The organism is Leuconostoc citreum (genome assembly GCF_007954785.1).
Taxonomy (GTDB): domain Bacteria; phylum Bacillota; class Bacilli; order Lactobacillales; family Lactobacillaceae; genus Leuconostoc; species Leuconostoc citreum.
Map to the genome: position 1 here is coordinate 1,792,672 of NZ_CP042410.1, position 57,671 is coordinate 1,850,342.

At 41.5% G+C, this 57,671-nt stretch carries 52 protein-coding genes, 17 tRNA genes and 3 rRNA genes (2 of these 72 only partly in view); 71 read left to right on the forward strand and 1 reads right to left on the reverse strand.

Going from position 1 to position 57,671, the window contains the following annotated elements:
* The 48 genes from atpB to FGL72_RS09235 all read left to right on the forward strand — a co-directional run.
* A protein-coding gene (gene atpB, locus FGL72_RS09000; RefSeq protein WP_004905003.1) for a F0F1 ATP synthase subunit A crosses the window boundary here: on the forward strand, positions 1-692 show its 3' portion. 34 nt of this gene lie to the left of the window's left edge; 692 of the gene's 726 nt are visible here — the last part of the coding sequence; the start codon falls outside the window, past its left edge; the stop codon is at positions 690-692.
* A 164-nt stretch (positions 693-856) separates the two neighbouring features.
* Positions 857-1,084 (forward strand): F0F1 ATP synthase subunit C, encoded by a 228-nt coding sequence (atpE, locus tag FGL72_RS09005; protein ID WP_004902064.1) that lies wholly within the window; start codon positions 857-859, stop codon positions 1,082-1,084.
* A 26-nt stretch (positions 1,085-1,110) separates the two neighbouring features.
* Positions 1,111-1,620 (forward strand): F0F1 ATP synthase subunit B, encoded by a 510-nt coding sequence (gene atpF, locus FGL72_RS09010; RefSeq protein ID WP_004902062.1) that lies wholly within the window; start codon positions 1,111-1,113, stop codon positions 1,618-1,620.
* A gap of 11 nt (positions 1,621-1,631) precedes the next feature.
* Entirely contained in the window at positions 1,632-2,174 is a 543-nt protein-coding gene (gene atpH / locus FGL72_RS09015) for an ATP synthase F1 subunit delta (protein WP_004905001.1), read from the forward strand.
* A gap of 12 nt (positions 2,175-2,186) precedes the next feature.
* Complete coding sequence (gene atpA / locus FGL72_RS09020) at positions 2,187-3,701, forward strand: F0F1 ATP synthase subunit alpha (RefSeq protein WP_004904999.1); 1,515 nt, start codon at positions 2,187-2,189, stop codon at positions 3,699-3,701.
* Between the two features lie 15 nt (positions 3,702-3,716).
* Positions 3,717-4,625 carry a F0F1 ATP synthase subunit gamma gene (locus FGL72_RS09025; RefSeq protein ID WP_004902056.1) on the forward strand — a complete coding sequence of 303 codons (909 nt, stop codon included), beginning with the start codon at positions 3,717-3,719 and terminating at the stop codon, positions 4,623-4,625.
* A gap of 113 nt (positions 4,626-4,738) precedes the next feature.
* Positions 4,739-6,139, forward strand: coding sequence for a F0F1 ATP synthase subunit beta (gene atpD / locus FGL72_RS09030; RefSeq protein WP_004902054.1), 1,401 nt, complete (start codon positions 4,739-4,741; stop codon positions 6,137-6,139).
* Positions 6,140-6,153: 14 nt separating this feature from the next.
* Positions 6,154-6,603 (forward strand): F0F1 ATP synthase subunit epsilon, encoded by a 450-nt coding sequence (locus tag FGL72_RS09035; RefSeq protein ID WP_004902052.1) that lies wholly within the window; start codon positions 6,154-6,156, stop codon positions 6,601-6,603.
* Between the two features lie 323 nt (positions 6,604-6,926).
* Entirely contained in the window at positions 6,927-7,973 is a 1,047-nt protein-coding gene (locus tag FGL72_RS09040) for a phosphate/phosphite/phosphonate ABC transporter substrate-binding protein (RefSeq protein ID WP_004902050.1), read from the forward strand.
* 120 nt (positions 7,974-8,093) lie between these two features.
* Positions 8,094-8,840 carry a phosphonate ABC transporter ATP-binding protein gene (gene phnC / locus FGL72_RS09045; RefSeq protein WP_040190669.1) on the forward strand — a complete coding sequence of 249 codons (747 nt, stop codon included), beginning with the start codon at positions 8,094-8,096 and terminating at the stop codon, positions 8,838-8,840.
* Positions 8,840-9,661, forward strand: a complete 822-nt coding sequence (gene phnE, locus FGL72_RS09050; protein WP_004908818.1) for a phosphonate ABC transporter, permease protein PhnE — start codon at positions 8,840-8,842, stop codon at positions 9,659-9,661. Before phnC ends, phnE (FGL72_RS09050) begins: the two co-directional genes overlap by 1 nt.
* 11 nt (positions 9,662-9,672) lie before the next feature.
* The gene (gene phnE / locus FGL72_RS09055) at positions 9,673-10,482 is read left to right on the forward strand and encodes a phosphonate ABC transporter, permease protein PhnE (protein WP_004902045.1); all 810 of its coding nucleotides are present in this window, start codon (positions 9,673-9,675) and stop codon (positions 10,480-10,482) included.
* Positions 10,483-10,528: 46 nt separating this feature from the next.
* Positions 10,529-12,034, forward strand: a complete 1,506-nt coding sequence (locus FGL72_RS09060) for a bifunctional metallophosphatase/5'-nucleotidase (RefSeq protein ID WP_085700009.1) — start codon at positions 10,529-10,531, stop codon at positions 12,032-12,034.
* 150 nt (positions 12,035-12,184) lie between these two features.
* Positions 12,185-12,784 (forward strand): LysM peptidoglycan-binding domain-containing protein, encoded by a 600-nt coding sequence (locus tag FGL72_RS09065; protein ID WP_004902041.1) that lies wholly within the window; start codon positions 12,185-12,187, stop codon positions 12,782-12,784.
* Positions 12,785-12,929: 145 nt separating this feature from the next.
* Positions 12,930-13,844: a helix-turn-helix domain-containing protein gene (locus tag FGL72_RS09070; protein WP_004904992.1), complete on the forward strand. Its 915-nt coding sequence runs from the start codon at positions 12,930-12,932 to the stop codon at positions 13,842-13,844.
* Between the two features lie 34 nt (positions 13,845-13,878).
* A complete protein-coding gene (locus tag FGL72_RS09075) occupies positions 13,879-15,114 on the forward strand; it encodes an NADH-dependent flavin oxidoreductase (protein ID WP_085700007.1) in 1,236 nt (411 codons plus the stop codon).
* A 130-nt stretch (positions 15,115-15,244) separates the two neighbouring features.
* A tRNA-Glu gene (locus FGL72_RS09080) sits at positions 15,245-15,316 on the forward strand.
* A gap of 143 nt (positions 15,317-15,459) precedes the next feature.
* On the forward strand, positions 15,460-17,826 hold the full coding sequence (gene helD, locus FGL72_RS09085; protein WP_133285970.1) for an RNA polymerase recycling motor HelD: 2,367 nt from the start codon (positions 15,460-15,462) through the stop codon (positions 17,824-17,826).
* Positions 17,823-18,503, forward strand: coding sequence for a type I pantothenate kinase (locus tag FGL72_RS09090; RefSeq protein WP_085700003.1), 681 nt, complete (start codon positions 17,823-17,825; stop codon positions 18,501-18,503). Before helD ends, FGL72_RS09090 begins: the two co-directional genes overlap by 4 nt.
* Positions 18,504-18,615: 112 nt before the next feature.
* Entirely contained in the window at positions 18,616-20,118 is a 1,503-nt protein-coding gene (locus tag FGL72_RS09095) for an MDR family MFS transporter (RefSeq protein ID WP_004904987.1), read from the forward strand.
* 1 nt (position 20,119) lies between these two features.
* Positions 20,120-20,800, forward strand: coding sequence for a DUF4811 domain-containing protein (locus FGL72_RS09100; protein WP_085700001.1), 681 nt, complete (start codon positions 20,120-20,122; stop codon positions 20,798-20,800).
* 133 nt (positions 20,801-20,933) lie between these two features.
* Positions 20,934-22,370, forward strand: a complete 1,437-nt coding sequence (locus FGL72_RS09105) for a glycosyltransferase (protein ID WP_085699999.1) — start codon at positions 20,934-20,936, stop codon at positions 22,368-22,370.
* A complete protein-coding gene (locus tag FGL72_RS09110; RefSeq protein ID WP_085699997.1) occupies positions 22,367-23,200 on the forward strand; it encodes a glycosyltransferase in 834 nt (277 codons plus the stop codon). Before FGL72_RS09105 ends, FGL72_RS09110 begins: the two co-directional genes overlap by 4 nt.
* An 80-nt stretch (positions 23,201-23,280) precedes the next feature.
* Positions 23,281-24,498: a phosphoglycerate kinase gene (locus FGL72_RS09115; RefSeq protein WP_004904976.1), complete on the forward strand. Its 1,218-nt coding sequence runs from the start codon at positions 23,281-23,283 to the stop codon at positions 24,496-24,498.
* A 138-nt stretch (positions 24,499-24,636) separates the two neighbouring features.
* Complete coding sequence (gene cysS, locus FGL72_RS09120) at positions 24,637-26,046, forward strand: cysteine--tRNA ligase (protein ID WP_085699995.1); 1,410 nt, start codon at positions 24,637-24,639, stop codon at positions 26,044-26,046.
* Positions 26,047-26,625: 579 nt separating this feature from the next.
* Positions 26,626-28,175: ribosomal RNA gene (locus FGL72_RS09125) — 16S ribosomal RNA — on the forward strand.
* Positions 28,176-28,289: 114 nt separating this feature from the next.
* Positions 28,290-28,362 (forward strand) — tRNA-Ala (locus FGL72_RS09130).
* A gap of 192 nt (positions 28,363-28,554) precedes the next feature.
* Positions 28,555-31,466: ribosomal RNA gene (locus FGL72_RS09135) — 23S ribosomal RNA — on the forward strand.
* A gap of 91 nt (positions 31,467-31,557) precedes the next feature.
* Positions 31,558-31,674: ribosomal RNA gene (gene rrf / locus FGL72_RS09140) — 5S ribosomal RNA — on the forward strand.
* The 16S, 23S and 5S rRNA genes sit together here with 16 tRNA genes alongside, the layout of an rRNA operon.
* 65 nt (positions 31,675-31,739) lie before the next feature.
* A tRNA-Ser gene (locus tag FGL72_RS09145) sits at positions 31,740-31,828 on the forward strand.
* 4 nt (positions 31,829-31,832) lie between these two features.
* Positions 31,833-31,905: transfer RNA gene (locus tag FGL72_RS09150), tRNA-Val, on the forward strand.
* Between the two features lie 41 nt (positions 31,906-31,946).
* A tRNA-Thr gene (locus tag FGL72_RS09155) sits at positions 31,947-32,019 on the forward strand.
* A gap of 7 nt (positions 32,020-32,026) precedes the next feature.
* Positions 32,027-32,098: transfer RNA gene (locus FGL72_RS09160), tRNA-Gly, on the forward strand.
* Between the two features lie 5 nt (positions 32,099-32,103).
* A tRNA-Leu gene (locus tag FGL72_RS09165) sits at positions 32,104-32,187 on the forward strand.
* 5 nt (positions 32,188-32,192) lie between these two features.
* Positions 32,193-32,266: transfer RNA gene (locus tag FGL72_RS09170), tRNA-Arg, on the forward strand.
* 66 nt (positions 32,267-32,332) lie between these two features.
* A tRNA-Pro gene (locus FGL72_RS09175) sits at positions 32,333-32,406 on the forward strand.
* Positions 32,407-32,433: 27 nt separating this feature from the next.
* Positions 32,434-32,507, forward strand: a tRNA-Met gene (locus FGL72_RS09180).
* Positions 32,508-32,522: 15 nt separating this feature from the next.
* Positions 32,523-32,596: transfer RNA gene (locus FGL72_RS09185), tRNA-Ile, on the forward strand.
* A gap of 29 nt (positions 32,597-32,625) precedes the next feature.
* Positions 32,626-32,715: transfer RNA gene (locus tag FGL72_RS09190), tRNA-Ser, on the forward strand.
* Between the two features lie 27 nt (positions 32,716-32,742).
* Positions 32,743-32,816, forward strand: a tRNA-Met gene (locus tag FGL72_RS09195).
* Positions 32,817-32,818: 2 nt separating this feature from the next.
* Positions 32,819-32,892, forward strand: a tRNA-Asp gene (locus FGL72_RS09200).
* 24 nt (positions 32,893-32,916) lie between these two features.
* Positions 32,917-32,989: transfer RNA gene (locus tag FGL72_RS09205), tRNA-Phe, on the forward strand.
* Positions 32,990-33,018: 29 nt separating this feature from the next.
* Positions 33,019-33,089: transfer RNA gene (locus tag FGL72_RS09210), tRNA-Gly, on the forward strand.
* Between the two features lie 22 nt (positions 33,090-33,111).
* Positions 33,112-33,185: transfer RNA gene (locus FGL72_RS09215), tRNA-Ile, on the forward strand.
* A 334-nt stretch (positions 33,186-33,519) separates the two neighbouring features.
* Entirely contained in the window at positions 33,520-34,830 is a 1,311-nt protein-coding gene (gene serS / locus FGL72_RS09220) for a serine--tRNA ligase (RefSeq protein WP_133285993.1), read from the forward strand.
* Between the two features lie 129 nt (positions 34,831-34,959).
* Complete coding sequence (secA, locus tag FGL72_RS09225; protein WP_085699695.1) at positions 34,960-37,374, forward strand: preprotein translocase subunit SecA; 2,415 nt, start codon at positions 34,960-34,962, stop codon at positions 37,372-37,374.
* 77 nt (positions 37,375-37,451) lie between these two features.
* Entirely contained in the window at positions 37,452-38,570 is a 1,119-nt protein-coding gene (prfB, locus tag FGL72_RS09230) for a peptide chain release factor 2 (RefSeq protein ID WP_004899481.1), read from the forward strand.
* 122 nt (positions 38,571-38,692) lie between these two features.
* Complete coding sequence (locus FGL72_RS09235) at positions 38,693-41,158, forward strand: ATP-dependent Clp protease ATP-binding subunit (RefSeq protein WP_004909195.1); 2,466 nt, start codon at positions 38,693-38,695, stop codon at positions 41,156-41,158.
* 6 nt (positions 41,159-41,164) lie between these two features.
* Here FGL72_RS09235 and FGL72_RS09240 read toward each other — a convergent pair whose 3' ends face one another.
* A complete protein-coding gene (locus FGL72_RS09240) occupies positions 41,165-41,842 on the reverse strand; it encodes a prepilin peptidase (protein ID WP_012305436.1) in 678 nt (225 codons plus the stop codon).
* 263 nt (positions 41,843-42,105) lie between these two features.
* Here FGL72_RS09240 and rpsL point away from each other — a divergent pair, with 263 nt between their 5' ends.
* The 23 genes from rpsL to rpsH all read left to right on the forward strand — a co-directional run.
* A complete protein-coding gene (rpsL, locus tag FGL72_RS09245) occupies positions 42,106-42,519 on the forward strand; it encodes a 30S ribosomal protein S12 (RefSeq protein ID WP_004899477.1) in 414 nt (137 codons plus the stop codon).
* A 15-nt stretch (positions 42,520-42,534) separates the two neighbouring features.
* Positions 42,535-43,005: a 30S ribosomal protein S7 gene (rpsG, locus tag FGL72_RS09250; RefSeq protein WP_004899475.1), complete on the forward strand. Its 471-nt coding sequence runs from the start codon at positions 42,535-42,537 to the stop codon at positions 43,003-43,005.
* Between the two features lie 200 nt (positions 43,006-43,205).
* Positions 43,206-45,317 carry an elongation factor G gene (fusA, locus tag FGL72_RS09255; RefSeq protein ID WP_085699511.1) on the forward strand — a complete coding sequence of 704 codons (2,112 nt, stop codon included), beginning with the start codon at positions 43,206-43,208 and terminating at the stop codon, positions 45,315-45,317.
* Between the two features lie 108 nt (positions 45,318-45,425).
* A complete protein-coding gene (locus FGL72_RS09260) occupies positions 45,426-46,616 on the forward strand; it encodes an MFS transporter (RefSeq protein WP_004899472.1) in 1,191 nt (396 codons plus the stop codon).
* A 78-nt stretch (positions 46,617-46,694) separates the two neighbouring features.
* The gene (locus FGL72_RS09265) at positions 46,695-47,810 is read left to right on the forward strand and encodes an ABC transporter ATP-binding protein (protein WP_176606029.1); all 1,116 of its coding nucleotides are present in this window, start codon (positions 46,695-46,697) and stop codon (positions 47,808-47,810) included.
* The gene (locus FGL72_RS09270) at positions 47,797-48,624 is read left to right on the forward strand and encodes an ABC transporter permease (protein ID WP_004899469.1); all 828 of its coding nucleotides are present in this window, start codon (positions 47,797-47,799) and stop codon (positions 48,622-48,624) included. Before FGL72_RS09265 ends, FGL72_RS09270 begins: the two co-directional genes overlap by 14 nt.
* Positions 48,625-48,628: 4 nt before the next feature.
* Entirely contained in the window at positions 48,629-49,456 is an 828-nt protein-coding gene (locus FGL72_RS09275) for an ABC transporter permease (protein WP_004904441.1), read from the forward strand.
* Position 49,457: 1 nt separating this feature from the next.
* A complete protein-coding gene (locus FGL72_RS09280) occupies positions 49,458-50,537 on the forward strand; it encodes an ABC transporter substrate-binding protein (protein WP_004899466.1) in 1,080 nt (359 codons plus the stop codon).
* Positions 50,538-50,827: 290 nt separating this feature from the next.
* Complete coding sequence (rpsJ, locus tag FGL72_RS09285; protein ID WP_002816040.1) at positions 50,828-51,136, forward strand: 30S ribosomal protein S10; 309 nt, start codon at positions 50,828-50,830, stop codon at positions 51,134-51,136.
* Positions 51,137-51,204: 68 nt separating this feature from the next.
* Positions 51,205-51,888 (forward strand): 50S ribosomal protein L3, encoded by a 684-nt coding sequence (gene rplC, locus FGL72_RS09290; RefSeq protein ID WP_004904438.1) that lies wholly within the window; start codon positions 51,205-51,207, stop codon positions 51,886-51,888.
* 32 nt (positions 51,889-51,920) lie between these two features.
* Positions 51,921-52,544 (forward strand): 50S ribosomal protein L4, encoded by a 624-nt coding sequence (rplD, locus tag FGL72_RS09295; protein WP_004899463.1) that lies wholly within the window; start codon positions 51,921-51,923, stop codon positions 52,542-52,544.
* A complete protein-coding gene (gene rplW, locus FGL72_RS09300) occupies positions 52,544-52,831 on the forward strand; it encodes a 50S ribosomal protein L23 (protein ID WP_004899461.1) in 288 nt (95 codons plus the stop codon). The genes rplD and rplW overlap by 1 nt, the downstream gene beginning before the upstream one ends.
* A gap of 22 nt (positions 52,832-52,853) precedes the next feature.
* Entirely contained in the window at positions 52,854-53,687 is an 834-nt protein-coding gene (gene rplB, locus FGL72_RS09305; protein WP_004899460.1) for a 50S ribosomal protein L2, read from the forward strand.
* A 16-nt stretch (positions 53,688-53,703) separates the two neighbouring features.
* On the forward strand, positions 53,704-53,985 hold the full coding sequence (gene rpsS, locus FGL72_RS09310; protein ID WP_004899458.1) for a 30S ribosomal protein S19: 282 nt from the start codon (positions 53,704-53,706) through the stop codon (positions 53,983-53,985).
* 16 nt (positions 53,986-54,001) lie between these two features.
* Positions 54,002-54,358: a 50S ribosomal protein L22 gene (gene rplV, locus FGL72_RS09315; protein ID WP_004899456.1), complete on the forward strand. Its 357-nt coding sequence runs from the start codon at positions 54,002-54,004 to the stop codon at positions 54,356-54,358.
* Positions 54,358-55,029, forward strand: coding sequence for a 30S ribosomal protein S3 (gene rpsC, locus FGL72_RS09320; protein WP_004899455.1), 672 nt, complete (start codon positions 54,358-54,360; stop codon positions 55,027-55,029). Before rplV ends, rpsC begins: the two co-directional genes overlap by 1 nt.
* A gap of 14 nt (positions 55,030-55,043) precedes the next feature.
* Complete coding sequence (gene rplP / locus FGL72_RS09325) at positions 55,044-55,457, forward strand: 50S ribosomal protein L16 (RefSeq protein ID WP_004899453.1); 414 nt, start codon at positions 55,044-55,046, stop codon at positions 55,455-55,457.
* Positions 55,457-55,663, forward strand: a complete 207-nt coding sequence (rpmC, locus tag FGL72_RS09330) for a 50S ribosomal protein L29 (RefSeq protein ID WP_002816028.1) — start codon at positions 55,457-55,459, stop codon at positions 55,661-55,663. Before rplP ends, rpmC begins: the two co-directional genes overlap by 1 nt.
* Positions 55,664-55,685: 22 nt before the next feature.
* Positions 55,686-55,952, forward strand: coding sequence for a 30S ribosomal protein S17 (gene rpsQ, locus FGL72_RS09335; protein ID WP_004899451.1), 267 nt, complete (start codon positions 55,686-55,688; stop codon positions 55,950-55,952).
* A 52-nt stretch (positions 55,953-56,004) separates the two neighbouring features.
* The gene (gene rplN / locus FGL72_RS09340) at positions 56,005-56,373 is read left to right on the forward strand and encodes a 50S ribosomal protein L14 (RefSeq protein ID WP_004899448.1); all 369 of its coding nucleotides are present in this window, start codon (positions 56,005-56,007) and stop codon (positions 56,371-56,373) included.
* Between the two features lie 23 nt (positions 56,374-56,396).
* Positions 56,397-56,705: a 50S ribosomal protein L24 gene (gene rplX, locus FGL72_RS09345; protein ID WP_004899447.1), complete on the forward strand. Its 309-nt coding sequence runs from the start codon at positions 56,397-56,399 to the stop codon at positions 56,703-56,705.
* A 23-nt stretch (positions 56,706-56,728) separates the two neighbouring features.
* Positions 56,729-57,271: a 50S ribosomal protein L5 gene (gene rplE / locus FGL72_RS09350; RefSeq protein ID WP_004899445.1), complete on the forward strand. Its 543-nt coding sequence runs from the start codon at positions 56,729-56,731 to the stop codon at positions 57,269-57,271.
* A gap of 138 nt (positions 57,272-57,409) precedes the next feature.
* Positions 57,410-57,671, forward strand: partial view of a 30S ribosomal protein S8 gene (gene rpsH, locus FGL72_RS09355; protein ID WP_004899444.1) — the 5' portion only. 137 nt of this gene lie beyond the right edge of the window; only the first 262 of its 399 coding nucleotides appear in the window; the start codon lies at positions 57,410-57,412; its stop codon lies beyond the right edge, outside the window.

Here is a 57,671-nt window from a genome sequence, read left to right on the forward strand (position 1 = left end):
GTCTCACATTTGATTGGGGCACGATACTTTCAACGTTGCTGGCTATGGCAATCGTTGTGATTGTATCGATTGTGCTAACACGTAAACCGTCATTGCGACCAGGTAAGCGACAAAATGTCATTGAATACTTACTTGATTTCACTAATGGTATTGTGGGTGGACAATTGCCAAAGAAGCAGGCACGTCAATTTGGTTTGTATGCATTTACGTTGTTTTTCTTCATCGTAGTATCAAACGAAATGGGCTTGTTGCTTCAATTGCAGGGGACTGATGGTGTGACTTATATCAAGTCACCCACAGCAAACCCGATCGTGACGATGACGTTAGCTATTATGTCTTTGATGGTTGCACACGGTATGGGCGTACAACAACTAGGCTTTAAGGGATACCTTAAAAACATGTTGTTAACACCATATTCTTGGATGTTACCACTTAATATCATTGAACAACTAGCTAATTTCTTGACGTTATCACTGCGTTTGTTCGGTAATATTTTCGCTGGTGAAATGTTACTGACACTCGTGGCTAATAGTTTAGCTTGGCCAGGACACCTGAATGGTTTCTGGACAGTGCTAGCATTGCCGATTGAAATGGTCTGGCAAGGCTTTTCACTATTTATCGGTGGGATTCAGGCTTATGTCTTTGTAATCTTAACTGGTGTGTTTATTGCCCAATTGTCGGGTAATGAATAATGGTGATCAAGCAAATGAGATTTGTGCCACAAGTTGACTAGAAATACTCAATTTATGACACAAGTTGGTTTGTTAATTACGCGGGAGCGTTTCATCTAATCAAAATGGAAATGTGCTGATTAACGTCATGGTCTAATCAGTATTCTATAATAAGGAGTAATCTCATGGATTTGCACAATCTTGGTGTAATCGCAGCGGGTCTTGCAGCCGCTGGAGCCGCTGTTGGTGGTGGTATTGGTAACGGTGTTTTGATTTCACAATTCTTGGCAGGTATGAGTCGTCAACCTGAACTTGAAAGCCGTTTGTTGTCACGTATGTTCTTGGGTGTCGCATTGGTCGAAGTTATGCCAATTTTGTCAATTGTCTTCGCCTTCATGTTGATGGGCAAGTAATCACAAGTATATAGTGGAGGAAAATCATGTTTGGTTTAACAACCTTAGCAGCAAACAAATTACCATTAGGTAATATGCTGTTTATTATCATTTCATTCCTCGTGTTGATGGTTATTTTGAAGAAAGTGGCTTACGGGCCATTGACAAAAGTTCTTGATGAACGTGCTGAAAAAATTTCAACTGACATTGATGGTGCTGAATCAGCACGTCAAGAAGCTGAAAATTTGGCAGCACAACGGCAAAGTGAGTTAGCTGACACACGTCAACAAGCAACTAAGGTTGTTGCTGACGCGAAGGCTAGTGCACAAAAGCAAAGCGATGCATTAGTTGCTGTAGCTGCTGAACGTGCAAACACGATTAATCAGCAAGCACAAACTGATGCTGAAAAGCTCAAGGAAGACGCAATTGCTAATGCAAAAAATGATGTAGCAGCGCTATCTGTAGCGATTGCTTCAAAACTTATGCAGAAGGAATTATCGTTAAATGATCAACAAGCATTAATTGATGCTTACATTTCAGATTTAGAAACTAAATAAGGAGTATTGGGATGGCAACAAATCTTAAAGATATCGCTGACCAATACGCCAAAGCAATTTTTGAATTATCTAGTGAACAAGGCAATGTTGAAGACACACGAAAAGATTTAGATACCTTAAAAGTGGTTTTTGAAAACAATCCGAACTTTGTGACGATTGTGAGTTCAAATGACATCAACAGTGAGGCACGTGATGGTCTGCTAACAACATTGACGACAGGTGCCTCAGAAGCCATTCAAAATTTGGTTAAGCTGCTGGCTTATAATAATCGTTTAAATCTCTTGACACAAATCGTGACATCTTTTGAAGATTATTATAATGATGCACATGGCATTGTTAATGTTGTGGCCACAACGGCCGTTGCACTAGATGAGACACGTTTAGATAAATTAGCAGCAGTTTTTGCTTCTAAAACAGGTGCGAAGCATGTTAATTTAACTAATAATGTGGATGAAAGTATTATTGGTGGTGTGATTTTACAGTCACAATCAACACTAATTGACGGAAGTTTACAAACAAAAATTGCCAAAATGAAGGCACAATTATTAGGTTAGTGAGGAAAAATAATGGCTATTCAAGCTGAAGAAATTTCTGCTTTAATTAAGCAACAGCTCGAAAAGTTCGACACAACGCTAACTGTAGAAGAAGTGGGAACTGTTACCTATATTGGTGATGGTGTGGCACGTGCAACTGGCTTAGCAAATGCTATGGCTGGTGAACTACTTGAATTTGCCAATGGTACATTCGGGATGGCCCAAAACCTCGAGTCAAGCGAAGTTGGAATCATCATTCTTGGTGGTTTTGATGATATTCGTGAGGGTGACACAGTTAAGCGTACCGGCCGTATTATGGAAGTGCCGGTTGGCGAACAATTGATTGGACGCGTAGTAAATGCATTAGGACAGCCAATTGATGGCTTGGGCGAAATCAAGACGGATAAGTTCCGTCCGGTTGAAGTCAAGGCACCAGGTGTCATGCAACGTAAATCAGTTTTCGAGCCATTACAAACAGGTATTAAAGCGATTGATGCGCTTGTTCCGATTGGACGAGGACAGCGTGAATTAATTATCGGTGATCGTAAGACAGGAAAAACGTCTTTGGCCATTGATACAATTTTGAATCAAAAAGATCAAAACATGATTGTTATTTATGTTGCGATTGGTCAAAAAGATTCAACCGTTCGTACACAAGTTGAGACATTACGTCAAATGGGCGCAATGGATTACACAATTGTTGTTAATGCTGGACCTTCAGAGCCAGCACCAATGCTATATTTGGCACCCTATGTTGGGGCAGCAATGGGTGAAGAATTCATGTATAACGGTAAGCATGTTTTGATTGTTTATGATGATTTGTCAAAGCAAGCAACAGCTTATCGTGAATTGTCATTGATTCTTCGTCGACCACCAGGACGTGAAGCATACCCTGGTGATGTGTTCTACTTGCATTCACGTTTGCTAGAACGTGCCGCCAAGTTATCAGATGAATTAGGTGGCGGTTCAATGACGGCTTTGCCTATTATTGAGACACAGGCTGGCGATGTATCTGCTTATATTCCAACAAACGTTATCTCAATCACAGATGGTCAAGTCTTCTTGGACGCTGATCAGTTCTATGCCGGCGTCCGTCCAGCGATTGATGCTGGAACATCGGTTTCACGTGTTGGTGGTGATGCACAGATTAAGGCAATGAAAAAGGTTGCTGGTACATTACGTTTGGATTTGGCATCATTCCGTGAACTAGAAAGTTTCGCGCAATTTGGTTCGGATCTTGATGCTGCGACCCAAGCTAAGTTAGCACGTGGTCGTCGAACAGTTGAAGTGTTAAAGCAACCGCTTCATAAGCCAATGCCAGTACAACATCAAGTTATCGTTCTTTATGCGCTAACACATGGATATATTGATGACATTGCCGTTGAAGATATTCAACGTTTCCAAGATGAGTTGATTGCATACGTTGATGCCAATGCGAATGATTTGTTTAAGGTCATCATTGACACGAAGCAATTACCTGAAGAATCAGCTATGAACGCAGCAATTGAAGCCTTTAAGGCTGGATTTGCTGGTTCAGCGGCTGAATAATAGGAGGACGCTGCAATGGCTTCTTTGCAAGATATTCAGCGTCGTATCTCATCCACTAAAAAGACGCGTCAAATAACGAGTGCCATGCAAATGGTCTCAACGGCTAAACTAAGCCAAATTCAACGCTATGGTAGAGGATATCAAGCATACGCCGCACGCCTTGAGGCGGTGGTGGAGCATCTTGTTGCCGCTCACTTGTTTGACAATGCTGATGCCAAGCATATTCCTCTAATTGCGCAACGGCCCATTCGTAAGACGGGTATTTTGGTTGTTACCTCTGATCGTGGTTTGGTTGGATCGTACAATGCCAATGTTATCAAACAAACGAATGCATTAATGGCCCGTTTGAATTTGGATACAACCAATACGGCTATTTTGGCTGTTGGTGGTAATGGGGCTGATTTTTATAAGAAACGTGGCTTTGAAGTCATTTTGGAACACCGTGGTGTTTCAGATGTACCATCGTTTAACGAAATACGTTCAGTAGTTAAAACAGTAACGAGTTTATATGAATCTGAAGTGTTTGATGCACTTCACGTTGTATACAATCACTTTGTTAACCGTTTGACTAGTGAGTATCGCGACGTTCAATTGTTACCGTTAACAGGTGATACGTTGGTCGCAATGGGTGGTACAGAAGCTCACAAAGCAGAGCTAGATATTCAAAGCGCTTATGAAGTCGAACCAGACACAACAGCTGTATTAAATGTTGTGTTGCCGCAGTTTGCACAGAGTTTAGTGTATGAAGCAGTGCTTGATGCTAAAACGGCTGAACATGCAGCTTCATCGACAGCGATGAAAGCAGCGACAGATAATGCTAAAGATCTTATTGGGCGTTTGGAGTTACAGTTCAACCGTGCACGTCAAGCTGCGATTACGACGGAAATTACAGAAATTACAGGTGGTATGGCTGCCTTGGAGTAAATTCATGGGTGCCATACTATTCGATTAAAATGAACTGCATGCGCAGTGATTAAAAACGCGACAATGCTTGTGAGAGTGTTGTTGGCTGTTCTAAATTTGAAAGGAAAACGACAATGAGTACTGGAAAAGTCGTACAAGTGATTGGTCCGGTCGTCGATGTTGCGTTTGAATCAGGTCAACAAGTACCTGATATTAACAATGCGCTTAAAATCGACAAGGGCGACGGCCAAACATTGACAGTTGAAGTCTCATTAGCACTAGGTGATGGTATTGTCCGCACTATTGCTATGGATTCAACTGATGGCCTTCAACGTGGTATGTCGGTAACTGATACAGGGGATGCTATTAAAGTGCCTGTCGGTGAAGCCACATTAGGACGTGTTTTCAATGTGTTAGGTGAACCAGTGGATAATAACGGTGAAATTGCCGCAGAGACACCACGTCATTCTATCCATCGAGATGCCCCTAGTTATGATGACCTAGCAAATTCAACAGAAATATTAGAAACTGGTATTAAGGTGATTGACTTATTGGCACCTTATGTTCGTGGTGGAAAAATTGGTCTGTTTGGTGGTGCTGGTGTTGGTAAAACAGTTCTGATTCAGGAATTGATTCATAATATTGCGCAAGGTCATAATGGTATTTCTGTTTTCACGGGTGTTGGTGAACGCACGCGTGAAGGTAATGATATGTACCACGAAATGGCAGAATCAGGCGTTTTGAAACAAACTGCCATGGTTTATGGTCAAATGAATGAGCCACCAGGCGCACGTATGCGTGTTGCTTTGACTGGCTTGACAATGGCTGAAAACTTCCGTGATAGTGAAGGTAAGGATGTGTTGTTGTTTATTGATAACATTTTCCGTTTCACACAAGCTGGTTCAGAAGTTTCTGCGTTGTTGGGTCGTATTCCATCTGCCGTTGGTTATCAGCCAACTTTGGCAACTGAAATGGGACAATTACAAGAACGTATTACATCAACCAAAAAGGGTTCTGTTACATCAATTCAGGCGGTTTATGTGCCTGCCGATGATTATACCGACCCTGCGCCAGCAACGACGTTTGCTCATTTGGATGCTACTACTAACCTGGAACGTGCTTTGACACAACAAGGTATCTATCCAGCTGTTGATCCACTAGCATCAACTTCTTCTGCTTTAGACCCACAAGTTGTTGGTCAAGAACATTATGAAGTGGCCACAGAAGTACAACGTACATTGCAACGTTATCGTGAATTGCAAGATATAATCTCAATTTTGGGAATGGATGAACTTTCAGACGAAGAGAAGACGACCGTCAACCGTGCGCGTCGTATTCAATTCTTCTTGTCACAACCATTCTCTGTTGCCGAAACATTTACCGGTATTAACGGTGAATATGTACCGGTTGCTGAAACTGTACGTTCATTTAAGGAAATCCTTGATGGTAAGTATGATGATTTGCCAGAAGATGCTTTCCGAAATGTAGGTGCGATTGAACAAGTTGTTGAAAAAGCCAAAACAATGGCCCAATAAGGGGGTATTGACTAATGGCAGATGAGACGACAACACCAAAGAAAACAGGAATTACCGTACAAATTGTGACACCAGTAGGTGAAATTTACAACGAAACCAATGTTGAATTGGCCGTTGTTAATACACAGGGTGGTCAAATCGGTATTATGCGTCAGCACGTGCCAATTTTAGCTGCTTTGACAATTAACGAATTACTTGTTAAAAAAGATGGTCAACACGAGACTTTAGCTGTTAATGGTGGTATTGCTGAATTCTCTAATGATTTGTTGACTGTGATTGCAGATAGTGCAGAGACATCTGGTAACATTGATGTGACACGCGCGCAAAGTGCTAAAGAACGTGCTGAAGCGCGTATTGCCCATGCGCAAAATGACAATAATGATGCGGAGTTGAAACGGGCACGTGTTGCTTTAATGCGTGCGGTTAACCGTATTCATGTTGCCGCAATTAGGCAAGGACAATAACGTATTATTTGTTAAATGAAACCGAACATTAAACGTTCGGTTTTTTTTAATGCCGCTTAAGGCTTCTATAAAAGTCAAACGTTCGTCTTCAATGCTTTATTTTCGTTTAATGTTCGGAAAGAGCCGGACGTTTCATTTTAAAATGAGGAAACTATAATTTGCTATAAAGTTATAAGTATATTTTATCTGATATATTGGTAGAGGAAACAAATATACAAACTCTTTACCCAATATCGTCAAAAGCTTGATGATAGTTGTGTACGATAGTAGATGTAGTATTTGTAACATATAAATTACCAATTGGTACACAGGAGAGAAGCATTATGAGCAAGAATGCGAAAACACTCGCAGGCATCGTTATTGTTGTGGTTATTGCGATTGCAGCCTATTTTGGATTTACCCATACAGGGGCAAAGTCGACATCAGATAAAACGATTAAAGATTTGAAAGTCTATTTTGTGCCATCAAAGCAACCTGATAAGATTGTGACAGCAACAGCACCGTTGAAAGGTCTATTGAAAGATCAATTGAAAAAAGAAGGTTATACGGTTGATAATGTTGATATCAAAGTTGGAACAAGCTACGAAGCGGCTGGTGAAGCTTTGACATCAGGCACTGCAGACATCGGCTTTATTCCTGGTGGTACTTATGTCATGTATGAAGATGGTGTCAAGCCACTGCTGACAGCAACACGTGCTGGCCTTAACAAAAACTTCTCTGATGCTGCCAAGTGGAACGACGGTAAGCCAACAGAACAAATCAAAGAACAGTCATCAAAGTACCGCTCAATCTTTATTGCAGGTCCTTCAGCTAAGGGACAAGAGCTAGCTAAAAAAGTTAATGCTGGTCAAAAGTTGACATGGGATGATTTGAGCTCAGCAAAGTGGGGATTGTCTTCAACAACATCGTCTGCTGGTTATATTTACCCATCACTATGGTTGAATAAAAATTATAAGAAGACGGTTGCTGATTTGAAAAACACAGTGACAGTTGATTCATATGGTTCAGGTATGGCGCGTTTGGCTTCAGGACAAATCGATATCATGCCAACTTACGGTGATGCCCGCCGCGACTTTGCTAAGTTGTGGACAACAGATTATCAGCAACCAAAGTCAATATGGGAAGAAACAAATGTTATTGGCGTATCACAAGAAATTTATAACGACACAATTTCCGTATCAAAAAAGTCAAAAACAATGACGCCAGAATTTGAGAAGGCGTTGTCAAAGGCGTTTATTAACTTAGCTAAAACAAAAGAAGGTAAGCAGGTTATTGCCATTTACTCACACGAAGGCTATGAACCAGCTAAATCATCAAATTATGATGGTGAACGTGCAGCACAAAAAGTGTTAAAGAATTCTCAAAAATAATTTGTTACGTACAATGTGACAGATAATTTACTAAATATACCAGAAAAGCAGCGCATACAAGCGCCGCTTTTCTTGCGTTAAGGCCATAAGGGCATGATATAAAAAATTAGGACGGCAACTATGATTAAATTTGAACACGTTTCAAAAACTTACCCCAACGGTGTAAAAGGCCTACAAGACATTAATCTAGAAATTCAAGATGGTGAGTTCATTGGTATTATTGGCATGTCTGGAGCAGGTAAGTCAACATTTATTCGCACAATTAATCGGTTAAATAACATTACTGAAGGTAGCCTAATGGTTGATGGTGTGGAAATTTCAACCTTAAAGGGTCAAGCATTGCGCCAGTATCGTCGCAAAGTTGGTATGATTTTCCAGTCCTACAATTTGGTACCACGTATTTCTGTGATTAAGAATGTGATGAGCTCATTAGTGCCGGATATGCCTTTTTGGCGCGTTTTACTTGGTTTATTTTCTAAGGAAGAAAAAATAAGCGCTTTGGAGGCATTAGATCGTGTCTCGATGCTAGACAAGGCATTTGTACGGACAGACCAACTGTCTGGGGGACAACAACAACGTGTCTCATTGGCACGTACATTAACACAAAATCCAAGTGTTTTATTGGCGGATGAACCGGTGGCGGCATTAGACCCTGTGACGGCTCATGAAGTGATGGATGATTTTAAACGGATCAACGAAGAACTTGGGCAAACTGTTCTGATTAATATTCATCATGTTGACCTAGCCTTAGAATATTCTAAGCGTATTATTGGCATTCGCGCTGGAAAAGTGGTTTATGATGGTCCGGTAAGTGGGATGACACAAGAAATACTAGATGTTATTTATAGTAAAGATGAGGCTGAATAATGGGTTGGTATGATAAGTTATTTGAAGCTGAAAGTTACACATTGGGTAATGGTAAAACAGTATCTCAAAAATTTACGCGACTACCTCTAATCCTCTTTTTGTTCATTATTGGTATCGCCATATCTGTTTGGGTGACGGGCTTTAGTCTGGTCACTTTATTTACCAACTTTGCAGGATTTTGGAAAATTTTTGGCAGCATGTTTCCACCTAAATTATCTTATTTTATGCAAGTTTGGCGACCATTATTGATGACCATTCAGATGTCATTTTTAGGCTCATTTTTTGGTGCTGTTGTGGCGTTACCTTTTGCCATTCTTGCCGCTAACAATGTGACGAGTAATCGTGTTGTGAATTTAGTTGTGCGTTTTATTTTAACAGTCGTGCGAACAATTCCGACATTAGTCTCAGCATTGATTGCAACTTATATTTTTGGTTTGGGTACGTTTGCTGGTACTGTGGCAATTTTTTTGTTTAGTTTTAGTTTTGTGGGTAAGCAACTGTTTGAATATATTGAAACAGTTGATATGGGTGCCTACGAAGCACTCATTGCCACGGGGGCAAGCCCAGCACGTTCATTTATTACAACGATTTTGCCACAAATATTACCAACGTATCTCTCAACGTCATTATTTGCTTTTGAAGGAAATGTGCGTTATGCCGCCATACTAGGCTATGTTGGCGCTGGTGGCATTGGTATGATTTTGAATGAGAAAATTGGTTGGCGTGAATTCCAGAGTGTCGGAATGATTTTATTGTCAATTTTTGTTGCAGTCGTGATTATTGAAACGACGAGTCAAAAATTGCGAAAGCATTTAAGTTAAGGAGAGCGCACGTGAATAAGAAATTAGAGTCAGTTCTCAGTAAAGAACCACGGCGTGGTCTACAATATGCTGTTACAATTATAATTTTGCTCATCTTACTGTTGTCCGCTTCACCCGCTTTGGGTGGGGCCCAAATGACAACAAAAGGTTTTGACATTGGGAAAAATATTTTAACAGGCATATTCACACCAGATACTAGCTTATTATTTGGTTTAGGCGATAGTGGTGTGATGTATTTAATTCTACAAACGATTGCCATTGCTTTCTTGGGTACGTTGGTTGGGGCAATCATTGCTGTGCCACTATCTTTTATCTCAGCGACTAATATTGTGCCAAAACCAGTTGTGTTAGTCACGCGGTTCATTATTATGGCTATACGGACTATCCCATCATTAGTGTATGGGTTAATGTTTATTCGTGTGACTGGGCCGGGACCCTTTGCAGGGGTTATGACGTTGGCCATTGTATCAATCGGCATGATTTCTAAACTATTTATTGAGACGATTGAAGATTTGGACTCGGGTATTTTAGAGTCATTAGATGCTTTTGGATCAACACTTTTTCAAAAAATACGATATGGTGTTTTACCACAGCTTGGGCCTGATTTCATTTCGATTTTAGTCTATCGTTTTGATATGAATCTGAGAGAAGCAACAATTTTGGGGTTAGTTGGTGCTGGAGGGATTGGCGCACCAATGATTTTTGCCTTAAGTGCTTACCATTGGCATCAAGTAGGGGCGATTTTAATTGGCCTGTTTGTTCTCGTTTTCGTGGTAGAAATTTTATCAGATAAGCTGAGACATAAAATTCTACATGGTTAAATATTAAGGGGACGACAGTTAGGTCGTCTTTTTTTAGGAGAAAATGATGAAGCACTTTAAATTGTATTATACGTCAGATGTTCACGGTTACTTATTACCAACAGATTATATACAATCAGGTAATCAGTCACTTGGCATGGCCAATGCTGCTTATAATTTCCACAAGGATGGAAACACAATCATTATTGATGGTGGCGATATGTATCAGGGCTCACCAATGTTACAGTACCTACAGCAACACCAGGATATAGATGCGGTGACAACCGCAATGAATCTTGCGGGGTATGATTACGTGACTTTGGGAAATCATGATTTTAACTACGGCTATCATGCGCTAGAGAAACATTTGTCACAATTAAACGCAACGGTTATTGCTGAAAATGTTACAGACAGCAATGGTGAAACACTGTACCCAGCACAAATCAAAACATTAGCTGATGGCACGACCGTTGGGTTGATTGGTCTGGTGACTGATTATATTAATATCTGGGAAAATCCTGAACATTTGGCTGGTATTCGTATTGAGTCACCACGCATTAAAGCACAAAAAACAGTGATGTATTTGAGAGAAAATGCGGATGTTGTTGTCGGGGTTTATCATGGCGGGTACGAGCGTGATTTAGTTACGGGACAACAATTGAGTCAAACAGATGAAAATATTGCCTATCAACTCACAGAACAGCTGGATTTAGATATCTTATTAACAGGGCATCAGCACGGCAATGTTGCACCACAAGTTGTTAATGGGGTTTTAACATTACAAATGCCGAATCAAGCACGTATGTATGCAGAAATTATTGGCACGAAGCATGATACTGAATGGGTATTTAATGCCACAACGGCATCAGTAGGTCATACGGCTCGTCCCGACATTGTCGCGGCTTTGGCGCCACTCAATGAACGTGTCCAAAGGTGGCTGGATCAACCAATTACGCAATTAACAAGTGCCATACCACTAGCGCAACCTTTAGCGCTGGCACAATTTGGTAATGATATATTACAATGGATTGCGCATGTTGAGCTTTCTGCAACGCAAGCTGACATTGCGCTTGTCAGTTTGAATAATAATCCATCAGAATTACCAGCCAACCTCACATTACGTCAAATCTTACAAAATTATCCGTTTGACAATACGTTAGTCACCAAACGTGTTAGCGGTTCAGCATTAAAAACAGCGCTTGAGCATACTGCGGATTATTTTGTACTTGAATCCGGCAAGCTGACAGTTAATCCATCGTGGCTATACCCTAAGGTTGAACACTACAACTATGATTTGGCATTTGGCATTAGTTATACCATTGATGTTAAGCAACCAGTAGGACAACGTATCACAGAACTAAGCTTTGATGGTCAGGCGGTTGCGGATAGTGATTTATTTACGGTCGCGATGAACAGTTATCGTGCTGCTGGTGGTGGCGATTACACAGCCTATCGCGATGCTGAAACGATTTTTAGTGGGGATGAGACGATTCAAGATATGTTGGTATCGTATTTTAAAGCACACAATCAGTTACCAGAAACACCAAAACTGCAATTAAAGGTTATTTATTAAACACATATATACTATTATGTTTAATAAATAACAGACCGTAATATAACTGAAACGGTTCCGATGTTTGGCTATTATATTTCGAGCATAGAATATTGTACATAACGTAAGAACACAACGTAAGTAAATAAATATATAAGAGGTCAAAATTACATGTTTAGTTTTAAAAAGTCATTAACAATTGCTGCAGGTGTTGCAGGTGCATTTGCATTCGGTGCTTCAAACGCCAATGCGGACACAACAAACCAAAACTTACCTACAGATTATATTGTTAAGTCAGGTGATACATTAAACAAGTTATCATCAGAATTCAACACAACGGTTGAAAAAATTGCATCAAACAATAACATTAGCGATGTGAACATGATTGTTGTTGGTCAACACTTGAGTTTCGCTGAAAAGGCAGCAACGGCCCAACCAGCACAACAAGTTGTTGCACCTGCTGCTAAAGTTGAAGCACCAGTACAACAGGCTGTTGCAGCACCAGCACCAGTACAACAAGTATCTGCACCACAAGCCACTTCTTCTGCTGCTTTAGATGCTTTGATTGCTCGTGAGTCAGGTGGCAATGTTAACGCAGCCAATGGACAATATTTCGGTATTGGTCAATTGTCACCACAAGCTCGTGCCGTATACGGTGGTAACTCAACTGACTACAATGATCAATTGAATGCCATGAAGTCATACATTTCAGCGCGTTATGGTACAGCTGAAAATGCTTGGGCACATTCACAAGCTACAGGTTGGTATTAATTAGAAGCATATTATTGTATTAAAAGAGCTACAATCGTAGCTCTTTTTTTGTGTTATTTTTTTCACTAATTGTTTGACAGGGCTATTGTTAGCTAGGTATACTTATAATAATTGTTATGTGATAACAGTTTTTTAGGGGGCAATTATGGGACAAATGCAGGCGGGAAAAAATTATTATAGTGATGCTTTGAAATATTTTTTTCATGAAAAAAATATATCCGTCAAAGAGATATTGACGGAAGCCAACATTTCGCGTAGTCGGTTCTATGCTTATCTCAATGGTGAAGGTGATTTAGCAATGACAAGATTGATGTCAATTGTTACGGCTTTGGGGGTTGATTTCGATGAGTTCTTAACTTATGCCATGTTATTGCGTCCTGAAAATGAGATCGCTGAAGTGATCTCTGGACAGTTTGTGTCTTTAACTGATAGCGTGACACAAGCCGTCAGTTTATATCAAAATTCACATCGTGTTGGGCCGATATTGCAAGTGCTCCATCGGATTAATTTAACAGCCAGTGCACAAGAAGAAGAGCAGTATATCCAAAACATGCGCGCGACGATACAAGAGATTATTGGGACAACAAAATATTGTGAAAAAAATGAAATCAGAATATTTTTAAATACAATGCTTTATTTACCTTATGAACAAGTAAAGTTACGCTATAATCAAATTGTTAATAACTTAACAAAAAGGCAGCACTTTTCAACATTATCCGGTGACAGTCAACCATTTATCTTGGACAGTTTAGTTGAATTACACTATAAAATGATAATTGCTGCATTACAGGTACAACAGTTTGCTGCTGCTGACGACATAGCACGACATTTATTACAAGTACCGTCACAAGAATTTAGTTGGCATGCCAATGCATTGAAAAAAATGACCAGTATTATAGTTGCGCTTAGATCTAACCAAATTGCACAATCTAAGGCGTTGTACAGTCAGTTGACTGAAGCGGTATATTTTATGCAGCACGAGCAACAGTGGCTCAGATACGAAAAAATCATGCAGCACAACTTTAATCAATTAAAAACACTTGTATTAGGTAAAAAATAAGTAGCTATACATTTTTTAGGATTATAATAGAACAATGCAGATGAATTATGATTTTTTAGACAATTTTATTTTCCCAAATAAAGCCATTACCTTGAAAAATCGTGTGGTTATGGCACCAACGACTTTGCGAGCTTCTTTTGAAGATGGCAGCGTGACAACCGACGAACTTGCTTACTATCAATTACGCTCAAAAGGTGTCGGATTAGTTATTGCTGAAGCAGCTTATGTTAACCCATTGGGTCGTGGCTGGGAAGGCGCAATCAGCATTGCTGATGATGATAAAATACCTGGCTTAAGACGCTTAGCAAGTGCTATCCAATCGGGTGGTGCCAAAGCGGTATTGCAGCTAGTTGCTGCTGGGCGACAATCAACGACAACCATATTGCGTGGCGAACAACCGGTTTCGGCTTCCGCTCAAGCTTACCCACATGGCGAACACGAGCAGCCACGTGCCTTATCGCATGAGGAGATTGCGCAAAATATAAACGACTTTGCGCAAGCCACAAAACGTGCGATTTTAGCTGGGTTTGATGGTGTTGAAATTCATGGTGCCAATCTTTATCTCCTTCAGCAATTCTTCTCGCCAGAAAGTAATCGACGTGAAGATATATGGGGTGGTACGCGCGATAAAAGAAGCCGTTTTGGTTTGGCGGTGACGGCAAAAGTAGCGCAAACGATTAAAAAATATGCGGAAAAGCCCTTTCTGCTAGGGTATCGACAGTCTCCCGAAGAATCAACGACGCCGGGTATCAGTCTAACTGATTCAATTGCTTTTGCCCAAAAACTGACACAGTTACCGGTTGATTATTTACACTTATCGTTAAAAGATGCAACCCAGACGTCCTTTCGAGATAAGCAGGATACCACGCCGATTGTGTCACGCTATCGTCAAGCTTTGCCGGATCAGTATCCTATTATGGTTGCTGGTCTACTTAAGCAACCAGGTCAGGTTGAAGCGCTAATGGATTTGGGCGCAACTTTTGCTGCGTTAGGACGTCAACTCATTATTGACCCTAACTGGGTCGAAAAAATCGTTGCAAACGATGAAAAAAGTATTCGCTATGCGTTGTCACCAAGTGAATTTGAGACATTAGCTATCCCTAAACCACTGGAAAACTGGTTACTGACGCGGTTTCGGAATGGGTTACCATTGACAACTGATCCCGAATTCAATCCAGAGAGACCTTGGCAATATTATAAACATGACACGTTGTCAGATAGAAAGCCAATAGATCCGACTAAGCTAATGACATTAAAGCCTAAAAAATAGCGCTTTTTTACCATACAGACTATTTCTGAATTCAGAGATGCGTTATTTTTTAAAAAAAGTGTTGACGTGATTATTTTTTCTTGCTATACTAATATAGTTGTCTGATAGCAATACAGACATCACTGACCATGGCTCGTTGGTCAAGTGGCTAAGACGCTGCCCTTTCACGGCGGAATCGAGAGTTCGATTCTCTCACGAGCTATATCAAGTCGCAACTTCGGTTGCGGCTTTTTATATTGTGCGGGTGAGCAGTTTATTTTTGAGATAAACTGCTCACTTTTTTGTATTCTACTCTGATAAAGCGTATAATTAAAACACTTAATTTTTAAGAGAGCGAGATGCACATTGGATAATCAAATCAAAATTGATGAAACACAATATCTTAACAAAACGCTGAAAGCTATGGAAAAGTCGCTTAAAACGACAGCAGCTGAGATCAAACGTACCAATAAGCATATTGACACTGTATCTCAGAGTTGGGGTGACGTGCGACTAAAAACAGATACTTATTCTGGTATTGTCGAAACAGCGGCTTCTATCCGTCAGCAACAGCAAATGTTGTCTGAACGTGAGAATTCAAAAACGCGGGCAGAACATCGTTTTACAACTTTGACGCAGCAAATTGACAAACCCTATTTTGCTCGTATTGACTTCAGCGAATCAGCTACGGACAGTGGTGAAGCAGAAACAATCTATATTGGCTTGAGCTCTTTTAGTGACGATAACAACAAATTTTTAGTCTATGATTGGCGTGCGCCGGTGGCGTCTATTTATTATGACGGTGGTATAGGTGATGTGGCCTATTTAACCCCTGATGGTTCTCAGCGTGCGCACGTCACATTAAAACGGCAATTCCAGATTGAAGATGGCGTGATTGTTACATTGTTTGATACGGAAGAAGCTATAGGTGATGCGATGTTGATGAGCGCCTTATCGGGTGAATCATCAACTAAAATGAAATCTATTGTCACCACAATCCAAAAAGAGCAAAACAAAATTATTCGTAATACTGCCGCTGATTTGCTATTTGTTCAAGGTGCCGCTGGATCAGGAAAAACGGCAGCTGTTCTACAACGTGTAGCTTACTTATTGTATCGTTATCGTGGTAAATTAACGTCAGGCCAAGTTGTGTTATTCAGTCCAAACCAATTATTCAACGACTATATTGATAATGTTTTACCAGAATTAGGTGAACAAAACATGGTGCAAATGACTTTTTATCAGTATGCATCACGACGATTGCCAAAAATGGCAGTTGAGACGTTGCAAGCGCGTTTTGAAGAAGATCAAACTTCATCCACAATCGCTTTAGCTAAGGGGAGCTTAGCAATGTTTGATGCTGTTACAGCCTATGCCCAACACTTGAACCGTAAAGATTTAAAATTGCGATCGCTGATGTTCCGTGGCGAACCATTAATTTCTAAGACACGTATTGCAGAAATTTATTATCAATACAATGATAACTATAAATTGAGCCAACGACTGGACGCCACGCGTGATACACTCATGCGTAGTTTGAGTGCGCGCATTGGGTCAGAAATGCGCAAAGATTGGGTTGAACTTGCCATTGAGAATTTGTCCAAGCAAGAATATGATACATTAGTGGGTGCTGGGAAAGTGCGTGTTGGCGATGATCAAGAAAATGACGCCGCTTCGCGGACACGTCAAGCGCAACTGGGGGATGGCCCTAAGGCGCGTGAATTTGCTAGTGAAAAGGCCGAACGCCAATTCTTATCTCGCCAAATTGTTACGCAAGCACTGAAACCGTTAGCGCGTCAAATCAGACGCGGTAGTTTTTTAAATATTAATGCCCAATTCGTTGACTTGTTACGTCAATTACCAAATTACTTAGATTTAGCGCAGTTTGACCTAACTTTATCTGAGTGGCAGCAACACGTTGAGACAGTCATCGATAATTTGAAAAATAAACAGTTATCGCTAACTGACACAACACTATATCTTTATTTGTATGATTTAATTACTGGTAAAACAGGGGAAAGAGATATTCGTTTCCTATTTATTGATGAAATTCAAGATTACACACCATTTCAATTGGCTTTTCTGAAATTCAGTTTTCCACGGGCAAAATTCACCGTGTTGGGTGATTTAAATCAAGCAATTTTTACGAAAGATAATGCGAATAACTTGTCGCGTGATTTTGCTAAGTTGTTCGATAGTGACCGTGTTGAGCGTGTCAACTTAACGCAAACATATCGTTCGACACAGCAAATTACTGACTTTACGAAATATATTCTCAAAGGTGGCCAAAATATTGAGGCTTTCAACCGTTCAGGGCAAAAACCTAGGGTTAAGTTGTCACCAAATGAAGCTGACATGTTACATCAATTGCAGCAACAATTAACTGAGTATTCACAGCAACACGATACGACAGCCATTATTACAAAGACGTTGGCAGATGCTCAGTTGCTGTCCGAGCAGCTACAAGATACCAGTGTGACATTGATTCAATCAGAGAATCAGCGTTTGGCACAGGGAACCATTATTGTGCCATCCTACTTAGCTAAGGGATTGGAATTTGATGCCGTTATTATCTGGCACGCAGATAATACACGTTATGGGCAGGATTCAGAAAGGCGTTTGCTGTATACTGTCGCCAGTCGCGCAATGCATAGTTTGACATTATTAGCCGAAAAGCAAGTCTCTTGTTTGCTAGATCATGTTCCTGAAAAATTGTATGAGGTTGAGTCATGAATACCTTGATTGCCGATCTGTTAAAAAAATATGACGGGACTTTTATGACAGTAGGTATTGCTGGTTCTGTAGCTGTGGGTAAAAGTACTTTTGCGAGTTTATTGGCTAAACAGTTCGATGTAACCACAGCAATTATTAGTACGGATGACTTCTTAATGTCTAATGCATTGTTGACTGAGAAGGACATTTTCAATGAAAAGGGCTTTCCTCAGACTTATGATTTAGTGCGGTTAAATCAAGTGATACGTGATTTTTATGATGGGCATGAGACTGTTACCATCCCACAGTATAATCAAGAAATTGCCGACATAGATCCGAAACAATTGCAGACAATAACTAGACCTAAAATATTAATTGTGGAAGGCGTTGTGGCCCTACAATTGATGCATTTAGATTATAAAATTTATTTAGAGACTGATTTAAATGATATTAAGGCATGGTACCTGTCACGGACATTAGAAATGACAGCCTTAGCCAAGGCTGATCCAACGTCTTGGCGGTATCAATATACCAAAATGCCTTTAGGTGATTTAACGGATTTAGTGATGCAAACGTGGGACGAAACTAATCAGGTAAACCTTGAAAAGTTTATCTTACCCAGTCGTCAATACGCCAATGCCATTGTACAACTAAACCAGTATCATGATGTGCAACAAGTCACAATAAAAAATTTATAATAGATTGTCAACTTTGTTGACAATCTATTTTGTTAAGCGTATCATATTGAACATGGTCGTTAAATGATGGCGACTCAGACAATATAATAATTTAATTAAAGGAATAATAAACATGAGTGATGAAATACGTGACACCCATGGCAAACCAGTCAATCGCATGGCGATGATGATGGTTTTGCTGGTTGGTGTCTTTTCAGTAATGTTGATGCAGACAGCATTAGGAACAGCATTACCTGCATTGATGAAAGCATTTGATGTTAATGCTTCTACTGTGCAATGGCTAACGACTATCTTTTTGATGGCTAACGGTATTATGGTGCCAGTCTCAGCATTCTTAACGACAAGGATTCCGACAAAAACACTGTATTTATCAGCTTTGGCTTTATTTACGGTAGGGACATTTGTTGCTTTCGTGACACCAACTAATGCATTTTGGCTGTTAATGGTTGCCCGTGTCTTGCAGGCGATGGCTGTTGGTGTTTTGATGCCACTAATGCAGGTAGTTTCTTTGTCTTTGTTTGATGCGGAATCACGTGGTAAAGCAATGGGTCTGGGTGGCTTGGTAATCGGTATGGCACCAGCTATTGGCCCAACAATGTCAGGTTGGATTTTAGAAAAAGATCATACAATTTTAGGATTGACACTCGTTAATTCTTGGCGTTCAATTTTTGGTGTCGTTCTGCCAGTTGTTATTGTTGTGATGATTGCGTCTATCTTCCTTTTTCACGATGTATTACCAACTCAAAAAGTCACCTTAAATGTGCGATCATTGATTGAGTCAACATTTGGTTTCGGATTAGTACTTTATGGATTTGCTATGGTTGCTTCAAATGGTTGGGGTAGTGTCAAGGTGATCCTGCCACTTGTTGTTGGTTTATTGATTGTCATTGAATTTATGTGGCATCAATCTAAGATGGACAAGCCTTTCTTAGATATGTCCGTTTTCAAATCAAAGCAGTTTACCATTACGACGATTCTAGTGTCGTTAGCTATGATGGCAATGATTGGTGTTGAAATGGTTTTGCCAATTTATATGCAAAATATTAGAGGCTTAACACCATTGAATTCTGGCTTAACTTTATTGCCCGGTGCGCTAATGATGGGTATCGTGTCACCAATTGCTGGTGCCTTTTATGATAAGCATGGTGCTAAACGACTAGCCATGACAGGGTTTGCTATTTTGATTATTGGGACAGTACCGTTGTTCTATATGACAGCAGATACACCAACATTTTATATTACAGCATTCTATACATTACGTATGTTTGGTATTGCGATGACAATGATGCCGCTGACTGCTTCAGCGATGGGCGCACTGTCACCTAAAACTGCTGCCCAAGGTACTGCAGCGAACAACACCATGCGTCAGGTTGCCTCATCATTGGGGACAGCGGTCCTTGCTTCTGTGATGCAATCTGTCACAAAGGATAATATGCCTAAATCAAGCTTAAAAGGACAGGACCCGTTAGCATTTGGTCAAAAAGCGCTTGATGCAACACTTAATGGTTTCCATGCATCATTTTTACTGGCAGCAGCTTTTGCGGTGGTAGCCTTGTTGATTACCTTCTTGCTGCATAGTGGGAAAATTAATACACCAGCTAAGGAGGATAGATAACATGATTATTTTAATTATGGCGATTTTTGCAATCCTAGCTTTCTGGGCTAATATGGTCATGAAAAGGCCTATTTTACGTTATTTGGTGACAATTATCATGTTTGCTGGTCTCATTACCAGTGTCGTTGCTATTGTAGCAAACATGCATGATCATTATGGGATGAAGACGGAAACAACAACTGTCAAAAAAGAAATTTATTCTGCTGGCCCTGCTGAACAAACTTTTGGTGTTTTACTTTATCAAGGTGTCGGTAGTGATGGTAAAGAAAATGCTTATATTTATAAGTCATCCGCAACAGCTAGTCGAGTAACAGTTTCAAAACCTGACCTGAAAACATCATCACGCCAAGTGTCTGTTGCTGGTAATAAAGCCTATCGTATTGTTAAAACAACGCGTTACGTTTATAAAACAGATTTATATCGTTTACTGTTCGGTATAGCGGATAACAATCATCAACTTAAAAATTATCACATTGTGTATCAAGTACCAGATACATGGGTAGCCATGACGCCTGAACAAGCGAAAGCTTTACCAGCTAAGATGACGCCAAAATCTGCAGAAGAGAAAGCAGCAATGGCAATGCAACAGCAACAGTTAGCGGCCTTAGCTAAAACTGACCCAGATAAAGCTGCCAGCCTACAAGCACAACAAGTTAAAAAAATTTTGAATAATCAAAAGTAATGTTCAAGACTGATAAAAGCGATGACTTCTTATTTAGAGGTTATCGCTTTTATGCTATGATAATGTCAACAAGCACGCGTAAGTAAGTCATTGCAACAGTCAGTGATTATCTTGATTTACTAGGAGGCGCAATATGCATTTTTTTGTTAATAAAGGCATGGGACATAGCAATAGTGGTGTTGAGCACGCACAATTTTATCGTGCTGCAAGATTCAAAGAAAGCAACTTGCCTTTTAAATATATTTTTACGGATTACCTACCACAACTGCATCAACATATGTCGGAATGGCAAATTGCTGAAAACGATGTTATTGGGTTATATGACTTTTTTTTAAGTGATGATCCAAGGCAATACTTACGCGATGGCGAAGCTTTTCAACATACTTATCATGAAGACGTGCTCTATGATACTAAGGGGGTTCATCGTCTGGTTATCAGACAGACGACGGGCAATTTTAAGGCAACGACATATAAAAAACGTTTTTATGATTCGTCAACATCACGTGAGATTAATGTTGATCATCGTGTCATCCTAAAAAATGGCCAACATCAAATGAGTTGGCATTATTTAGGTACAGGGAATCATAAGCGAATGGTCAATATACACCTCAATCATTTTTATGAGGATGATTATTTTTTTGCAACTTATGAAGCACTCTTACTTTTCTTTTATCAGCAATTAGAACGTGTCTTTCATCATAATGTTTACTTTATTGATCGTGGTAGTGATAATGAGGAGGTACTTGTGCAGCTTAAGTCACAGCAAATCAATTTGAAAATTGTTGCGATTATTCACGCTGCACATTTTGTTTCAAAGCAAGGTGGTCATTTATTATGGAATAACCATTATCAATATTTGTTTGACCATCTTAATCAAATAGATGCTGTTGTGGTCTCAACGATGTTGCAGAAGCAAGATATTTTAAAGCAATTGGCCTTTTTAGGAAATACAAATATTTCCGATAAATTATATGCTATACCAGTTGGTGGTGTTGACCGCGTGCCAAAGGCACGCCATTTGTCTGGGGATGCTATTCGATTTGTAACAGCTTCACGCTTGCATGCGGAAAAAAATATTAGTCATATTATTTTAGCTTTGGCTCAACTACAGGCGAATGGTATATCGGCAACCTTGACCATTTATGGGTCTGGTGCAGATGAGCAAAATATTCGTCGGCTCATCTATGATGAGCAAATGACGGGCAGTGTCAAGATTAACGGGCTGAGTCAAAATTTATCAGAAGAACTACAAGCCTACGATGCATTTGTTTCAGCTTCTTATTCAGAGGGCTTTGGGCTAACTTATGTTGAAGCGATGGCACAAGGGTTGCCGATTGTTAGTTATCAAAACAGCTATGGTGCTCAGACACTGATACGGCCAAATGAGAACGGTATATTGGTGCCAATCACTGATGATAAAGATAAAAATGTTGCCGCCTTGGCACGTGCTATGAGACGTTTACTGACTGTGTATGATACATTGTCTATTGGGCAACAAAACGTAGCGAAAGCATTTACAAATCAGCAAATTAGTACAGCATGGGAAAAATTGGTAGGTGATTTACGATGACAATTGAACTTATCAATTCTTTGTCTGATAGCGCCTTACCTGGCGTGTCATGGCAAATTGAACAAGTCAGGACGGGTAAGAGTTCAGAACTGTGGGTGGCAACGCCACATGAAGATGCCAGTTATTTAGCAAGGCAATTAGGTTTAGCCCCTTATCAGGTTTTTGACATTTATGCGCAACGGTATTTGACGGCTATAGATGAAACAAAAGGTATTTGGTGGACAGACTTACCAGTCCCAAACAATGCACGTTTTGTTATCAACGCTGATTGGACAAAAAGTATTATGAGTTTAGGTTGCGAAATAGCCAAAGTGCGCTGGTATAGCGATGCTAAACGTATTGTTCAAGCGGTAGCTTGGCAAGACAGCCGCGGCCAAATTGACTACAAGGACATCTATCAACGCGATGGGAAACGGTTTGCGACCCAGTATTTTAGTGATGGTCAGTTGCTTGTAACCGAATTTTTCTTTGGTGATGAAGCGATAGTTGTCAGGGATTTTTACTTCAATAAAAGGCGTGACTTTGTCTACGCTAATGGGCAACAATTTGAATCTGCTGAACAGTATATTGCAGCTGTTATTAACCGGCAGACTAATCAAACGATAAATATCACGCAATTTGGACGTGAATTAACATTTGTACCAAAACATACGATATTAACACTAATTGACAATCTAACTGATAGTGCAAGTAATTTACAACCAAGATTAAGGCAGATTTTAACTGACCATCAGTCACCTATCGGTGAAATTAGAATGACAGATGCAAATTTTGATTACTTGAAACGTGCAGGGTTACCAACAAATCATGTTAAACTTGTGAGAATTTGATTATCATTTCACATATCACAACACAACGACTAGTTTTTGTTTTATAATGAGTATGTAACAATAAAATTTTGGAGGCTATCATGGCTAAATTGACTGTTTCAGATTTGGAACTTTCAGGTAAGAAAGTATTGATGCGCGTTGATTTCAACGTGCCTATCAAGGCAGGTGTTATCGGTAACGATAACCGTATTGTGGCAGCTTTGCCAACAATTAAGTACGTTTTGGAAAATAACGGACGTGCAATTTTATTCTCACACTTGGGTCGTATCAAGTCAGAAGATGATAAGAAAGAATTATCATTGGCGCCAGTTGCTGCACGCTTAGGTGAACTGCTAGGTAAAAATGTTAAGTTCGTACCACATACACGTGGTGAAGAATTAGAATCAGCAATCAATGCTTTGCAAGATGGTGAAGTGTTGATGGTTGAAAACACCCGTTTTGAAGACGTTGTTGACGGTGTTGAAGTCAAAAACGAATCAAAGAATAACCCTGAATTGGGTAAGTATTGGGCTGGCTTGGGTGATGATTTGTTCATCAACGATGCCTTTGGTACAGCACATCGTGCCCATGCTTCAAACGTTGGTATTGCATCAAATGTTTCTCAAGCAGCTGCTGGTTTCCTAATGGAAAAAGAAATCAAGTTCTTGGGTGATGCTGTTGCCAATCCAGTGCGTCCTTTTGTTGCTATCATTGGTGGTGCAAAAGTGTCAGACAAGATCGAAATTGTAAAGTCACTTTTGGCTAAAGCCGACAAAGTTATTGTTGGTGGTGGTATGGCTTATACATTTGATGCCGCGAAGGGTGAAAAGATTGGTAATTCATTATTCGAAGCTGATAAAGTTGAATTAGCTAAGGAGTTGATGGCTGAAGCTGGTGACAAATTGGTTTTGCCAGTTGATTCAATTGCTGCTGATGCCTTTTCAAACGATGCCAAAACAGAAGTTGTTGATGCTACAGCGGGTATTCCTGACGGCTATATGGGTCTAGATATTGGACCTAAGTCAGTCAAGTTATTACAAGATACTTTAGCTGATGCTAAGACAGTTGTTTGGAACGGCCCAATGGGCGTGTTCGAGATGCCTAATTTTGCCAAGGGAACATTGGCAATTGGTGAAGAACTAGTTAAAGTGACCGAAAATGGTGGTACAACAATCGTTGGTGGTGGTGATTCAACTGCTGCAGTACAACAGTTGGGTGTGGCTGATAAGTTATCACACATTTCAACTGGTGGTGGCGCCTCATTAGAATACCTTGAAGGTAAAGAATTACCTGGTATTGCTTCAATTTCTGAAAAATAATCAATAAAAAACAGTTTCCTATAGGAAACTGTTTTTTATTTTAATATTATATGATGTTGCACGGGTTTTATTAGTGAAATAATGAGCGCTCCTGTATAATAAAGGATAAGAAGAATTATTTTTTCAAAGGAGTTTACTATGATTCACGTATACAATACTTTGTCACGCGAGAAGGAAGCTTTCCACGCTATTACCCCAGGTAAGGTTAATATGTATGTTTGTGGCCCCACGGTCTATAATTATATCCATATTGGCAATGCGCGGTCAGCTATTGCCTTTGATGTGATACGCCGCTATTTAGAATATAGTGGCTACGTAGTAAACTATGTGTCTAACTTTACCGATGTTGATGATAAGATTATTCAACGCGCACGTGAAGAAGGCGTTGACGAAATGACAATCGCAGACAAGTATGCTCAGGCATTTGATGAGGATACTATACCACTAAATATTAAGCCAGCAACAACAAGATCGCGTGCAACAGCGGTGATTCCAGATATTATTGCGTTTGTTGAAGATTTGATTCATAAGGGTTATGCTTATGAATCAGCAGGGGATGTCTATTTTCGAGCTAAAAAATTCAAAGGCTATGGCATATTAGCCCATCAAGATTTAGCTGAGATGGAGGCTAACGCGGCTGGTAGATTAGATGATCAGGAGCTAACACGTAAAGAAGATCCGATTGATTTTGCTGTATGGAAGGCTAGCCATAGTTCAGATGAGATTTCATGGGTTTCTCCTTGGGGTAAGGGTCGGCCAGGTTGGCACATTGAATGCTCGGTTATGGCACAAAAGTATTTAGCCGATACTATCGATATTCACGGCGGGGGCATTGACTTAGCTTTTCCTCATCACACTAATGAAATCGCACAATCTGAAGCTAGGACAGGTCAAACTTTCGTTAATTATTGGTTACATAATGGTTTTGTGAATGTCAACGATGAAAAAATGTCGAAATCATTGGGTAATTTTACGACAGTGCATGATATGTTAGCCCATTATGATGATCCAATGGTCATACGTTATTTATTAGCAACAACACAATATCGCCGACCGATTAACTATGCGCCGGATACGCTTGAACAGGCACGTGCTGAATTAGAACGTATTCGAACTGCATATCGTAATGTATTTTTCCGAATAAGTACAGCCAAAACAGGACACGATGACAGCGTCGATTATGCGATCGCAGAACATATCAGTCATTTTAGAGAGGCTATGGATGATGATTTCAATACGCAAAATGCTATCGCGTCGATTTTTGAGTTGGTAACCATAGCGAATAACTATGCTAGTCGCGATGAGATAAAGTTAGATACGGCGACACGACTCACACATGCTATAGCTGATTTGATGAATGTCTTTGGTATTAATGGTTTATCTGAACACTTAACCTTATCTGCAGAAGCACAGGCACTTTTAGATAAGCGCGTCCAAGCACGCGCAGTTCGTGATTTTAATCTTTCTGATCAGTTGCGTGATCAACTATCTGACATGGGTATTATTGTAGAAGATACGACACAAGGACAAAGATGGCATCACGCATAAAATAAAAAAGTAGCAACTAAAAGTTGCTACTTTTTTATTGTAATGATTAAAAGCGAATATTATTTAAAATAAATCGTATTATACTATCAAAAAAAGAACGAAATGGATTATAAATTAAAAAGTGTACAGAAGTAAAAACAAAGTAAAGGAAGTAGTTGACGAGGGGGGAAAAGGTTGGTATATTAGTATATGTTCTTAAGAGCGAAAGAGAGCAACGGTGTGAGCGAGTGAAAAAGAACGCGAGCAAGTAGTTGACAAAGCGAGAAGAATAAAGTATAGTAATAAAGTTGTCAAAAAGCGAAAGCGATGCGAGCGAAAGTAAGCGACGAAATAAAGTGTTGACAACGGCAGCGAAAGCTGATAAGATAATATAGTTGTCTCAGCGACAACAAGTAGCACATTGAAAACTGAACAAAACTTTGAACAAACGAATCTGTGACTAGTTATTAGCAGTAATAACAAAAACAAATTTGCGAAGTCAATTCGTAACAAACAATAAACGGATAGTCGTTATAGAGATATAGCAATTAGTCAGTTTAATCGAAGAGTACATCTTCAAACAATGAATTTAAATTCATTTAAATTGAGAGTTTGATCCTGGCTCAGGATGAACGCTGGCGGCGTGCCTAATACATGCAAGTCGAACGCGCAGCGAGAGGTGCTTGCACCTTTCAAGCGAGTGGCGAACGGGTGAGTAACACGTGGATAACCTGCCTCAAGGCTGGGGATAACATTTGGAAACAGATGCTAATACCGAATAAAACTTAGTATCGCATGATATAAAGTTAAAAGGCGCTACGGCGTCACCTAGAGATGGATCCGCGGTGCATTAGTTAGTTGGTGGGGTAAAGGCTTACCAAGACAATGATGCATAGCCGAGTTGAGAGACTGATCGGCCACATTGGGACTGAGACACGGCCCAAACTCCTACGGGAGGCTGCAGTAGGGAATCTTCCACAATGGGCGCAAGCCTGATGGAGCAACGCCGCGTGTGTGATGAAGGCTTTCGGGTCGTAAAGCACTGTTGTATGGGAAGAAATGCTAAAATAGGGAATGATTTTAGTTTGACGGTACCATACCAGAAAGGGACGGCTAAATACGTGCCAGCAGCCGCGGTAATACGTATGTCCCGAGCGTTATCCGGATTTATTGGGCGTAAAGCGAGCGCAGACGGTTGATTAAGTCTGATGTGAAAGCCCGGAGCTCAACTCCGGAATGGCATTGGAAACTGGTTAACTTGAGTGTTGTAGAGGTAAGTGGAACTCCATGTGTAGCGGTGGAATGCGTAGATATATGGAAGAACACCAGTGGCGAAGGCGGCTTACTGGACAACAACTGACGTTGAGGCTCGAAAGTGTGGGTAGCAAACAGGATTAGATACCCTGGTAGTCCACACCGTAAACGATGAATACTAGGTGTTAGGAGGTTTCCGCCTCTTAGTGCCGAAGCTAACGCATTAAGTATTCCGCCTGGGGAGTACGACCGCAAGGTTGAAACTCAAAGGAATTGACGGGGACCCGCACAAGCGGTGGAGCATGTGGTTTAATTCGAAGCAACGCGAAGAACCTTACCAGGTCTTGACATCCTTTGAAGCTTTTAGAGATAGAAGTGTTCTCTTCGGAGACAAAGTGACAGGTGGTGCATGGTCGTCGTCAGCTCGTGTCGTGAGATGTTGGGTTAAGTCCCGCAACGAGCGCAACCCTTATTGTTAGTTGCCAGCATTCAGTTGGGCACTCTAGCGAGACTGCCGGTGACAAACCGGAGGAAGGCGGGGACGACGTCAGATCATCATGCCCCTTATGACCTGGGCTACACACGTGCTACAATGGCGTATACAACGAGTTGCCAACCTGCGAAGGTGAGCTAATCTCTTAAAGTACGTCTCAGTTCGGACTGCAGTCTGCAACTCGACTGCACGAAGTCGGAATCGCTAGTAATCGCGGATCAGCACGCCGCGGTGAATACGTTCCCGGGTCTTGTACACACCGCCCGTCACACCATGGGAGTTTGTAATGCCCAAAGCCGGTGGCCTAACCTTCGGGAGGGAGCCGTCTAAGGCAGGACAGATGACTGGGGTGAAGTCGTAACAAGGTAGCCGTAGGAGAACCTGCGGCTGGATCACCTCCTTTCTAAGGATAATCGGAAAGTGACAGTGCATTAGATTGCAAGTTCAAATGTTCAAAGTTTTGTTTAGTTTTGAGTGTGGTACTGTAATAGGTATCATGTTCAAAAGATGATCCTATGGGGAATTAGCTCAGCTGGGAGAGCACCTGCTTTGCAAGCAGGGGGTCAGCGGTTCGATCCCGCTATTCTCCATAGGCAATCGAAAGATTGTCTTGGTTGTACATTGAAAACTGAATAGTAACAAATTCTTTTAAAAGTAATGGAAACATTATTCTAAATTGAACCGAGAAACAACACAAAAAGAAGTTCTTTAAAAAGAACGGTTTAATCGCAGGTCTGAAAAATGACCAACTCATAAAACGAAACCGCAACGCAAGTTGTATAGGTTAAGTTAATAAGGGCGCGTGGTGGATGCCTTGGCACTAGGAGCCGATGAAGGACGTGACTAACTACGATAAGCTTTGGTGAGCGGTAAGTACGCTATGACCCAGAGATTTCCGAATGGGGAAACCCAACTCGAAAAGAGTTGTCGCTATCTGAATACATAGGATAGACGACGGAATACGCTGTGAACTGAAACATCTCATTAGCAGCAGGAGCAGAAAGAAAAATCGATTCCCTAAGTAGCGGCGAGCGAACGGGGAAGAGCCCAAACCAACGTGCTTGCATGTTGGGGTTGTAGGACTGATAAATAAGAGTTACAAAAGTGTTTTATAGCAGAACAAGTTGGGAAGCTTGGCGAAACAGGGTGATAGCCCCGTAAGCGAAATAGAGCACACTCTTTTCAGGATCCTGAGTACGGCCGGACACGTGAAATCCGGTCGGAATCTGCGGGGACCATCCCGTAAGGCTAAATACTCCCTAGTGACCGATAGTGAACCAGTACCGTGAGGGAAAGGTGAAAAGCACCCCGGAAGGGGAGTGAAATAGTTCCTGAAACCACGACGCCTACAAGAAGTCAGAGCCCGTTAATGGGTGATGGCGTGCCTTTTGTAGAATGAACCGGCGAGTTACGGTATCGTGCGAGGTTAAGGTGGAAAGACCGGAGCCGCAGCGAAAGCGAGTGTGAATAGCGCGAATAGTACGATGCTGTAGACCCGAAACCAGGTGACCTACCCATGGTCAGGATGAAGGTGAGGTAAAACTTACTGGAGGTCCGAACCGGTGCATGTTAAAAAATGCTCGGATGAACTGTGGGTAGCGGTGAAATTCCAAACGAACTTGGAGATAGCTGGTTCTCTCCGAAATAGCTTTAGGGCTAGCCTCATTATAAGCATACTGGAGGTAGAGCACTGTTAAGCCTAGGGGCCCATCTCGGGTTACCAAAGTTTGATAAACTCCGAATGCCAGATATGTATGAATGGGAGTCAGACGATGAGTGATAAGATCCACCGTCGAAAGGGGAACAGCCCAGATCGCCAGTTAAGGTCCCTAAATATATGTTAAGTGGAAAACGATGTGATAGTGCATAGACAACTAGGATGTTGGCTTAGAAGCAGCCACCATTTAAAGAGTGCGTAATAGCTCACTAGTCGAGTGCCATTGCGCGGAAAATGTACCGGGGCTAAACATATTACCGAAACTGCGGGTGCACGTAAGTGCGCGATAGGAGAGCGTTGTAAGGGCGACGAAGGTAGACCGTGAGGACTGCTGGAGCGCTTACAAGTGAGAATGCCGGTATGAGTAGCGAAAGACAGGTGAGAATCCTGTCCACCGAATGACTAAGGTTTCCTGGGGAAGGCTCGTCCACCCAGGGTTAGTCGGGACCTAAGGCGAGGCTGAGAAGCGTAGTCGATGGATAACAGGTTGAGATTCCTGTACCAGTAGTAATGCGTTTGACCGATGGAGGGACGCAGGAGGCTACCAGATGCGCACTGATGGATATGTGCGTGCAAGCAGTAAGTTTTGTAGAGAGTGAAATGCTTTCTACTATAAGGACAAGCTGTGATGCGGATCGAAATAAAGTAGAGAAGTCTGAGATGTCACACTGCCGAGAAAAGCTTCTAGGAAGTATTACACTGCCCGTACCGCAAACCGACACAGGTAGTCGAGTGGAGAACACTAAGGTGAGCGAGAGAACCCTCGTTAAGGAACTCGGCAAAATGACCCCGTAACTTCGGGAGAAGGGGTGCTCATGGCAACATGAGCCGCAGTGAATAGGCCCAGGCGACTGTTTATCAAAAACACAGGTTTCTGCAAAATCGTAAGATGAAGTATAGGGGCTGACGCCTGCCCGGTGCTGGAAGGTTAAAAGGAGTGCTTAGCTTCGGCGAAGGTATGAATTGAAGCCCCAGTAAACGGCGGCCGTAACTATAACGGTCCTAAGGTAGCGAAATTCCTTGTCGGGTAAGTTCCGACCCGCACGAAAGGCGTAACGATCTGGGCACTGTCTCAACGAGGGACTCGGTGAAATTTAAATACCCGTGAAGATGCGGGTTACCCGCGACAGGACGGAAAGACCCCATGGAGCTTTACTGTAGCTTGATATTGAATGTTTGTGCTGCTTGTACAGCATAGGTAGGAGACGTAGAAGTTTGGACGCCAGTCTAGACGGAGTCGCACGGTGGGATACTACCCTCGTTGTATGAACATTCTAACACTGGTCGCTTATCGCGATCGTGGACAGTGTCTGGCGGGCAGTTTGACTGGGGCGGTCGCCTCCTAAAAGGTAACGGAGGCGCTCAAAGGTTTGCTCAGAATGGTTGGAAATCATTCGTAGCGTGTAAAGGCATAAGCAAGCTTGACTGCGAGAGCTACAACTCGAGCAGGTACGAAAGTAGGACTTAGTGATCCGGTGGTTCCGCATGGAAGGGCCATCGCTCAACGGATAAAAGCTACCCTGGGGATAACAGGCTCATCTCCCCCAAGAGTCCACATCGACGGGGAGGTTTGGCACCTCGATGTCGGCTCATCGCATCCTGGGGCTGTAGTCGGTCCCAAGGGTTGGGCTGTTCGCCCATTAAAGCGGTACGCGAGCTGGGTTCAGAACGTCGTGAGACAGTTCGGTCCCTATCCGTCGCGGGCGCAGGAAATTTGAGAGGAGTTGCCCTTAGTACGAGAGGACCGGGGTGAACAAACCGCTGGTGTACCAGTTGTTCCGCCAGGAGCATTGCTGGGTAGCTATGTTTGGATGAGATAAACGCTGAAAGCATCTAAGTGTGAAACTCGCCTCGAGATGAGATTTCCCATTCTTAATGAAGTAAGACCCCTTAGAGATGATGAGGTAGATAGGCTAGAAGTGGAAGTGCTGTGAGGCATGTAGCGGACTAGTACTAATCGGTCGAGGACTTAACCAAAGTCAAGAACGGAAGTTCAAAACGTAATATGAGTGGTTTAATGAAGAGAAAGAATTTGATACTATTTAGTTTTGAGTGAATAACTCAAAGGTGTCGTATTGATAGCATAGAGGACACACCTGTTCCCATTCCGAACACAGAAGTTAAGCTCTATCACGCCGAAAGTAGTTGCCGGATCGCTGGCTGCGAGGATAGGAAGATGCGGTGCCGTACATAGGGAGTGCTCTGAGAAGAGTGCTTTTGCTTTAATTAGAAGAGAGAACGGAAGATATCGGAGAGGTGTCCGAGTCTGGCCGAAGGAGCATGGTTGGAAACCATGTAAACAAGGAATTGTTTCGAGGGTTCGAATCCCTTCCTCTCCATTATGGACGCTTAGCTCAGCTGGGAGAGCACCTGCCTTACAAGCAGGGGGTCACAGGTTCGATCCCTGTAGCGTCCATTGGCGAAAGTCAAGAAACCGGCACGTCGGGATAAAGCGATGCCGACTTAGCTCAGTTGGTAGAGCACCGCTCTTGTAAAGCGGGGGTCGAAGGTTCGAGTCCTTTAGTCGGCATGATTCTGCGGAAGTAGTTCAGTGGTAGAACATCACCTTGCCATGGTGGGGGTCGCGGGTTCGAATCCCGTCTTCCGCTTGTATGCCGGCGTGGCGGAATAGGCAGACGCACAGGACTTAAAATCCTGCGATAGAGATATCGTACCGGTTCGATCCCGGTCGCCGGCATATATGCACCTATAGCGCAATTGGATAGAGCGTCTGACTACGAATCAGGAGGTTGCAGGTTCGACTCCTGCTAGGTGCATAGAGGTTGAAGGAATTCAAACTCTTTTTTTAAGTTTAAAGGGGCAGAAGCTCTCGTAGAACTTTTCGGGACGTAGCTCAGCTTGGTAGAGCACCTGGTTTGGGACCAGGGGGTCGCAGGTTCGAATCCTGTCGTCCCGATTGGCAAGGAAAATTGTCAAAGACGATCGCGGTGTAGCTCAGCTGGCTAGAGCGTCCGGTTCATACCCGGGAGGTCGAGGGTTCGATCCCCCCTGCCGCGATAGGCTCGAGATATAGGACCTTTAGCTCAGTTGGTTAGAGCAGACGGCTCATAACCGTCCGGTCGTTGGTTCGAGTCCAACAAGGTCCATGCAGGACGAGAGTCAAGCAAGAGATGATGGAGAATTACCCAAGTCTGGCTGAAGGGAACGGTCTTGAAAACCGTCAGGTCGAGAAATCGGCGCGTGGGTTCGAATCCCACATTCTCCTTAGGTAGAGATACCAAAATAATATTATCGCGGGATGGAGCAGTCTGGTAGCTCGTCGGGCCCATAACCCGAAGGTCGTAGGTTCAAATCCTGCTCCCGCAATTGGTCGCATGGTCTAGCTGGTTAGGACGCCTGCCTGTCACGCAGGAGATCGCGGGTTCGAGCCCCGCTGTGACCGTTTAGTATGGGGACATACTAAGATGGCTCTGTAGCTCAGTTGGTAGAGCATACGATTGAAGCTCGTAGTGTCGGCGGTTCGATTCCGTCCAGCGCCATAGATGTCTCAGGGCATCCAGTAAGAGATGCGAATGTAGTTCAATGGTAGAATTCCAGCCTTCCAAGCTGGCTATGCGGGTTCGATTCCCGTCATTCGCTTTTATGTTGAGAAGCATAAGAAGGGCCTGTAGCTCAGTTGGTTAGAGCACTGTGTTGATAACGCAGGGGTCACAGGTTCGAGTCCTGTCAGGCCCATGATGAAGGATGTTTCAATGGAAACATCCTTTTTTGTTTGCCTTTTCTTACTGTTTCCGTTACAATTAATACATAATTTAACTTACCATAAGTAGACTATTCTAGAAAGTTGTTGGGTGATGAAAAACAACCAGTTGAAATTCCAGTAAGTTCCAATAGTGGGTAATGCCACTCGGTTAGCTCCGTTATCAGGTGATAATAAGTGTTATTTGCTTTGGCATTAAAGTAGATAAAAACTGGGTGGTACCACGGAAGCGCGTTTTCGTCCCTATTCCTACAAGGTTTAGAGGGGAAACGCGTTTTTGTATACTATAGATATTATGGAGGATAAACTATGTTAGATATAAAATATTTACGGAAAAATGTGGCAGAGGCAACTCGCCGTTTACAGGATCGAGGCATCGAATCTGAGAAGTTAACGACATTATTAAGTTTGGATAAAGCGCGTCGTGAGGCGATACAACAGGTAGAAAGCCTAAAAGCTCAAAGAAATGAAGTCTCTGATAAAATTGCTTACGCGAAGCGTAATAAAACTGATGCTAGTGAGGCTATTCTTGCAATGCAAGAAGTCGGATCAAAGATCAAAGCACTGGATGCAAGACAAGCAAGTCTTGATATGGAAGTTAAAAATTTAGCAGCTCATCTTCCTAACTTAGCTGCGTCTGATGTGCCGGTAGGACCTGATGAAGCAGCAAATGTTGAACAACGTGTTTGGGAACCTAAGACATATGGCCAAAGATTGAAAGCACACCAAGAGGCACCAGAATGGTTAAAAGCACATTATGAGGTGGGCGAGACGCTTGGTATTTTAGATTTTGAAAGGGGTGCTAAGGTATCAGGTGCACGTTTTCTTTATTATGTGGGTGATGGCGCACGACTTGAGCGAGCTGTGTATAATTTCATGTTAGATGAGCACCGTCAAGAAGGCTACACTGAAATGATTACGCCAATTGTGGTTAATGATGCTGCGATGTTTGGCACCGGTCAATATCCTAAATTTCAAGACGATGCATATCGTGTTGAGGGACTTGAACAGACTTATATTCCGACTGCTGAAGTGCCATTAACTAATTATTATTCAGGGGAAACACTACCAGCTGAAGACTTGCCGATTAAATTTACAGCGTTATCACCATCATTTCGTAAAGAGGCAGGTGCTGCTGGTAAAGATACGCGTGGCTTAATTCGGTTACATCAATTCAATAAAGTTGAAATGGTGAAGTTTACTAAGCCTGAACAATCATATGAAGAGCTTGAAAGTATGACGGCCAATGCAGAAAATATTCTGCAGAAACTTGGGTTACCATATCATGTCATTCTGCTGTCAACCGGCGATATGGGATTTTCAGCAGCTAAAACATATGACGTTGAAGTTTGGATGCCACAACAACAAGTTTACCGAGAAATATCTTCTGTCTCAAATACGGAGGACTTTCAAGCGCGTCGCATGCATATCACATATCGCAATGAAGCAGGACAACTAGCTCTGGTTCATACGCTTAATGGTTCTGGCCTTGCTGTGGGAAGAACAGTAGCTGCTATATTAGAGAATTACCAAAATCCCGATGGTAGTGTGACAGTGCCTGAGGTGCTACGCCCTTATTTGGGTGGCCAAGATAAATTGATGGCAACGCCACATCATTAATGTACTAAAAGTCTGTATTTATCAGGCTTTTTTTGCTACAATTGACAGTAGACTATTGTGCGCTAAAACACACAAATTTATATTTCAGAGGAGAAACACACAACCTACTAGCGTTGTGTGCTAAAAATAATGGCAAATCCAATACGAAAACTAGTTGATAATTCAAAAAAACAACTAAAAAAATTAAATCATATTGCTGATAAAGTTGAGGACTACGCTGACGAGATGGCGGCTTTGTCTGATGAAGCACTTCAGGCCAAAACGCCGGTATTTAAAGAAAAAATTGCTGATGCTTTGCGTGATGTGACAGAGACAGATAAACAAAATAAAGTACTAGCAAAAACATTAGATGCACTCTTGCCGGAAGCATTTGCGGTTGCACGTGAAGCAGCAAAACGCGTGTTGGGATTGTATCCATTTCGCGTGCAGATCATGGGTGCTGCTGTTTTAAATGACGGTAACTTGGCTGAAATGCGAACGGGTGAAGGAAAAACATTGACGGCCACTATGGCGGTCTATTTGAACGCGCTAACAGGCCGTGGCGTACATGTAGTCACTGTAAACGACTATCTTTCCGCACGAGATGCCGAGCAAATGGGGCAGTTATATAATTGGTTAGGTCTATCTGTTGGGGTCAACGTAGGTGACGCGCCAGCTGAGGAAAAACGTGCTGCTTATGATGCAGATATCACGTACTCAACGAACTTTAATATTGGTTTTGATTATCTACGTGATAACATGGTGAGACGTGCTGAAGAACGTGTCATGCAGCGAGGTTTGAATTTTGCGTTAATTGATGAAGCTGATTCTATCTTGATTGATACAGCACGTACACCGTTGATTATTTCGGGACCAGGATCAGGTGTTTCTCAGTTGTATGGGCGTGCAGATCGTTTTGTAAAAACATTACAACAAGATGAAGACTACAAGATTGACGAAGAAGCAAAAACGACAATGCTCACCAACGATGGCATCCATAAAGGCGAAATTTTCTTTAATCTAGATAACCTTTATGATGCTGGAGATACAGCTTTAACACATCATATTGACCAAGCGTTACGTGCGAATTTCAATTATATCAATGATAAAGACTACGTTGTACAAGATGGTGAGGTCAAGTTAATTGACCAATCTACTGGACGTATTTCTGAAGGCACACGCCTATCTGACGGCTTGCATCAAGCAATTGAGGCTAAAGAGGGTGTTGAAATTCAAGAAGAAAACAAATCTATGGCACAAATCACGTACCAAAACTTGTTTAGAATGTATAAAAAGCTGTCTGGTATGACAGGAACAGCTAAGACTGAAGAAGAAGAGTTACGCGAAATTTATAATATGGAAGTCATTACTATTCCAACCAATCGGCCAATCAAACGAGTTGATTACCCTGATTTGCTATATCCATCTATTCGTGCTAAATATAATGCCGTTGTCAAATTAATCCAAGAATTACATGAAAAGGGTCAACCTATTCTTATTGGTACGGGATCAGTTGAGTCGTCAGAATTACTATCAAAAATTTTGATGGCACAAAATGTACCGCATAACGTACTTAACGCTAAAAATAATGCCAAAGAAGCTGAAATTATTGCTAACGCGGGGCAACGCGGGGCCGTGACAGTAGCGACGAACATGGCGGGTCGAGGCACTGATATTAAGCTTGGCCCTGGTGTAGCTGATTTGGGTGGTTTGGCAGTTATTGCTACAGAACGTCATGAGTCACGACGTATTGATAATCAATTGCGTGGTCGTGCAGGTCGTCAAGGTGATGATGGCTTCTCACAGTTTTTCTTATCACTAGAAGATGACTTGATGATTCGTTTTGGTGCGGAACGTATTAGAGCTGTTTGGGAACGGATGAATCTGGATGAAGAAGAGACGGTTATTAAAAATCGGTTAATTACACGTTCAGTTGAATCGGCTCAAAAGCGTGTGGAAGGCAATAACTATGATACACGTAAAAACGTTTTGCAATATGATGATGTGGTACGAGAACAACGTGAATTAATTTATCATCAACGAGATATCATCATTGATGAGTCACAATCATTGGATTGGGTTTTGATGCCAATGGTTTCACGTACGATCAATCGCGTAGTGACAGCACAAACAAAAAGTAAAAAGCCTTCAGAATGGCAGTTACAACAAATCATTGTCTTTGCGGAAAATGTGCTTGTCAACGAAGATGCGCTGACTGAAAATGATTTGTCTGGCTTTTCACGAGAAGATATTGAAGCGAAGTTATATGCCCTGGCAAAGGAAAACTACGCTAACAAAAAGCGGCAATTATATGAACCGGAGCAAATGTTAGAATTTGAGAAGGTTGTGATTTTGCGTGCTGTAGACCAACATTGGACAGATCATATTGACGCACTGGATCGTTTGCGTCAAGGGGTTGGTTTACGCGGCTACGGCCAGCTGAATCCGTTAATCGAATATCAGAATGAAGCTTTTGAAAACTTTAATAAGATGATTGCTGATGTGGAATATGATGCGACGCGTACATTTATGAAAGCTGAAATTCGTCAGAACTTGAAGGCGTAGTTTTTAGATTCCTTTATAGATAATGCAATAACAGGAGCGAGCCAAAGTGTTCGCTTTTATTTTGAGAGGGTAAAGACATGGAAATTATTGATGCTAAGCATGCGTTAGCAGACATACAAGAAAATATTGCGCGTTTTCAAGGCACTTTAGATCTAGAAGCGTTAACGGAAGAAATTGCCGATTTTGAAAACCGTATGACAGAACCTGGATTTTGGGATGATAATACAAAAGCGCAAAAAGTTATCGAAGAAAACAATGTGCTAAAGAATCGGCGCGACTCATTTTTGAATTTAACGAATCAGGCTGAAGAAATTGAAGTCTTAATTGATATGCTCGCTGAAGATCCTGGAGATGTTGATACAGCTACTGAATTGGCAGACAGCATTGCACAAGCCCAAAAAGATGTTGAGGCTTACAATCTGGAACAGTTACTAACGGAACCATACGACGCTAATAATGCCATTTTAGAAGTTCATCCTGGCTCGGGGGGAACAGAATCAACGGACTGGGGTGCAAACTTATATCGGATGTATACGCGTTGGGCTCAACAGCATGGCTTCCAAGTTGATGTGTTAGACTACCATGCTGGAGATGAAGCCGGCATTGATAGTGCGACAATAAAAATTACTGGGCATAATGCGTTTGGCTTTTTACGAAGTGAAAAAGGCGTACATCGTTTTGTTCGTATCTCACCTTTTGATTCAGCAGGCCGCCGTCATACTAGTTTTGTCAGTGTTGATGTGATGCCAGAGTTAGATGACACTATTGAAGTTGAAGTCCGCGACGATGATATTAAGATGGATGTCTTTCGTTCTGGTGGTGCTGGTGGGCAGAACGTCAATAAAGTTTCAACTGGTGTGCGCCTAACCCACGAACCAACAGGGATTGTTGTGTCATCAACAGTGGAACGAACACAGTACGGTAACCGTGATTACGCCATGAAGCTCTTGAAAAGTAAATTATACCAGCTCGAACTTGAGAAACAAGAGGCTGAGCGGGCTGCTTTAACTGGTGAAAAAATGGAAAATGGTTGGGGATCACAAATTCGTTCATACGTATTGCATCCTTACCAGATGGTTAAAGATCACCGAACAAATTATGAAACAAATCAACCACAGCAAGTATTAGATGGTGATTTGGACCCGTTCATTAATGCTTATTTACAATGGCAATTAAGCTTAAAAAATCCAAATTAAGGTCGAAACAATATGTTTCGGCTTTTTCCATTATCAAACATATTAGTTTCTAACAATAGTCTAATGCGTTATAATATAAGTCAACATTAGACATTAACTGCCTAAAAAATGGAGGGCATAACATGGATAACAAATATACATCAAGTGCACAGAATGTGCTGGTTTTGGCTCAAGAACAAGCAAAATATTTTAAACACCAGGCTGTAGGAACAGAGCACCTATTGTTAGCCTTAGCAATTGAAAAAGAAGGCATTGCAAGCAAAATTCTTGGCCAATTCAACGTGACCGATGATGATATTCGCGAGGAAATTGAACATTTTACCGGTTATGGCATGACATCGCGCTATGATAAAAATGTCTATTTACCCTATTCGCCAAAAGCTGGCGACATACTTCGTCAATCAGGCGAAGAATCACGCGCGCTAGCACAGACCCAAGTTGGTACAGAGCATGTGCTGTTAGCCTTATTACAGGATGAGAGTATCTTATCATCGCGTATTTTATTAGCGTTGGATGCCAATTTACAAGAAATGCGCCGAGCAATTTTGCGGAAACTTGGTGTCACCGATGTACGCAAGCAAATGAAGCAACGTGACAAACAGCAATCACAAGGGACACCAACCCTGGATAGTTTGGCACGTAACTTAACACAACGTGCTAAAGATAATAAAATGGATCCCATTATTGGGCGCTCAAAAGAGGTGCGTCGTGTTGTACAAATTTTGTCACGACGTACAAAAAATAATCCGGTATTGATTGGTGAACCAGGTGTTGGTAAAACAGCTATAGCTGAAGGTTTAGCGCAAAGAATTATTGCTAATGATGTTCCAGACACATTGAAAAATAAGCGATTGATGGCATTAGATATGGGCTCTCTGGTCGCTGGCACAAAGTACCGTGGTGAATTTGAAGATCGCTTGAAGAAAATTATTGAAGAGATTTATCAAGATGGACAGGTGATTCTGTTTATCGATGAGCTACATACTTTAATTGGTGCTGGCGGGGCTGAAGGGGCTATCGACGCTTCAAACATTTTAAAGCCAGCTTTAGCAAGAGGTGAATTACAGACCTTGGGCGCAACGACTTTTGATGAATATCAAAAATATGTCGAGTCGGATGCAGCCTTGGAGCGACGATTTGCGCCGGTGACGGTGGATGAGCCATCACAAGAAGATGCCATCAGTATTTTGAAGGGTATTCGTTCTAAATTTGAAAGTCATCATCAAGTAGCGATTGATGATGCTGCGATTATTGCTGCAGTAAAACTATCATCGCGGTATATTACAGACCGTTTTTTGCCTGATAAGGCGATTGATTTAATGGACGAAGCTGGTGCGAAGGTTCGTATTGATGCGATTAATCGGCCAAACCCAGTGAATAAAAACAAAGCCAAATTGGCTGAGACAGTTGCGGCTAAAGAAGCAGCAATTACTGCGCTTGATTTTGAAGGTGCAGCTAAATTGCGCACCGAAGAAGTACGCTTAAAAAAGCGTATCAATAAAGCTGAAGCAAAGTTGGCGGATGATACACAACAAAATTACCATCTTCACGTGACTGAAGAAGATATTGCAGAAGTAATTTCACAGCAAACGGGTGTACCGTTAACGCAACTGGAGAAAAATGAACAGCAGCGTTTAGTCAATTTAGAAGCTGTCCTTGGTCGACGTGTCATTGGTCAGAAAGCAGCGATTTCTGCTGTGGCACGTGCAATTCGTCGTGCACGTTCAGGCTTGAAAGACCCTAATCGGCCAATTGGTACTTTTATGTTTTTGGGTCCAACAGGTGTCGGTAAAACAGAGCTTGCTAAGGCATTAGCGGAAGCCATGTTTGGTAGTCAAGAAAATATGATTCGTATTGATATGTCGGAATATCAAGAACGTTGGTCAGCTTCTCGACTTGTAGGCTCAGCACCAGGTTACGTAGGATATGATGAAGGTGGACAGCTAACCGAACAAGTGAGAAACCATCCTTATTCCGTGGTGTTACTGGATGAAGCAGAAAAAGCGCACCAAGATATTTTTAATTTGATGCTACAAGTGTTTGACGATGGTTTTTTGACGGATTCAAAAGGTCGTAAAGTTGATTTTCGTAATACAATTATCATCATGACTTCTAACTTGGGGGCAACACGTTTGCGTGATGAAAAATCAGTTGGTTTTGGCGCAGTTGATTTGAAAAATAATCATGCTGCGATGGCTGAAAAAATTCGTGAGACGCTAAAAGAAACATTCCGTCCAGAATTTATTAATCGCTTGGATGAAGCGGTCGTATTTGAACCACTAACAAAAGATGAGTTACATCAAATTGTTAAATTAATGAGCCGCACAGTACTACAGCGCGTAGCAGAGCAAGGTATATCTGTTAAAATAACGCCTGCAGCGATTGATGTCGTTGCTAGTGCCGGATTTGATCCAGAGTATGGTGCACGACCAATTCGACGGGCTTTGCAGACAAAGATTGAAGACGTTTTGAGTGAAGAATTGTTGCGTGGTCAGATTACCACTGATACGACTGTGACGATTGGTGCGAAAAACGGGGATATTAGACTAAGCATTAAACCTATCGATAAAGTAGCAGCTAAAGCTTAAAAGCCATCACTTAACAAAATAAGTGATGGCTTTTTCACCGAGATTAGCAATGAGCCAGCCGGCTAATAAATAAGGCACAAAAGGCAGACGTGCTTGATTGACAAAGAGTAAGCCAGTAAGACCTAGTATTGTGGCAATTAACAATGTGTAAGCGAAAATCAGACTATCATTAATTAAGATAAAGCACAGCAGGATGGGGATGTCACCAAAACCAAGCTTGTGGCGATAAACTAAACAGAGACACACAGGGATGACGAGGCAAAAAACTGTTATTTTGTCCTCGAACTGATTGAAATGGCTGGTCATAAACAAATAAATGAGCCAAGGGTATAAAACGCCTATGTGTATCGTGTGGCTGTAGATATCTTCACACGATAGAAAAAATAGTAATACCGCAGTTATCCATACTGTAATATCAGAAAAAAGTGACCAACCAATTATTGCGCCAAGTAGTTCGATATGTGCATAGTGCATACCAAATTTAAATTGACAATGACGACAATGGCCATGTAACAAAATAGCAGATATAACCGGGATTAAGTCATACCAAGATAACTGATGTTGGCATCTAAAACAAAAGGAACGTTTAATACCTAGGGGTATGTTGTGATTTAAGCGCTCGGCAAGGCATAATATTGTAGAAGTTAGCACTGCGTTAAATAGAATAATTAATAGTGTTTGCATAAGGGATTAGACGGAAAAATAAGCGATGACTCATACAAAAGGATATAATCATTTGATGTGCTGATTCACTCTTGACATTAGTCTATAATCTGGTATTATATTGAACGTGCTTTTAAGTAATCTGTTCTGTGAAATCATCACAACGTGCTGAACGGCGCTGTAAAGGCAATTGTCAGCAGATTCCCAGTAAGCATTTTTGTTTAATTACAAAAATGACACACCTGGAACTGTGTAATTAATAAAAAATTTAAGGAGACCGTAGCATGCCTACAATTAACCAATTGGTTCGCAAGCCCCGTAAGTCAAATGCGACTAAGTCAAAGTCACCAGCTTTGAACTTCGGCTATAACTCAATGAAGAAGAAAGCAACAAATAACGTTGCACCACAAAAGCGTGGTGTTGCCACACGTGTTGGTACAATGACACCAAAGAAGCCTAACTCAGCTTTGCGTAAGTACGCTCGTGTGCGTCTTTCAAACTTGTATGAAGTTACTGCTTATATTCCAGGTATTGGTCACAACTTGCAAGAACACTCTGTTGTTTTGATTCGCGGTGGTCGTGTGAAGGATTTGCCTGGTGTGCGTTACCACATTATTCGTGGTGCATTGGATACAGCTGGTGTTGACGGACGTATGACATCACGTTCAAAGTACGGCACAAAGGCGCCAAAGAAGTAAGAAGGAGACTGACAAATGCCACGTAAAGGTTATACTAAGCGTCAGGAAGTTTTGCCTGACCCAATTTACAATTCAAAGCTCGTTTCACGTTTGATCAACAAGTTGATGCTTGATGGTAAGCGTGGAACTGCTTCAACAATCTTGTATGATGCTTTTGATCGTATCAAGGAAGCTACTGGTAACGAACCATTGGAAGTTTTCGAACAAGCCATGGAAAACATCATGCCTGTATTGGAAGTTAAGGCTCGCCGTGTTGGTGGATCTAACTATCAGGTGCCAATCGAAGTACGTCCTGACCGTCGTACAACATTGGGATTGCGTTGGTTAGTAAACTACTCACGTTTGCGTAACGAACACACAATGGATGAACGTTTAGCTAAAGAAATCATGGATGCAGCTAATGATACTGGTGCATCTGTTAAGAAGCGTGAAGATACGCATAAGATGGCTGAAGCTAACCGTGCATTCGCGCACTATCGTTGGTAAGGTTTTTGGCACAACCTTGTGTGTTGTGCTTAAATTAAACCATCATTTATTGGGATGCTAAATTTAATCGTTCACATCGCAATAAATAGTGTAAAATGACAGTAGATGGTAAAGCACTATTGGCTTTTACCATCAAAAAGCGAACACAATTCTGTGTCGCTTTTTGTTGCATATAGAACAAAACCAGGAGATAACTCACAATGGCAAAACGTGAATACCCACTAGAACGTACACGTAATATTGGTATCATGGCCCACATCGATGCGGGTAAGACAACAACCACGGAACGTATCTTGTATTACACAGGTAAAATTCACAAAATTGGTGAAACACACGATGGTGCTTCACAAATGGATTTCATGGAACAAGAAAAGGAACGTGGAATCACAATCCAATCAGCTGCCACAACAGCCGTATGGCACGGTTTCTTTGACCAATTCGTAAAGACGCCCTACCGTGTTAACATCATCGATACACCAGGTCACGTTGACTTTACAATTGAAGTTGAACGTGCTTTGCGTGTTTTGGATGGCGCTGTAGCTGTCTTGGATGGTGCTGCTGGTGTTGAACCACAAACTGAAACAGTTTGGCGTCAGGCAACGACTTATGACGTGCCACGTATCGTATTCGTCAACAAGATGGATAAGTTGGGTGCTGATTTTGCTATGTCAGTTGAATCAATGCATGAACGTTTGCAAGTTAATGCTGAAGCCATTCAATGGCCTATTGGCGCTGAAGATGAATTCGAAGCAGTAATTGATTTGATCACACAAGAAGCTTATTACCCAGTTGATGATTTGGGTGAAAAGTGGGAACCACGTGAAATTCCTGCGGAATTAAAAGAATTAGCGGAAGAAAAGCGTAATACTTTGATTGAAGCTGTTGCTGATGTTGATGATGATTTGATGGAAAAGTACCTTGAAGGTGAAGACATTTCTGTTGAAGAATTAAAGGCCGCAATTCGTCGCGCAACTTTGGCATTACAATTCTACCCAGTTCTTGCAGGTTCTGCCTATAAAGATAAGGGTGTTCAAATGATGTTGGATGCCGTTGTTGACTATTTGCCAGGACCTTTGGATGTTAAGCCATATGTTGCTAATGATCCAAAAACAGGTGAAGAAATTGACTTGATTGCTGATGATAGCAAGTCATTTGCTGCGTTGGCCTTTAAGATTATGACTGATCCATTCGTTGGTCGTTTGACATTTATGCGTGTTTATACTGGTACTTTGCAATCAGGTTCATACGTACAAAACACATCTTCTGACACGCGTGAACGTGTTGGTCGTTTGCTACAAATGCACGCCACATCACGTACAGAAATTGATGAAGTTTTCTCAGGTGATATTGCAGCAGCTATCGGTTTGAAGAATACAACAACTGGTGATTCTTTGACAGCCGTTGATCATCAATTGATTCTTGAATCAATGGAATTCCCAGAACCAGTTATTGAATTGGCTATCGAACCAAAGACGAAGGCTGATCAAGACAAATTGTCTAATGCTATTCAAAAGTTAGCCGAAGAAGATCCATCATTCCGTGCGACAACAAACCCTGAAACTGGTGATACATTAATCGCTGGAATGGGTGAATTGCAATTGGATATCATGGTTGATCGTATGCGCCGTGAATTTAACGTTGAAGCAACAGTCGGTGCACCTCAAGTTGCCTACCGTGAAGCCTTTACACAAACAGTGCAGGCGCGTGGTTACTTCAAGCGCCAATCTGGTGGTAAGGGACAATATGGTGATGTTTACATCGAATTCTCACCAAACGAAGAAGGCGCTGGATTTGAATTCGAAGACGCTATCGTTGGTGGCGTTGTGCCACGTGAATATATCCCATCAGTTGAAGCAGGTTTGAAGGATGCTTTGAACGCTGGCCCATTGGCTGGCTTCCCATTAGTTGATTTGAAGGCTAAGTTGTATGATGGTTCATACCACGATGTCGATTCATCTGAAGCTGCCTTTAAGATTGCTGCGTCATTAGCTTTGAAAGAGGCTGCCAAGACTGCCGGTGCAGTTATTCTTGAACCAATCATGGCGGTTGATATTGTTGCACCTGAAGACAATCTTGGTGATGTTATGGGACACGTCTCAGCACGCCGTGGTATGATTGAAGGTCAAGAATCTCGTGGACCTGTTTTGGCTGTTAAGGCTAAGGTGCCTTTGTCAGAAATGTTTGGTTATGCAACAACTTTGCGTTCTGCAACACAAGGTCGTGGTACATTCCAAATGGTATTTGATCACTATGAAGCTGTTCCTAAGAACATTCAAGAAGAAATTATCAAAAACAGCGGTAAAGAAGCTTAATTCTCAACTTCTTAAAACCAATGTGATTAACTGACAGATGGTTCAGTATAAACGGCGTCACTCTACTCAGAGTGGTGCCGTTTTATTTTAAGTATATTGAGGCTTAATATGAAAAAAGAATATAGTCATTATTTAGTACCAGGAATTATTGTTGTTGGCATGGTATTACGGCTCCCATTTACTTCAATACCGCCTATTATAAGCAATATTGCTAAAGCACAACATGTGCCTGTTGGACAATTAGGTATTTTAACGACCATTCCACTTCTAGCATTTGCATTATTTTCATCTATAGCACCTAAAGTAGCACAAAAATTAGGTTTGGAAAGAGCTTTCTCACTAATGCTCTGTGTCATGATTGTTGGCTCAGTACTTAGGATTATTGATACTACCTTTCTTTACATTGGAACATTGATTGTTGGTATTGGTATTGCACACATGAATGTTTTATTGCCAAGCGTTGTGCGAACTTATTTTCCAACACGTCTTGGATCGATGACTTCCCTATTTACGTTTAGTATGATGTTGGCGACAGCCGTTGGCGCCGGATTAGCGGCACCAATTACTATGGCAACTAATTGGCGCATATTTATTTTGCTACTCACTGTATTGCTCGTGATAGCATTGCTGATATGGTTGCCAAATGATTACTTTGCGGCAAAACAAAGAATAATGAATAAATTAACAGTACCGGTGGACATAAAAGATGAGCAACCATCAGTTTGGCGTAATAAATATGCTTGGCTCTTACTTTTTTTTGCTGGTATGCAATCTGCGATGTTTTATATATTAATGGCTTGGGGACCAACGATGGCGGTGCAAACAGGTATATCAACAGCCGTAGCTGGTATATTTGCTGGAATTAATGCTTTAATTGGATTACCCTTTGCGTTAACAGTACCAACAATTGTTTCGCGATTAAATGGCAAGCAGCGCCAGTTATTAGTTGGCATGACATCGCTTGTTGGCATCTTGGGTTATCTATTATTGCTTCACCCTGTAGGAAATTTTTGGTACTGGCTAATCGTTAACCTGATGATTGGTGGGAGCACATCCGTACTTTTTCCTTATCTGATGACGACGTTAAGCTTGAAGACGAGCTCACCAAAAGCAACAGCAGTATTATCTGGTATGACACAGAGTGGCGGCTATTTATTGGCAGCTTTGGGACCAGTTTTATTTGGTTATGCATATAATTGGTTTAAGAGTTGGCAACCACAATTAGTGGTTGTATTGTTCTTATTTATCTTGATGACTATTGCAATTATTACGGTTGAGAAACAAAATAAAATATTGTGAGAAAAAAGCATGTCACGCGTGAAGTGGCATGCTTTTCTTGTTACAATATATCTATTGACTAAAAGTGAGGGTTGGGAATTGACTAACACATCAACACCAATTATTGAATTTAAAAATGTTGGCTTATCATATGATGATAACGAGGTACTTAAGAATATTGATTTGTCTTTGGAAGCAGGCAAATTTTATACGTTATTAGGACCATCGGGATCGGGAAAGACAACCATATTAAACTTAATCTCTGGGCAATTAACCGCGACACATGGTGACATTTTATTTGAAGGCAACATTATTAATGATGTGCCTGTCGAAAAACGTAATATGAATACGGTATTTCAAGATTACGGCTTATTTCCAAATATGAATGTTTTTGATAACGTGGCATTTGGTCCGACAATTAAGCGTATGAGCAAGACCGACATCAATGCAAAAGTTACCGAAATGCTGGATTTGGTTAAATTAAGCGACTATGCTGATCGAGAAATTAACGAGCTGTCGGGCGGACAACGCCAACGTGTGGCTATTGCAAGAGCGTTAGCAAACGATCCAGAGGTATTGCTCTTAGATGAACCATTGTCAGCTTTAGATTATAAATTGCGCAAGGACATGCAATATGAATTACGGGAAATCCAACAACGTTTGGGCATTACTTTTGTCTTTGTGACACACGATCAAGAAGAAGCACTGGCTATGTCTGATTGGATTTTTGTGATGAATGATGGGGTTATTCAACAGAATGGATCACCAGAAGATATTTATGATGAACCAATTAATCATTTTGTTGCTGATTTTATAGGCGAATCTAATATACTAGATGGCATCATGAAGACCGATTATTTAGTGCACTTTACCGGTAAAGATTTTGAGAACGTTGATGCGGGGATGCGGCCTAACGAACGTGTCGAAGTTGTTTTGCGACCGGAAGACTTAGATCTTACAACCATTGAGAATGGCAAACTAGTCGTCACAATTGATGACCAATCGTTCCGAGGGGATTACTACGAAATTACTGCGTTAGATGATGATGGGAATGAGTGGCAGGTACAGGCAACCAACAAAGCGGAAATTGGGGAACGCGTAGGGTTAACGTTCGATCCTGAAGATATTCATATTATGCGATTTAATGAGTCGGAAGATGATTTTGATGCCCGTCTGGAAAGTTATGAGGATGATGCTGATGATGCCAAAGAGTAAGCGTCAACGACAATTCTTTTATATTATTCCCTATGGGATATGGTTAGTTCTGTTCGTTATTGCTCCATTAGTGTTGTTAGTGTTTCAATCTTTAACAACACCAACAGGTCACTTTACATTGCATAACTATGCGATTTATTTTGCTAGTGGTACTTACTTGCGGATGACATTTAATTCGGTGTGGTATGCGTTTTTGATTACAGCAGTGACCTTAATTGTGAGTTATCCAATGGCTTATTTGCTAAATCAATTAAAACAAAAACAATTTTGGCTGCTGCTCATTATTTTACCAACGTGGATTAATTTACTGTTGAAAACATATGCGTTTATTGGTTTGTTATCCAAATCAGGCACGGTTAATAATTTTATTGGTTTGTGGGGGGTTGTACCACAGCAACTCTTATTTTCGGATTGGAGTTTCTTATTAGTCGCAGCATATATTGAGATACCGTTTATGATTTTACCTATCTTTAACTCATTGGCTGAAATCAATCCACGATTAGAACAAGCTAGCCGAGATTTAGGTGCTAATCGCTGGCAAACGTTGCGACGTGTGATTGTGCCATTATCGATGCCGGGGGTCAAAGCCGGTATTCAAGCGGTATTTATCCCGAGTTTGTCACTATTTATGATTACGCGTTTGATTGGTGGTAATCGTGTTATTACTTTAGGAACAGCCATCGAAGAACACTTTTTAGTGACGCAGAACTGGCAACTGGGCTCTACAATTGGCGTTGTGTTAATTGTGGCAATGGTTATCACAATGATTTTGACACGTGATCGTGCACGCCGCTCTGCTAGAAAGGGAAGATAAACCAATGATGAAAAAAATCAAATGGGGTAATTTATATCTTTGGCTGATGTTTGTTGTGTTATATTTACCCATCATATTTTTAATTACTTATTCTTTTAATGCCGGCAAAGTTATGCAAGGGTGGTCGGGTTTTTCGCTGAAACACTATGGTGAGTTATTTGCAGATACGCGTATTTTGGAAATTGTTGTGAATACTTTTTTAGTTGCTTTATTGTCGTCATTGCTATCTAGTGTTATTGGGACAGCAGGGGCATTGTACATTTATAATATTAAGCATGCACTGACTAAAAATGTCTTCTTATCTTTGAATAATATCTTATTAGTTTCACCGGATGTGATTATCGGTGCAGCGTTTTTAATTCTTTTCACGGTTATGGGTTTCTCACTGGGCTTTACTTCGGTACTTTTGTCACACATTGCGTTTAGCATTCCGATTGTCGTCTTGATGGTATTACCACGGCTGCAAGAAATGAATCGCTCGCTAGTTGCCTCAGCTAAGGATTTAGGTGCTAATAATTGGCAAATGTTAACACGTGTGATATTACCAGTTATTTCACCAGGCATTTTTGCCGGTTTCTTTATGGCTTTTACCTATTCCTTGGATGATTTTGCTGTGACTTTCTTTGTGACTGGCAATGGGTTCTCGACGCTTTCTGTAGAAATCTATTCGCGTGCACGTCAAGGTGTTAGTCTAGAAATCAACGCTTTATCGGCGATGATGTTTATGGTGTCGTTAGCACTGGTGTTAATTTATTATGTGATTTCAACACGTGCCGCTAAAAGCAAAAAACAAGGCACTAGATTAGTTTTACCGGCATCGGAGGGGTTATAGTATGAAAAAGCTTATCACAGGTATTTCAGCTATTTTAGTACTTGTTGTCCTGCTGTTTGGAACGCAACGTTATTTGGCGTCTCAGACAGGTACCGGAGAATCTTCTGATAAAGTGTTAAATTTATACAATTGGGGCGATTACCTTGATCCTGATTTGATTACTAAATTTACTAAAGAAACTGGTTACAAGGTCAGCTATGAAACTTTTGATTCAAACGAAGCGATGTACACGAAGATTAAGCAAGGGGGGACGTCATACGATTTAACAGTACCTTCTGACTACATGATCAAAAAAATGAAGCGTGAGAACTTATTGTTGCCTTTAGACCATAGTAAGCTGACAGGTATCAATAATTACGATACGCGTTTCATGAATCAAACATTTGATAAAAATAACAAGTATTCATTACCGTATTTCTGGGGTACTTTAGGCATTATTTATAATGATAAATATGTCAAGCCTCAGGATGTTCAACACTGGGACGATTTGTGGGCGCCTAAATTCAAAAACCAAATCATGCTAGTTGATTCGGCCAGAGATGCTTTGGCTATGGCTTTAATTACACAGAATAAATCAGTCAATGATAAGTCAACAGCCGACTTGGCTGCAGCCCAAGCTAAATTGACCACGCTAATGCCTAATATAAAAGCAATTATAGCTGATGAGATTAAAATGTATATGGCGCAAAATGAAGCTGCTATTGCTGTAACCTATTCAGGGGAAGCTTCTCAAGCAATGGGCAACAATAGTCATTTGCACTATGTTGTGCCCAGTGAAGGTTCTAACCTATGGTTTGATAATATCGTGATGCCAAAAACAGCAAAACATAAAGCAGCCGCCTATGCGTTTCTTAATTTTATGAGTGAACCGAAAAACGCTGCCCAAAATGCAACGTATGTTGGATATGCTACACCGAATAAGCGTGCGATGCCATTCTTATCGGAAGCAGTTCGTCATGATAAACAGTTCTATCCTGATAAGAAAACATTAGATAATCTTCAGGTATATGATGACTTAGGTCAACGATGGACCGAAAAATATAATGATGCCTTCTTAGAATTTAAAATGTCGCAGAGATAACCTTAAAAAACCAATGATGATTGATTGGTTTTTTTTTTATTGCCCAACAGCACAAATTAATTTAAAAAAGGGTTGCTATGGCGCTGTTAATCTGTTAATATAGTTAAGTACGCTTTTGGAACGGTAGTCACATAAACCTACCGAAAGCCTGGTGTATCAATATTTAGCGATGATGATTAAGGTTGCGACACGCGCGGCCGCGTTGCCATGGGCGCGCAAAACACAAGCAGTGTTGTCGGTTTTTAATCGGAGTTAGCTGATTTACAAAATCAACGAGGAGGCACGAAATAATGGCACAAAAGAAGATCCGTATCCGTTTGAAGGCATACGAACACCGTATCTTAGACCAATCAGCAGAAAAGATTGTTGAGACAGCTAAGCGCACAGGTGCAGAAATTGCTGGTCCTATCCCATTGCCAACAGAACGTACATTGTACACAATTCTACGTTCACCACATAAGCATAAGGATAGCCGTGAGCAATTCGAAATGCGTACGCACAAGCGATTGATCGACATTGTGAACCCTACTGACAAGACAGTTGACGCATTGCGTAAGCTTGAATTGCCATCAGGTGTTGCAATCGAAATTAAGTTGTAATTCATCGGATTACACTTCGCGCCTCATCGAGGCAAAATAAAGTCAAGAAAAAATTAAGGAGATTAGTCATGACTAAAGGTATCTTAGGCCGCAAAGTCGGTATGACTCAGGTTTTCACAGAATCTGGTGAATTGATCGCCGTAACTGCTGTTGAAGCTACACCAAACGTTGTATTACAAGTTAAAAATATTGCAACTGATGGTTATAATGCTATCCAACTTGGTTACCAAGACAAGCGCACAGTTTTGTCAAACAAACCTGAACAAGGTCACGCTTCTAAAGCAAACACGACCCCTAAGCGCTACGTTCGTGAAGTCCGCGATGCGGAAGGCGAATTTAACGCAGGGGATGAAATTAAGGTTGACACATTCCAAGCAGGTGATTACGTCGACGTAACCGGTATCACAAAGGGACATGGCTTCCAAGGTGCTATCAAAAAGCTTGGACAATCACGTGGTCCTATGGCCCACGGTTCTCGCTACCACCGTCGTCCTGGTTCAATGGGTGCAATCATTAACCGTGTATTTAAGGGTAAGCTATTGCCTGGTCGCATGGGTAACAACAAGCGTACTATGCAAAATGTTGCTATTGTTCACGTTGATGTTGAAAACAACTTGTTGTTGTTGAAGGGTAATGTCCCTGGTGCCAACAAGTCACTATTGACTATCAAGTCAACAGTTAAAGTTAACGCAAAGCATCCTGAAGTTAAGATGGCCGGTGTATCTGCATCTGCTACAACTGAAGAAGCTTAATATAAAATATATAGAAAGGAGAACAATCAATCATGACTAAAGTTGCTGTATTAAAGCAAGATGGTAGTCAAGCTGCTGAACTCGAATTGAATGACGCAGTTTTCGCCATCGAACCTAACAACGCCGTTATCACTGATGCAGTTTTGATGCAACGCGCATCAATGCGTCAAGGGACACACGCTGTCAAGAACCGTTCAGCGGTATCTGGTGGTGGACGTAAGCCTTGGAAGCAAAAGGGTACTGGTCGTGCACGTGCCGGTTCAATCCGCGAACCACAATTCCGTGGCGGTGGTATTGTTTTTGGACCTACACCACGTTCATACGCATACCGTATCAACCGTAAGGCATACCAATTGGCTTTGAAGTCAGTTTTGTCACAAAAAGTTGCTGAAGGTAAGTTAGTAGTTGTTGATGCTTTGTCATTTGAAGCACCAAAGACACAAGACTTCAAGAAGGTTTTGGCTAACTTGTCAGTTGACACAAAGACATTAGTAGTTGTTGATGAAGACAACGAAAACGCAATCTTGTCAGCACGTAACTTGACTAACGTTCAAGTTATGACAACAAAGGGTATCAACGTACTCGACGTTGTTAATGCAGATAAGCTGGTGATTGTTCAATCATCAATCGAAGAAATCCAAGGAGGTCTTGCCTAATGGATGCACGCGATATTATCCGTCGCCCGATTATCACTGAAGCCTCAATGGCACAAACAGAACGCAAGCGTTATGTTTTTGAAGTTGATACTCGCGCAACAAAGCCTGAAATTAAGAAGGCAATTGAAGAGATCTTCGACGTTCAAGTAAGTGGTTTGAACACAGCTAACGTTCGCGGTAAGAAAAAGCGCCAAGGTCGTTATGTTGGTTACACACGCAAGTTGAAGAAGGCAACAGTAACGTTGTCTAAAGATTCAAAAGATATTCAGATCTTTAACGAAGGTTAATTCTAAATAGGAGGAAAAGACATTGGCTATCAAGAAGTATAAGCCAACCTCAAACGGACGTCGTAACATGACGGCTTCAGATTTCGCTGAAATCACGAAGTCAACGCCCGAAAAGAGTTTGTTGGCAAAGAAGTCAAAGACTGGTGCACGTAATAACTCTGGTCGTATGACTGTTCGTCATCACGCTGGCGGACATAAGCAAGCCTACCGTTTGGTAGACTTCAAGCGTATTAAAGATAACACGACAGCTACTGTAAAAGCTATCGAATACGATCCAAATCGTACAGCAAACATTGCTTTGCTTGTCTATGAAGATGGTATTAAGTCATATATCTTGGCGCCAAAGGGATTGAAGGTTGGCGATAAAGTACAATCTGGTCCTGATGCCGACATCAAGGTCGGCAATGCCTTGCCATTGAGCAACATTCCTGAAGGTACTTTGATTCACAACATCGAATTAAAGCCTGGTAAGGGTGGTCAATTGGCACGTTCAGCTGGTACATCAGCACAAATTTTGGGTAAGGATGGCAAGTATGTCATCGTGCGCCTAACATCAGGTGAAGTACGTTTGGTTCTTGCAACTAACCGTGCAACTATTGGTGAAGTTGGTAACGCTGAACACTCATTGATTAACTGGGGTAAAGCTGGTCGTAACCGTTGGCGTGGAAAGCGTCCACACGTTCGTGGATCAGTTATGAACCCTAACGACCACCCACACGGTGGTGGTGAAGGTAAAGCCCCTGTCGGTCGTCCAAGTCCTATGTCACCATGGGGTAAGAAGACTGCTGGTAAGAAGACTCGCGATAAGAAGAAGGCTTCAACAAAGTTTATCGTTCGCGGTCGCAAGAGTAAGTAAGGGAAGGAGACAACTAATGGCTCGTAGTTTAAAAAAGGGACCATTTGCGGACCCACACTTGCTTAAGAAGATTGAAGCGCAAGCTGATTCTGAAAAGAAGTCAGTGATCAAGACTTGGTCACGTCGTTCAACAATCTTCCCAAGCTTTATCGGCTTTACAATTGCCGTTTATGATGGTCGCAAGCACGTTCCAGTTTTTGTGCAAGAAGACATGGTTGGACACAAGTTGGGTGAATTCGTACCAACTCGTACGTTCAAAGGCCACAAGGCTGATGACAAAAAGACTGGTAAAAAATAAAGGAGGAAATTGAAAAATGGCTGAACAAATTACTTCAGCTCGTGCGACAGCCAAGATTGTTCGCGTTGCCCCACGTAAGGCACGTCTAGTTCTTGACACAATTCGTCGTAAGAGCGTTAACGAAGCATACGCAATTTTGAAGTTCCTACCTAACACTTCTACTGAAGATATTTACAAGGTTTTGAACTCAGCAGTTGCTAATGCTGAAAACAACTTCTCATTAGACAGAGAAGATCTTATTGTGAAGGAAGCCTTTGCTAACGAAGGACCTACGCTTAAGCGTTTCCGTCCTCGTGCCAAGGGTTCTGCTTCACCTATCAACAAGCGCACAAGCCACATCACAATTGTGGTTGCTGAGAAGGAGGCAAAGTAATGGGTCAAAAGATTAACCCTACTGGATTCCGTGTCGGCGTTATTCGCGACTGGGATGCAAAGTGGTTTGCTGACAAGGCTGATTATGCTAACCAACTTCACGAAGACTTGCGTATTCGTAAGTATATCGAAAAGAACTTAGCGGACGCCGCAGTTGATCGCATCGAAATTGAACGCAGCACAAAATCACGTGTTGACGTTTCTGTCCACACTGCTAAGCCAGGAATGGTTATTGGTAAGGGTGGCTCTGAAGTTGAAAAGCTTCGTACACAATTAGCAAAATTGACAGATAGAGATGAAAAGGGTCGTTCAAAGCGCGTTTTCATTAACATTGTTGAAATCAAGAAGCCTGATTTGTCTGCTCATTTAGTTGGACAACAAATTGCTGGTGACTTAGAACGTCGTGTGGCTTTCCGCCGCGCAATGCGTGGTGCTATTCAACGTGCCACACGTTCAGGTGCTAAGGGTATTAAAGTTATGGTTTCAGGTCGTTTGAATGGTGCTGATATTGCTCGTATTGAACAATACACTGAAGGCACAGTGCCTTTGCACACATTGCGTGCCGACATCGATTACTCATGGGACGAAGCAATGACTGCTTATGGTAACTTGGGTATTAAGACTTGGATCTACCGTGGTGATATTTTGCCACAAAAAAAGAACAGTAAGTAAGGAGGGAAGCAAACATGTTAGTACCAAAGCGTGTTAAATTCCGTCGTGTACACCGTGGTCACATGCGTGGCGAAGCAAAAGGTGGAAAGACGGTTGCGTTCGGTGAATTTGGCTTGCAAGCAACAACTTCAAGCTGGATTACCAATCGTCAAATTGAGGCTGCCCGTATTGCAATGACACGTTATATGAAGCGTGGTGGTAAGGTTTGGATTAAAATCTTCCCTCACAAGTCATATACATCTAAAGGTGTCGGTGTTCGAATGGGTAACGGTAAGGGTGCACCCGAAGGTTGGGTTGAACCTGTTAAGCGTGGCAAAGTAATGTTTGAAGTTGGTGGCGTTCCTGAAGCTACTGCACGTGAAGCATTGCGTTTGGCACAGCACAAGTTGCCTGTACGTACAAAGATTATTGCTCGGGAGGCTGAATAATGGCTAAAGCAAGTGAATTGAAAGAATTGTCACTTGCGGATTTGCAAAAGCGCGAAGCCGAATTCAAGGAAGAATTATTCAACCTGCGTTTCCAATTGGCTACTGGCCAACTTGAAAACACGGCGCGTATTGCACAAGTTCGTAAGGACATTGCACGAGTTAAGACAGTTATTCGTGCGCAAGAATTGGCAAACGCCAACAAATAAGACGAAAGGAAGAAGCTGAAAAATGAGTGAAGAACGTAATGCTCGTAAGGTTTATCAAGGCCGTGTTGTTTCAGATAAGATGGACAAGACAATCACTGTCGCTGTTGATACTTATGTGACACACCCTGTCTATGGTAAGCGTGTTAAGTACACAAAGAAGTTTAAAGCCCATGATGAGAACAATACTGCTAAGATGAATGATATTGTTCAAATTATGGAAACACGTCCTTTGTCTGCAACTAAGCACTTCCGTTTGGTTAAAATCGTTGAAGAGGCTGTTGTTCTCTAATTCGATTGATATCAAATCGTCGTAATTAATTGCTAACTAAGGAGGAAGAACCATGATTCAACAAGAGAGTCGTTTAAAAGTGGCTGACAACTCTGGCGCACGTGAAATCTTAACGATTAAAGTGCTCGGTGGTTCAGGCCGTAAGTTTGCTGGTGTGGGTGACATGATTGTTGCTACAGTTAAGCAAGCTATCCCTGGTGGTAACGTAAAGAAGGGTGACGTCGTAAAGGCTGTTATCGTTCGTACTGTTTCTGACGTTCGTCGTGCAGACGGTTCATACATCAACTTTGATGAAAACGCCGCTGTTATCGTTAAGGACGACAAGTCACCAGTTGGTACGCGTATTTTTGGACCTGTTGCACGTGAATTGCGTGACAGCGACTACATGCGTATTGTTTCATTGGCACCAGAAGTGCTCTAATACTGACAAGGAGGAGCCAAATCATGTTTGTAAAAACAGGTGATAAGGTTCGCGTCATTGCCGGCAAAGATAAGGGAAAAGAAGGCACAATCACTAAGACTGTTGCTGGAAAAGATCGCGTAGTTGTCGAAGGCGTGAACATCGTTAAGAAGCATCAAAAGCCTTCTAACGAATATCCACAAGGTGGTGTTATCGATATCGAAGCACCTATCCATGTATCAAACGTGCAATTGCTTGACCCTTCAACTAACGAACCAACAAAAGTTGCGTTCAAGATTGAAGATGGCAAGAAAGTTCGCGTATCTAAAAAGTCTGGTAACGTACTAGGCTAATATTGAAAGGTGAAATCATTTTCATGGCTAACGCACTAAAAGAAAAATATGTTAATGAAGTTCAACCTGCTTTGATCGAAAAGTTTAACTTTACATCACCAATGCAAGCCCCAAAGATCGACAAAATCGTTCTTAACATGGGTGTTGGTGATGCAGTTTCAAACTCAAAGAACTTGGATGAAGCGGTTGAAGAATTGAAGCTAATTGCTGGACAACAACCAGTAATTACAAAGGCAAAGAAATCAATCGCTGGTTTCCGTTTGCGTGAAGGTATGTCAATCGGAACTAAGGTTACATTGCGTGGTGCACGTATGTATGAATTCTTAGACAAGTTGATCAACATTTCATTGCCTCGTGTCCGCGATTTCCGCGGTGTATCATCAAAGGCCTTTGATGGTCGTGGTAACTACACACTTGGAATTCGTGAGCAATTGATCTTCCCAGAAATCGATTTTGACCAAGTTAACCGTGTTCGCGGCTTGGATATTGTTGTTGTTACAACAGCTCAAAACGATGAAGAGGGTCGCGAATTGTTGACACTCTTGGGCATGCCATTTGCTAAGTAATTAGGCATTTTAAAAACGTTTGTTACTCTTAAAAAAGAGTGACACGTTTTTAACTGTTATAGACCAAAATAGTCTATAATAGTTAAGAGCGTGTCATTTCATTATGTCCGTTCAAAAATAAAAGGAGGATATCGATAGATGTCTATGACTGATCCAATTGCTGATTTATTGACACGTATTCGTAACGCCAATTTGGCACATCACGAAGTCGTTGAAATTCCAGCATCAAAAATTAAAAAGAGCATCGCTGAAATCTTGAAATCAGAAGGTTTCATCCGCGACGTAGAGTACATTGAGGATAACAAGCAAGGTGTTATTCGTGTATTTCTTAAGTATGGGGAAGACCGTAACCGCGTGATTACAGGAATTAAGCGTATCTCAAAGCCAGGTTTGCGTAAGT

Bases quoted from the DNA above. Each gene is read 5' to 3' on its own strand.
- FGL72_RS09025 (WP_004902056.1), top strand. From the start codon at position 3,717: ATGGCTTCTTTGCAAGATATTCAGCGTCGTATCTCATCCACTAAAAAG.
- rplV (WP_004899456.1), top strand. From the start codon at position 54,002: ATGGCTGAACAAATTACTTCAGCTCGTGCGACAGCCAAGATTGTTCGC.
- rpsG (WP_004899475.1), top strand. From the start codon at position 42,535: ATGCCACGTAAAGGTTATACTAAGCGTCAGGAAGTTTTGCCTGACCCA.
- FGL72_RS09110 (WP_085699997.1), top strand. From the start codon at position 22,367: ATGACAATTGAACTTATCAATTCTTTGTCTGATAGCGCCTTACCTGGC.
- rpsQ (WP_004899451.1), top strand. From the start codon at position 55,686: ATGAGTGAAGAACGTAATGCTCGTAAGGTTTATCAAGGCCGTGTTGTT.
- FGL72_RS09280 (WP_004899466.1), top strand. From the start codon at position 49,458: ATGAAAAAGCTTATCACAGGTATTTCAGCTATTTTAGTACTTGTTGTC.
- FGL72_RS09040 (WP_004902050.1), top strand. From the start codon at position 6,927: ATGAGCAAGAATGCGAAAACACTCGCAGGCATCGTTATTGTTGTGGTT.
- FGL72_RS09070 (WP_004904992.1), top strand. From the start codon at position 12,930: ATGGGACAAATGCAGGCGGGAAAAAATTATTATAGTGATGCTTTGAAA.
- atpA (WP_004904999.1), top strand. From the start codon at position 2,187: ATGGCTATTCAAGCTGAAGAAATTTCTGCTTTAATTAAGCAACAGCTC.
- FGL72_RS09075 (WP_085700007.1), top strand. From the start codon at position 13,879: ATGCAGATGAATTATGATTTTTTAGACAATTTTATTTTCCCAAATAAA.
- FGL72_RS09240 (WP_012305436.1), bottom strand. From the start codon at position 41,842: ATGCAAACACTATTAATTATTCTATTTAACGCAGTGCTAACTTCTACA.
- secA (WP_085699695.1), top strand. From the start codon at position 34,960: ATGGCAAATCCAATACGAAAACTAGTTGATAATTCAAAAAAACAACTA.
- rpsJ (WP_002816040.1), top strand. From the start codon at position 50,828: ATGGCACAAAAGAAGATCCGTATCCGTTTGAAGGCATACGAACACCGT.
- FGL72_RS09275 (WP_004904441.1), top strand. From the start codon at position 48,629: ATGATGAAAAAAATCAAATGGGGTAATTTATATCTTTGGCTGATGTTT.
- rpsL (WP_004899477.1), top strand. From the start codon at position 42,106: ATGCCTACAATTAACCAATTGGTTCGCAAGCCCCGTAAGTCAAATGCG.
- prfB (WP_004899481.1), top strand. From the start codon at position 37,452: ATGGAAATTATTGATGCTAAGCATGCGTTAGCAGACATACAAGAAAAT.
- rplP (WP_004899453.1), top strand. From the start codon at position 55,044: ATGTTAGTACCAAAGCGTGTTAAATTCCGTCGTGTACACCGTGGTCAC.
- phnC (WP_040190669.1), top strand. From the start codon at position 8,094: ATGATTAAATTTGAACACGTTTCAAAAACTTACCCCAACGGTGTAAAA.
- atpH (WP_004905001.1), top strand. From the start codon at position 1,632: ATGGCAACAAATCTTAAAGATATCGCTGACCAATACGCCAAAGCAATT.
- FGL72_RS09065 (WP_004902041.1), top strand. From the start codon at position 12,185: ATGTTTAGTTTTAAAAAGTCATTAACAATTGCTGCAGGTGTTGCAGGT.
- cysS (WP_085699995.1), top strand. From the start codon at position 24,637: ATGATTCACGTATACAATACTTTGTCACGCGAGAAGGAAGCTTTCCAC.
- serS (WP_133285993.1), top strand. From the start codon at position 33,520: ATGTTAGATATAAAATATTTACGGAAAAATGTGGCAGAGGCAACTCGC.
- FGL72_RS09105 (WP_085699999.1), top strand. From the start codon at position 20,934: ATGCATTTTTTTGTTAATAAAGGCATGGGACATAGCAATAGTGGTGTT.
- FGL72_RS09035 (WP_004902052.1), top strand. From the start codon at position 6,154: ATGGCAGATGAGACGACAACACCAAAGAAAACAGGAATTACCGTACAA.
- rplW (WP_004899461.1), top strand. From the start codon at position 52,544: ATGGATGCACGCGATATTATCCGTCGCCCGATTATCACTGAAGCCTCA.
- atpF (WP_004902062.1), top strand. From the start codon at position 1,111: ATGTTTGGTTTAACAACCTTAGCAGCAAACAAATTACCATTAGGTAAT.
- rplX (WP_004899447.1), top strand. From the start codon at position 56,397: ATGTTTGTAAAAACAGGTGATAAGGTTCGCGTCATTGCCGGCAAAGAT.
- FGL72_RS09260 (WP_004899472.1), top strand. From the start codon at position 45,426: ATGAAAAAAGAATATAGTCATTATTTAGTACCAGGAATTATTGTTGTT.
- fusA (WP_085699511.1), top strand. From the start codon at position 43,206: ATGGCAAAACGTGAATACCCACTAGAACGTACACGTAATATTGGTATC.
- rplN (WP_004899448.1), top strand. From the start codon at position 56,005: ATGATTCAACAAGAGAGTCGTTTAAAAGTGGCTGACAACTCTGGCGCA.
- atpE (WP_004902064.1), top strand. From the start codon at position 857: ATGGATTTGCACAATCTTGGTGTAATCGCAGCGGGTCTTGCAGCCGCT.
- atpD (WP_004902054.1), top strand. From the start codon at position 4,739: ATGAGTACTGGAAAAGTCGTACAAGTGATTGGTCCGGTCGTCGATGTT.
- FGL72_RS09060 (WP_085700009.1), top strand. From the start codon at position 10,529: ATGAAGCACTTTAAATTGTATTATACGTCAGATGTTCACGGTTACTTA.
- FGL72_RS09100 (WP_085700001.1), top strand. From the start codon at position 20,120: ATGATTATTTTAATTATGGCGATTTTTGCAATCCTAGCTTTCTGGGCT.
- FGL72_RS09095 (WP_004904987.1), top strand. From the start codon at position 18,616: ATGAGTGATGAAATACGTGACACCCATGGCAAACCAGTCAATCGCATG.
- rplD (WP_004899463.1), top strand. From the start codon at position 51,921: ATGACTAAAGTTGCTGTATTAAAGCAAGATGGTAGTCAAGCTGCTGAA.
- rpsC (WP_004899455.1), top strand. From the start codon at position 54,358: ATGGGTCAAAAGATTAACCCTACTGGATTCCGTGTCGGCGTTATTCGC.
- phnE (WP_004908818.1), top strand. From the start codon at position 8,840: ATGGGTTGGTATGATAAGTTATTTGAAGCTGAAAGTTACACATTGGGT.
- FGL72_RS09270 (WP_004899469.1), top strand. From the start codon at position 47,797: ATGCCAAAGAGTAAGCGTCAACGACAATTCTTTTATATTATTCCCTAT.
- rplC (WP_004904438.1), top strand. From the start codon at position 51,205: ATGACTAAAGGTATCTTAGGCCGCAAAGTCGGTATGACTCAGGTTTTC.
- rpsS (WP_004899458.1), top strand. From the start codon at position 53,704: ATGGCTCGTAGTTTAAAAAAGGGACCATTTGCGGACCCACACTTGCTT.
- FGL72_RS09115 (WP_004904976.1), top strand. From the start codon at position 23,281: ATGGCTAAATTGACTGTTTCAGATTTGGAACTTTCAGGTAAGAAAGTA.
- FGL72_RS09235 (WP_004909195.1), top strand. From the start codon at position 38,693: ATGGATAACAAATATACATCAAGTGCACAGAATGTGCTGGTTTTGGCT.
- FGL72_RS09090 (WP_085700003.1), top strand. From the start codon at position 17,823: ATGAATACCTTGATTGCCGATCTGTTAAAAAAATATGACGGGACTTTT.
- rpmC (WP_002816028.1), top strand. From the start codon at position 55,457: ATGGCTAAAGCAAGTGAATTGAAAGAATTGTCACTTGCGGATTTGCAA.
- rplE (WP_004899445.1), top strand. From the start codon at position 56,729: ATGGCTAACGCACTAAAAGAAAAATATGTTAATGAAGTTCAACCTGCT.